At 72.8% G+C, this 56,807-nt stretch carries 53 protein-coding genes, 2 tRNA genes and 1 riboswitch (1 of these 56 cut by a window edge); of the genes, 19 read left to right on the top strand and 36 right to left on the bottom strand.

The features are described 5' to 3' along the window. Both recG and fakA read right to left on the bottom strand, forming a co-directional pair. Positions 1-193, bottom strand: the 5' end (the start) of a protein-coding gene (recG, locus tag IEZ00_RS09535; protein ID WP_189222818.1) for an ATP-dependent DNA helicase RecG. The gene continues 2,024 nt to the left of window position 1, outside the view; 193 of the gene's 2,217 nt are visible here — the first part of the coding sequence; the start codon lies at positions 191-193; the stop codon falls past the left edge of the window. A 14-nt stretch (positions 194-207) separates the two neighbouring features. After that, positions 208-1,806, bottom strand: coding sequence for a DAK2 domain-containing protein (gene fakA, locus IEZ00_RS09530; RefSeq protein WP_189222817.1), 1,599 nt, complete (start codon positions 1,804-1,806; stop codon positions 208-210). Between the two features lie 147 nt (positions 1,807-1,953). On the opposite strand from fakA, the gene rpmB reads away from it, so the two are divergent. Then, positions 1,954-2,145 carry a 50S ribosomal protein L28 gene (rpmB, locus tag IEZ00_RS09525; protein ID WP_073891577.1) on the top strand — a complete coding sequence of 64 codons (192 nt, stop codon included), beginning with the start codon at positions 1,954-1,956 and terminating at the stop codon, positions 2,143-2,145. A 73-nt stretch (positions 2,146-2,218) separates the two neighbouring features. Here rpmB and IEZ00_RS09520 read toward each other — a convergent pair whose 3' ends face one another. Then, positions 2,219-3,034 carry an alpha/beta fold hydrolase gene (locus IEZ00_RS09520; RefSeq protein ID WP_189222816.1) on the bottom strand — a complete coding sequence of 272 codons (816 nt, stop codon included), beginning with the start codon at positions 3,032-3,034 and terminating at the stop codon, positions 2,219-2,221. A gap of 59 nt (positions 3,035-3,093) precedes the next feature. Next, positions 3,094-3,978: an NAD-dependent epimerase/dehydratase family protein gene (locus tag IEZ00_RS09515; RefSeq protein WP_189222815.1), complete on the bottom strand. Its 885-nt coding sequence runs from the start codon at positions 3,976-3,978 to the stop codon at positions 3,094-3,096. 90 nt (positions 3,979-4,068) lie between these two features. Here IEZ00_RS09515 and IEZ00_RS09510 point away from each other — a divergent pair, with 90 nt between their 5' ends. From IEZ00_RS09510 to IEZ00_RS09500, 3 genes are all read left to right on the top strand, one after another. Then, on the top strand, positions 4,069-4,527 hold the full coding sequence (locus tag IEZ00_RS09510) for a MarR family winged helix-turn-helix transcriptional regulator (protein ID WP_189222814.1): 459 nt from the start codon (positions 4,069-4,071) through the stop codon (positions 4,525-4,527). Between the two features lie 243 nt (positions 4,528-4,770). Continuing rightward, on the top strand, positions 4,771-5,388 hold the full coding sequence (locus tag IEZ00_RS09505) for an ABC transporter ATP-binding protein (protein WP_229795350.1): 618 nt from the start codon (positions 4,771-4,773) through the stop codon (positions 5,386-5,388). Beyond that, positions 5,385-6,728 carry a DUF6297 family protein gene (locus IEZ00_RS09500; protein WP_189222812.1) on the top strand — a complete coding sequence of 448 codons (1,344 nt, stop codon included), beginning with the start codon at positions 5,385-5,387 and terminating at the stop codon, positions 6,726-6,728. Before IEZ00_RS09505 ends, IEZ00_RS09500 begins: the two co-directional genes overlap by 4 nt. A gap of 143 nt (positions 6,729-6,871) precedes the next feature. Here IEZ00_RS09500 and IEZ00_RS09495 read toward each other — a convergent pair whose 3' ends face one another. The 4 genes from IEZ00_RS09495 to IEZ00_RS09480 are packed head-to-tail and all read right to left on the bottom strand — an operon-like array spanning position 6,872 to position 9,547. After that, a complete protein-coding gene (locus IEZ00_RS09495; RefSeq protein ID WP_229795485.1) occupies positions 6,872-7,522 on the bottom strand; it encodes a uracil-DNA glycosylase in 651 nt (216 codons plus the stop codon). Between the two features lie 38 nt (positions 7,523-7,560). Continuing rightward, positions 7,561-8,082, bottom strand: a complete 522-nt coding sequence (locus IEZ00_RS09490; RefSeq protein WP_189222810.1) for a gamma carbonic anhydrase family protein — start codon at positions 8,080-8,082, stop codon at positions 7,561-7,563. A gap of 10 nt (positions 8,083-8,092) precedes the next feature. Further along, the gene (locus tag IEZ00_RS09485; RefSeq protein ID WP_189222809.1) at positions 8,093-8,566 is read right to left on the bottom strand and encodes a GNAT family N-acetyltransferase; all 474 of its coding nucleotides are present in this window, start codon (positions 8,564-8,566) and stop codon (positions 8,093-8,095) included. Between the two features lie 15 nt (positions 8,567-8,581). Continuing rightward, on the bottom strand, positions 8,582-9,547 hold the full coding sequence (locus tag IEZ00_RS09480; RefSeq protein WP_189222808.1) for a thiamine-phosphate kinase: 966 nt from the start codon (positions 9,545-9,547) through the stop codon (positions 8,582-8,584). Between the two features lie 97 nt (positions 9,548-9,644). On the opposite strand from IEZ00_RS09480, the gene IEZ00_RS09475 reads away from it, so the two are divergent. Next, a complete protein-coding gene (locus tag IEZ00_RS09475) occupies positions 9,645-9,878 on the top strand; it encodes an Lrp/AsnC family transcriptional regulator (protein WP_189222807.1) in 234 nt (77 codons plus the stop codon). A gap of 20 nt (positions 9,879-9,898) precedes the next feature. Further along, positions 9,899-10,459: a DUF3515 domain-containing protein gene (locus IEZ00_RS09470; RefSeq protein ID WP_189222806.1), complete on the top strand. Its 561-nt coding sequence runs from the start codon at positions 9,899-9,901 to the stop codon at positions 10,457-10,459. 474 nt (positions 10,460-10,933) lie between these two features. Here IEZ00_RS09470 and IEZ00_RS09465 read toward each other — a convergent pair whose 3' ends face one another. Both IEZ00_RS09465 and pdxR read right to left on the bottom strand, forming a co-directional pair. Continuing rightward, positions 10,934-12,001 (bottom strand): D-alanine--D-alanine ligase family protein, encoded by a 1,068-nt coding sequence (locus IEZ00_RS09465; RefSeq protein ID WP_189222805.1) that lies wholly within the window; start codon positions 11,999-12,001, stop codon positions 10,934-10,936. A gap of 11 nt (positions 12,002-12,012) precedes the next feature. Then, positions 12,013-13,434: a MocR-like pyridoxine biosynthesis transcription factor PdxR gene (pdxR, locus tag IEZ00_RS09460; RefSeq protein WP_189222804.1), complete on the bottom strand. Its 1,422-nt coding sequence runs from the start codon at positions 13,432-13,434 to the stop codon at positions 12,013-12,015. Between the two features lie 66 nt (positions 13,435-13,500). Here pdxR and IEZ00_RS09455 point away from each other — a divergent pair, with 66 nt between their 5' ends. Next, the gene (locus IEZ00_RS09455) at positions 13,501-14,148 is read left to right on the top strand and encodes a pyridoxamine 5'-phosphate oxidase family protein (RefSeq protein WP_189222803.1); all 648 of its coding nucleotides are present in this window, start codon (positions 13,501-13,503) and stop codon (positions 14,146-14,148) included. Positions 14,149-14,253: 105 nt separating this feature from the next. Here the strand turns inward: IEZ00_RS09455 and IEZ00_RS09450 are convergent, their stop codons facing one another. The 4 genes from IEZ00_RS09450 to IEZ00_RS09435 form a co-directional block, all read right to left on the bottom strand. Further along, entirely contained in the window at positions 14,254-14,700 is a 447-nt protein-coding gene (locus IEZ00_RS09450) for a cysteine dioxygenase (RefSeq protein ID WP_189222802.1), read from the bottom strand. Positions 14,701-14,907: 207 nt separating this feature from the next. Then, positions 14,908-15,972 carry a cystathionine gamma-lyase gene (locus IEZ00_RS09445; RefSeq protein WP_189222801.1) on the bottom strand — a complete coding sequence of 355 codons (1,065 nt, stop codon included), beginning with the start codon at positions 15,970-15,972 and terminating at the stop codon, positions 14,908-14,910. After that, on the bottom strand, positions 15,969-16,973 hold the full coding sequence (locus tag IEZ00_RS09440; protein WP_189222800.1) for an NAD(P)H-dependent glycerol-3-phosphate dehydrogenase: 1,005 nt from the start codon (positions 16,971-16,973) through the stop codon (positions 15,969-15,971). Before IEZ00_RS09440 ends, IEZ00_RS09445 begins: the two co-directional genes overlap by 4 nt. 1 nt (position 16,974) lies before the next feature. Next, complete coding sequence (locus tag IEZ00_RS09435) at positions 16,975-17,676, bottom strand: lysophospholipid acyltransferase family protein (RefSeq protein WP_189222799.1); 702 nt, start codon at positions 17,674-17,676, stop codon at positions 16,975-16,977. 82 nt (positions 17,677-17,758) lie between these two features. Here IEZ00_RS09435 and cofC point away from each other — a divergent pair, with 82 nt between their 5' ends. Next, positions 17,759-18,364, top strand: a complete 606-nt coding sequence (cofC, locus tag IEZ00_RS09430) for a 2-phospho-L-lactate guanylyltransferase (protein WP_189222798.1) — start codon at positions 17,759-17,761, stop codon at positions 18,362-18,364. Positions 18,365-18,419: 55 nt separating this feature from the next. Here the strand turns inward: cofC and IEZ00_RS09425 are convergent, their stop codons facing one another. After that, positions 18,420-19,961, bottom strand: a complete 1,542-nt coding sequence (locus IEZ00_RS09425) for an LVIVD repeat-containing protein (protein ID WP_229795348.1) — start codon at positions 19,959-19,961, stop codon at positions 18,420-18,422. A gap of 109 nt (positions 19,962-20,070) precedes the next feature. Between IEZ00_RS09425 and IEZ00_RS09420 the strand changes: the two genes are divergently transcribed. The 3 genes from IEZ00_RS09420 (at position 20,071) to IEZ00_RS09410 (ending at position 23,611) form a co-directional block, all read left to right on the top strand. Beyond that, positions 20,071-20,280, top strand: coding sequence for a cupin domain-containing protein (locus tag IEZ00_RS09420; protein WP_189222797.1), 210 nt, complete (start codon positions 20,071-20,073; stop codon positions 20,278-20,280). Between the two features lie 67 nt (positions 20,281-20,347). Then, positions 20,348-22,681 carry an RNA degradosome polyphosphate kinase gene (locus IEZ00_RS09415; RefSeq protein WP_372448493.1) on the top strand — a complete coding sequence of 778 codons (2,334 nt, stop codon included), beginning with the start codon at positions 20,348-20,350 and terminating at the stop codon, positions 22,679-22,681. 3 nt (positions 22,682-22,684) lie between these two features. Beyond that, entirely contained in the window at positions 22,685-23,611 is a 927-nt protein-coding gene (locus tag IEZ00_RS09410; protein ID WP_189222796.1) for an NUDIX hydrolase, read from the top strand. A gap of 474 nt (positions 23,612-24,085) precedes the next feature. On the opposite strand, the gene IEZ00_RS09405 is transcribed toward IEZ00_RS09410, so the two are convergent. From IEZ00_RS09405 to leuC, 3 genes are all read right to left on the bottom strand, one after another. After that, positions 24,086-24,916, bottom strand: coding sequence for an HU family DNA-binding protein (locus IEZ00_RS09405; protein WP_189222795.1), 831 nt, complete (start codon positions 24,914-24,916; stop codon positions 24,086-24,088). 206 nt (positions 24,917-25,122) lie between these two features. Further along, positions 25,123-25,725: a 3-isopropylmalate dehydratase small subunit gene (gene leuD / locus IEZ00_RS09400; RefSeq protein WP_189222794.1), complete on the bottom strand. Its 603-nt coding sequence runs from the start codon at positions 25,723-25,725 to the stop codon at positions 25,123-25,125. A gap of 17 nt (positions 25,726-25,742) precedes the next feature. Beyond that, the gene (gene leuC / locus IEZ00_RS09395) at positions 25,743-27,152 is read right to left on the bottom strand and encodes a 3-isopropylmalate dehydratase large subunit (protein WP_189222793.1); all 1,410 of its coding nucleotides are present in this window, start codon (positions 27,150-27,152) and stop codon (positions 25,743-25,745) included. Positions 27,153-27,222: 70 nt separating this feature from the next. On the opposite strand from leuC, the gene IEZ00_RS09390 reads away from it, so the two are divergent. Beyond that, on the top strand, positions 27,223-27,924 hold the full coding sequence (locus tag IEZ00_RS09390) for an IclR family transcriptional regulator (RefSeq protein ID WP_189222792.1): 702 nt from the start codon (positions 27,223-27,225) through the stop codon (positions 27,922-27,924). 657 nt (positions 27,925-28,581) lie between these two features. Here the strand turns inward: IEZ00_RS09390 and IEZ00_RS09385 are convergent. From IEZ00_RS09385 to gltX, 4 genes are all read right to left on the bottom strand, one after another. Continuing rightward, positions 28,582-28,654: transfer RNA gene (locus IEZ00_RS09385), tRNA-Glu, on the bottom strand. Between the two features lie 83 nt (positions 28,655-28,737). Further along, positions 28,738-28,809, bottom strand: a tRNA-Gln gene (locus tag IEZ00_RS09380). A 102-nt stretch (positions 28,810-28,911) separates the two neighbouring features. Then, positions 28,912-29,649 carry an HAD family hydrolase gene (locus IEZ00_RS09375; RefSeq protein ID WP_229795347.1) on the bottom strand — a complete coding sequence of 246 codons (738 nt, stop codon included), beginning with the start codon at positions 29,647-29,649 and terminating at the stop codon, positions 28,912-28,914. A gap of 105 nt (positions 29,650-29,754) precedes the next feature. Then, the gene (gene gltX / locus IEZ00_RS09370) at positions 29,755-31,245 is read right to left on the bottom strand and encodes a glutamate--tRNA ligase (protein WP_189222791.1); all 1,491 of its coding nucleotides are present in this window, start codon (positions 31,243-31,245) and stop codon (positions 29,755-29,757) included. Positions 31,246-31,333: 88 nt separating this feature from the next. Between gltX and IEZ00_RS09365 the strand changes: the two genes are divergently transcribed. Beyond that, complete coding sequence (locus IEZ00_RS09365; protein ID WP_189222790.1) at positions 31,334-32,584, top strand: FAD-dependent oxidoreductase; 1,251 nt, start codon at positions 31,334-31,336, stop codon at positions 32,582-32,584. 62 nt (positions 32,585-32,646) lie between these two features. Here IEZ00_RS09365 and IEZ00_RS09360 read toward each other — a convergent pair whose 3' ends face one another. From IEZ00_RS09360 to IEZ00_RS09305, 12 genes are all read right to left on the bottom strand, one after another. Then, positions 32,647-33,417: a fumarylacetoacetate hydrolase family protein gene (locus tag IEZ00_RS09360; protein WP_189222789.1), complete on the bottom strand. Its 771-nt coding sequence runs from the start codon at positions 33,415-33,417 to the stop codon at positions 32,647-32,649. Positions 33,418-33,447: 30 nt separating this feature from the next. Continuing rightward, positions 33,448-35,049: a citramalate synthase gene (cimA, locus tag IEZ00_RS09355; protein WP_189222788.1), complete on the bottom strand. Its 1,602-nt coding sequence runs from the start codon at positions 35,047-35,049 to the stop codon at positions 33,448-33,450. Between the two features lie 216 nt (positions 35,050-35,265). Beyond that, positions 35,266-36,240: an ABC transporter substrate-binding protein gene (locus IEZ00_RS09350; RefSeq protein WP_189222787.1), complete on the bottom strand. Its 975-nt coding sequence runs from the start codon at positions 36,238-36,240 to the stop codon at positions 35,266-35,268. Beyond that, a complete protein-coding gene (locus IEZ00_RS09345) occupies positions 36,237-36,986 on the bottom strand; it encodes an ABC transporter ATP-binding protein (protein WP_189222786.1) in 750 nt (249 codons plus the stop codon). The genes IEZ00_RS09350 and IEZ00_RS09345 overlap by 4 nt, the downstream gene beginning before the upstream one ends. After that, positions 36,986-38,020 (bottom strand): FecCD family ABC transporter permease, encoded by a 1,035-nt coding sequence (locus IEZ00_RS09340; protein ID WP_209622102.1) that lies wholly within the window; start codon positions 38,018-38,020, stop codon positions 36,986-36,988. The genes IEZ00_RS09345 and IEZ00_RS09340 overlap by 1 nt, the downstream gene beginning before the upstream one ends. 82 nt (positions 38,021-38,102) lie before the next feature. Continuing rightward, positions 38,103-38,219, bottom strand: a riboswitch (cobalamin riboswitch). Positions 38,220-38,534: 315 nt separating this feature from the next. Next, positions 38,535-39,575, bottom strand: coding sequence for a 3-isopropylmalate dehydrogenase (locus IEZ00_RS09335; RefSeq protein ID WP_189222785.1), 1,041 nt, complete (start codon positions 39,573-39,575; stop codon positions 38,535-38,537). 227 nt (positions 39,576-39,802) lie between these two features. Beyond that, entirely contained in the window at positions 39,803-43,066 is a 3,264-nt protein-coding gene (locus tag IEZ00_RS09330; RefSeq protein WP_189223309.1) for a S8 family peptidase, read from the bottom strand. A 325-nt stretch (positions 43,067-43,391) separates the two neighbouring features. After that, entirely contained in the window at positions 43,392-44,990 is a 1,599-nt protein-coding gene (gene serA / locus IEZ00_RS09325; RefSeq protein WP_189222784.1) for a phosphoglycerate dehydrogenase, read from the bottom strand. 371 nt (positions 44,991-45,361) lie between these two features. Further along, entirely contained in the window at positions 45,362-45,631 is a 270-nt protein-coding gene (locus IEZ00_RS09320; protein WP_189222783.1) for a DUF397 domain-containing protein, read from the bottom strand. Positions 45,632-45,697: 66 nt separating this feature from the next. Beyond that, positions 45,698-46,711 (bottom strand): ketol-acid reductoisomerase, encoded by a 1,014-nt coding sequence (gene ilvC, locus IEZ00_RS09315; RefSeq protein ID WP_189222782.1) that lies wholly within the window; start codon positions 46,709-46,711, stop codon positions 45,698-45,700. Between the two features lie 31 nt (positions 46,712-46,742). Then, positions 46,743-47,249, bottom strand: coding sequence for an acetolactate synthase small subunit (gene ilvN / locus IEZ00_RS09310; protein ID WP_189222781.1), 507 nt, complete (start codon positions 47,247-47,249; stop codon positions 46,743-46,745). Positions 47,250-47,258: 9 nt separating this feature from the next. Further along, on the bottom strand, positions 47,259-49,100 hold the full coding sequence (locus IEZ00_RS09305; protein WP_189222780.1) for an acetolactate synthase large subunit: 1,842 nt from the start codon (positions 49,098-49,100) through the stop codon (positions 47,259-47,261). Positions 49,101-49,391: 291 nt separating this feature from the next. Here IEZ00_RS09305 and IEZ00_RS09300 point away from each other — a divergent pair, with 291 nt between their 5' ends. The 3 genes from IEZ00_RS09300 to ilvD all read left to right on the top strand — a co-directional run bounded on the left by IEZ00_RS09300 (position 49,392) and on the right by ilvD (position 52,156). Further along, positions 49,392-49,820, top strand: coding sequence for a PH domain-containing protein (locus IEZ00_RS09300; protein ID WP_189222779.1), 429 nt, complete (start codon positions 49,392-49,394; stop codon positions 49,818-49,820). Next, on the top strand, positions 49,817-50,242 hold the full coding sequence (locus IEZ00_RS09295; protein WP_189222778.1) for a vitamin K epoxide reductase family protein: 426 nt from the start codon (positions 49,817-49,819) through the stop codon (positions 50,240-50,242). Before IEZ00_RS09300 ends, IEZ00_RS09295 begins: the two co-directional genes overlap by 4 nt. 69 nt (positions 50,243-50,311) lie before the next feature. Beyond that, positions 50,312-52,156: a dihydroxy-acid dehydratase gene (ilvD, locus tag IEZ00_RS09290; protein ID WP_189222777.1), complete on the top strand. Its 1,845-nt coding sequence runs from the start codon at positions 50,312-50,314 to the stop codon at positions 52,154-52,156. Between the two features lie 57 nt (positions 52,157-52,213). On the opposite strand, the gene IEZ00_RS09285 is transcribed toward ilvD, so the two are convergent. Both IEZ00_RS09285 and IEZ00_RS09280 read right to left on the bottom strand, forming a co-directional pair. Next, the gene (locus IEZ00_RS09285) at positions 52,214-52,921 is read right to left on the bottom strand and encodes a DoxX family protein (RefSeq protein ID WP_189222776.1); all 708 of its coding nucleotides are present in this window, start codon (positions 52,919-52,921) and stop codon (positions 52,214-52,216) included. An 87-nt stretch (positions 52,922-53,008) separates the two neighbouring features. Beyond that, on the bottom strand, positions 53,009-53,923 hold the full coding sequence (locus IEZ00_RS09280; protein ID WP_189222775.1) for a 2-hydroxyacid dehydrogenase: 915 nt from the start codon (positions 53,921-53,923) through the stop codon (positions 53,009-53,011). A gap of 28 nt (positions 53,924-53,951) precedes the next feature. Here IEZ00_RS09280 and IEZ00_RS09275 point away from each other — a divergent pair, with 28 nt between their 5' ends. From IEZ00_RS09275 to IEZ00_RS09265, 3 genes are read left to right on the top strand one after another with little or no spacing between them, the layout of a single operon-like run. After that, positions 53,952-54,800, top strand: coding sequence for an alpha/beta fold hydrolase (locus tag IEZ00_RS09275; protein ID WP_189222774.1), 849 nt, complete (start codon positions 53,952-53,954; stop codon positions 54,798-54,800). Between the two features lie 11 nt (positions 54,801-54,811). Further along, complete coding sequence (locus IEZ00_RS09270; protein ID WP_189222773.1) at positions 54,812-55,987, top strand: PQQ-dependent sugar dehydrogenase; 1,176 nt, start codon at positions 54,812-54,814, stop codon at positions 55,985-55,987. Positions 55,988-56,001: 14 nt separating this feature from the next. Further along, positions 56,002-56,598 carry a hypothetical protein gene (locus tag IEZ00_RS09265; protein ID WP_189222772.1) on the top strand — a complete coding sequence of 199 codons (597 nt, stop codon included), beginning with the start codon at positions 56,002-56,004 and terminating at the stop codon, positions 56,596-56,598. Positions 56,599-56,807: the final 209 nt, after the last annotated feature.

Raw genomic sequence — 56,807 nt, 5'->3', positions numbered from 1 at the left:
TGACCTTCGCCTGCACGGTGACGTGCTCGCCCAGCTCCAGCCCGGCGATCTCGGTGAGCTTGCCCCGCTCGTCGTAGCGGCGCGGGTAGTGGCGCAGCAGCTCACCGACCGTGGTCAGGCCGAGCCCGGCCTCCAGCGCGTCCGCGCTCTTCTTGCCCAGCAGCGGGACCAGCTTGTCGTCGAAGGTCGTCATCGCGGCCCATTCAACTACTCGACACCGACAATCAGCAGCGCGTCGGCCTGCCCGCCGGGGTAGCGGACCAGCTCGACTTCCGGGTGGGCGGCGCGCAGGTGCTCCTCCAGCACGCGGTCCAGGTCTTCGGGGGCGTCCGCGCCCAGCAGCGCGGTGACCAGCTCGCCGCCCGCCGCCAGCATCCGGTCCACCAGCAGGCGGGCCAGCCCGGCGACGTCGGCGGGCTCGGGCTGGACGCGCACCACGTCGCCGTCGAGCACGGCGAGCAGGTCGCCGGGGCGGCAGCGGCCGACCCAGGTGATCGCCTCGCTCTGGCAGACCTCGACGCGGCCCCAGCGGGTGGCGGCGGCGGCCTCGGCCATCGCCACCACGTCGTCGCCCGCGCGCCGGGCGGGGTCGTGCACCGCCAGCGCGGCCAGCGCCTGCACCGGGGAGGAGGTGGGCACCACGACCACGTCCTGGCCCGCCGCGACGGCCTGGGAGACGGCCTCGTCCAGCGGTGCGCGCACGCCCTCGGCGCAGGGCAGGACGGTGACGTGGCGGGCGCGGGTGCCGGTGATCAGGGCGAGCAGGTCGGCGGGCGGGACCGGGCCGTCCGGCCGCAGCACGGCCGCGCCCTCCGCGCGGAACAGCTCGGCCACGCCGTCGCCCTCCACCAGCGCCACCACGGCCCGGTCGCGGGAGAAGCGGGCGGCCTGGGCGGCGACCTGGTCGGCGAACCTGGCGACGGTGATGCGGTGCGGCCTGCCCGCCTCGACACCCGCCTCGACGGCCGCGCCGATGTCGTTGCAGTGCACGTGGACGGTCCACAGGCCGTTGCCGTCGCCGACCACGGAGACGCAGTCGCCCAGCCCCTCCAGGGCGGTCCTGAGCGGCTCGGGGTCGTCCAGGCCGTCGAGCAGGTACATGACCTCGTACTCGTAGTCGGCCGACCCGGCCTCGCGGGCCGTGGTGAGGGCTTCGGGCGGGCGGGGCAGCACCGGCGTGACCGGCGGCGGTGGCTGCTCGCGGCCGGTGATGACCGCGGCGAGGGTGTCCAGCAGCACGACCAGGCCGCGCCCGCCCGCGTCGACCACGCCCGCCCTGGCCAGCACCGCGAGCTGGCGCGGGGTCTCGGCCAGCGCCGCCGCGCCCGCCTTGGCCGCGGCGGTGACCACCTGGTCCAGGTCGTCGGAGCCCGCGTCGCGGGCGGCCTCGGCGGCGGCGCGCAGCACGGTCAGCACGGTGCCGGGCACCGGCCTGGACACCGCCGCGGTGGCCAGCTCGTCGGCCCTGAGCAGGGCGTCGCGCAGCGCAGCGCCGGAGGCCGTGGACGCGCCCTGCGCCGCCTCGGCCAAGCCGCGCAGCACCTGGGACAGGATCACCCCGGAGTTGCCCCGCGCGCCCGCCAGCGCGCCCCGCGCCAGCGCGGCCAGCGCCGCGCCCACCGAGTCGCCGGGGGTGCGCAGCAGCGAGTCCAGCGCGCTGCGCATGGTCTGCAGCAGGTTCGTGCCGGTGTCGCCGTCGGGGACGGGGAAGACGTTGATCCGGTCGATGTCCTCCCGGTTCGCGTCCAGCGAGCGCACGCAGGCGTTCGCCCACTGGCGCACCGCGACCGCGTCGAGAGCCTGCACAGCGGGCAGGGTATTCGAACCCGGTTTGGTGGCCGCGCGGCACACCGGCTAGTCTGTCCAGGTTGCCATGCCCGGCTGAGGCTTGTGCACGCTTGCGCGCCCGCCGGGGCGTGAGTACCGCTGGAGAAACCTTAAGGAGTGGCTGACGTGGCTGCCGTGTGCGACGTCTGTGGCAAGGGGCCGGGCTTCGGCAAGTCGGTCTCGCACTCCCACCGACGCACCAACCGCCGGTGGAACCCGAACATCCAGACCGTGCGCGCGAAGGTCTCGTCGTCGACGCGCCAGCGGCTGAACGTGTGCACCTCCTGCCTGAAGGCGGGCAAGGTGGTGCGCGGCTGAGACCGCGTCACGCGTAGCGAAGGGCCCCGGAGCGTGCTCCGGGGCCCTTCGGCTTTCCCCCGCCTTCCCGCGCTCAGGCGAAGAACTCCGCGAGCCTGGTCGCCAGCCGGCGCGGGTTGCCCGCGCCGAGGCAGTGCGCGCTGCCGGGCACGACGTCGGCCCGCACGTCCAGCGCCGCCCGCCGCGCCCCGGCCAGCAGCGGCTCCTGCGGCAGGCCGTGCTCGCCGTTGAGCACGAGCACCGGCATCGGCAGCGGCGGGGCCGCGCGGATCGCCGCGCCGTCCTCCAGCAGCGTCGCGTAGTGCTGGAACCCGCCGCGCATCCCGCCCGGCGCGCGGTAGGCGCGCAGCTGCTCCTCGGCGTCGGGCACACCGCCGGGCGCCATCAGCGCCCACATCCGCTCCAGGTAGGCGGCCTCCTTGCCCTCGGTGAGCTGCTCGGCCAGGTCCACCTGCATGTGGAAGCCGAAGTGCCAGTAGCCGCCGGTGGCCGGGTTCATCGCCTCCTCCAGGCCGTAGCCGGGCAGGACCGACTCGGCCAGCACCAGCCGCCGCACCTCCTGCGGGTAGGCGGCGGCCCAGGCGTGCGCGACCATCGCGCCGATGTCCGCGCCCACGACGCGCACCGACCCCAGCCCCAGCTGGTGCAGGTCCTCGGCGACCTCGCGCTTGGTGTAGCCGGTGGCCGGTTTCGCCGAGTCGCCGATGCCGCGCAGGTCCGGCGCGACGACCGTGAAACCCGCCTCGGCCAGGAGCGGCATCGTCGGCCGCCACTCCCGCCAGGTGAACGGCCAGCCGTGCAGCAGGACCACCACCGGCCCCTCCCCGCCGATGACGTAGTGCAGGCGGGTGCCGTTGACCTCGGCGTAGCGGTGCGCGAACCCCGGCATCCCGTCGACCTGGCTTCCGTCGACAGGGGTTCCGTCGGCCGGGATTCCGTCGGCCGGCGTCATGAGGCGGCCCAGGCCCGGTAGTAGGTGTCGACGTCGGCGAGCACCCCGGCGTGGCGCGGGGTCCAGCCGAGCACCTCGCGGGCCTTGGCGCTGGTCATCACCTCGTCGTGGTCGGCGGCCCGGTCGAGCCACCCGGCCTGCTCGATGGGGGCGAACTCCACCGGTCCGGTGTGCCCGGCGGCGCGCACGCACGCGGTGAACACCTCCAGCGCGGTCGGCGGGTTCTCCTCGCCGACGCAGAAGACCTCGCCGGAGGGCAGGCCGCCGCCGATGCCCGCCACGACAGCGGTGTACGCCTCGGCGAGGTCGTCCACGTGCACCCAGGTCCACGACTTGGCGCGGTCGCCGTAGAACACCGCGCGGCCGGAGCGGCCCGCGGCGAACCAGTTGCCCGCCTGCGAGGTGCGCGCCTCGCCGCCGTAGATGAAGCCCGGCCGCAGCACGGTGTGCGGCAGACCGCTCGCGGCCAACCGCTGCTCCAACTCCAAGCGGAAGTAGAGCGCTCCACCGGGGTTGCCGGGGGTGTTCTCGTCCAGCACGGGCGCGTCGACGCGACCGTAGGAGGAGCACCCGGTGGTGTAGACCAAGTGGGGGCCGCCCGCCGCTTCCAGTTCGGCGAACAGCGCTAGGTCCGCCCCCGCCGGGTCGTTGGTGTCCATGCTCAGGTGCACCACGGCGTCGACTTCGCGCAGGTGGGAGCGGTAGCTCGCGGGGTCGGCGAGGTCGCCCGCGACCGGTCGCACCTCCGCGGCGGTCAGCGCCGTCGCGCGGGCGCTGGTGGTGTCGCGGGTCATGCCCAGCACGGAGTGGCCCTGCCTGCGCAGCGCGGTGGCGACTTGGCGGCCCGCATAGCCGGCGGCGCCGATGACGAGGATCTGCACTTCGGTTCTCCTGACGAAGATACTTGCCTGCGCAGGCAAAGCTATAGGTACTGGTTTGCGCAGGCAAGTTCTTTGCGCCAAGCTGCCCCCATGACCGAGGTGCGGGAGCTGTCAGCCGACGAGGACGCGCTCTGGCGCGCGCTGGGGCGGGTGGTGCACGTCCTGCCACGCCTGCTGGACGAGGACATGACCAAGGCCACCGGCCTGTCCATGACCGAGTACGCCGTGCTGCACGTCCTCGCCGAAGCGCCCGAGCACCGGCTGCGGATGACCGAGTTGGCGAGCGCCACCGCGCTGTCGGCCAGCCGGATGACCCGCGTCGTGGACGGCCTGGCCCGCTACGGCCTGGTCACCAAGGAGAAGCCGCCCGGCGACGCGCGCGGGTCGGCGGCCGTGCTCACCGAGGAGGGCCTGCGCCGCCAGCGGGAAGCCGCTCCCCGGCACACCGCCAGCGCCCGGCGGCGGGTGCTCGACCACGTGCCCCCCGAGGACCTGGCCGCCGCGGTCCGAGTCCTCCAACGCCTGGCCGACCACACCTCCGGCAGCTGATCCGGAGACACCGCGGACGGGCGCGGGCGGCATCTCCTCGGAGGACGACGACGCCAGCTGTGGCAGGCGTCGCAGCCTGCCGCCGGGAGAGCTGTACGAGTTGAGCGCGGCGCTGGACGCCCCGCGCGCGCAGGCCACCGCGGATCTGCTCCGCGACCTGGTCGCGGGGTGCGGGCGAGAAGAGCGGGAGTCACTGCGCCCGGTTCTGGTCCGGGCAGCGGAAGAGGGAACGACTTGCTGGAAGTGCGCGATCTGACAAGGCGGTTCGGGACCGTCACGGTCCTGGACCGGATCTGCTTCACCGTCGGCGGCGGTCAGGCGGTGGCGGTGGTGGGGCCCAACGGCGCGGGGAAGAGCACACTGCTGCGCTGCCTGGTCCAAGCCGATCGCGCCGACAGCGGGGAGGTGCTGCTGGACGGCGAGCCGTTCGACGAGACCGACCCCCGCGTGCGGGCCGCGGTGGCTTGCGCGTTGGACGACGTCGACTTCTTCCCCGACCTGTCGGTGCGGGAGCACCTCGACCTCCTTGCCCGCGCCCACGCGAGCGAGGTCGACGTCGACGCGCTGATCGCGGAGGTCGGACTCGGCCAGGCCGCCGACCAGTTGCCCGTGGCCCTGTCCAGCGGTCAGCGCCAGCGGCTGGTCCTGGCGTCGGTGCTGGCGCGCCCGCGGCGGCTGCTGGTGCTCGACGAGCCCGAGCAGCGCCTCGACACCCGCTCGCGCGATTGGCTGGCCGACCGGCTGCGCGCGGAGAAGGCCGCTGGTGTCGCCATCGTGCTGGCATCGCACGACCGCGACCTGATCAACGCGGTAGCCGACCGGCTGGTCGACATCTCCGGGCCCGCGCGGGCCGATCGGTGATCCGGCTCGGCGCGGGCTGGCGCGACCGGGACCAGCGGGCGGTCCTGATCGGCCTGATCGTCATCGGCTCCGGCATGGCCGTCCAGCTCGTGCGCTCCGCGCTGGCGCGGCCCCCGGCCGGTGCTCAGGCTTCCGACGTCCCGCCCGGATGGCTGTCGCTGGCTACCGCCACCTCGCTGATCGGTGTCGCGATGCTCGTCCTCGCCGCGACGGGCCCGCTGGTGGCCAGTCCCGCCACGGCCACCTGGCTGCTGAGCACGCCTCAGGACCGCCGTGCGGCGGTGAAGACCTGGTACCGGGCTCTGACGGCGGTCGGCGCGCTGGCGGGCGTGGCTTTCGGGCTGGTCTTCAGCCTGTTCTTCCACTTGGGCGCGGAATGGGCCGCGCTGCTCGGCGGGGCCGCGGGCGGCGGGCTCATCGCGCTGGCGGTGCTCGCCCAGGTCCGGCGCGAGCCCTGGCGGTGGCTGCCCGGTGTCACGCTCACCATCGGCGTGCTCAGCGCGCTGGCCGGTGTGGTCGCGGAACGACTGGGGGATGCGGCGCGCGACCTGGTCGGCGGGATCGGCGCCAACGCGGGTTCGGTTCTGCCCGCCGTGGCCGCCGTGGCCGCTCCTGCCGCGATCGTGCTGATCGGCGTCGTCGACCGCAGGCTCGGCGAGCTGGCACGGCCCGAGCTGACCTCGGGCGCGGCGGTCACCGCCGCGGCGGGCACGGCGGGCACGTTCCTGGACCTCACCCTGCTCGCCGGAGTGCTGGAGGTGCGGCGCTGGCAGCGGAGGGGACGGGTGCGGTCCCGCGGCTTCCCCGCCGGGCGCGTCCACGCGTTCCTCGTGGCCGACCTGCGTCGGGTCTTCCGCTCCCCCGGCGGCGTGTTGTCGTGGCTGCCCGCCGCGCTCGTCCCGTACGTGGTGGCCGTGGAAGTCCCGCAGTGGGCGGCGCAGGCGCAACTGGTGATGGCCTGCGTCGCGACCCACCGGCTCGCCGGGGGCCTGCGCGCGGTGTGCCGGTCCTCGGCGCTGCGTCGCGCGCTGGGCGGGACCGACGCGAGCCTGCGCCTGACGCACCTCGTCATCCCGTCAGCTGGAGCGCTCGTGTGGTGCGCGCTGACCGCTCCGGCGACCTGGGACGCTCACCCATCGGGGTGGCTCGTCGCGGCGGTGGGGGCGGTGGCGACGACCTACCGGCTGGCGACCCGTCCGCCGATGGACTACCACGCGACCCTGCTCGACATCGGCTTCGGCGTGATGATCCCGTGGGGTCTGCTCCGCCAGCTGTTCCGGGGTGCGGGAGTCCTGCTGCTGTTCTCGATTCTGATGAGCCTGCTGACCGGCACGCCGTGAAGCGGACCTGCTGTGGGAGGCAGCTTCTGCTGCGGCACCACCCAGCAGACCCACCTACCCGCTGGAGCCCTCCGGCGTTGTGCTGGAGACGGCCCACGTGGTGCGGTCCACGCAGACGATGGTGCTGACGGGCACCATCGGCGTCATGGCAGCTTCCAGTCCACCGGGTCCGCGCCCTGCTTGACCAGCAGCTCGTTGACCTTGCTGAACGGGCGCGAGCCGAAGAAGCCGCCCGCCGCCGACATCGGGCTCGGGTGCACGCCCTCCACGCACGGGTAGGGCTCCAGCAGCGGGCGCAGGTTGCGCGCGTTGCGGCCCCACAGCAGGCCCACCAGCGGCTCGCCCCTGGCGGCCAGGGCGCGCACGGCCTGCTCGGTGACCGCCTCCCAGCCCTTGTTCTGGTGGGAGTTGGAGCTGCGCGGGCGCACCGTGAGGACCCTGTTGAGCAGCAGCACCCCCTGCTGGGTCCACGGCGTGAGGTCGCCGTTGGACGGCATGGGGTGCCCCAGGTCGTCCACGTACTCGCGGAAGATGTTCTGCAGGCTCTTCGGGATGGGCTTGGTCTCCGGGGAGACCGAGAAGCTCAGCCCGACCGCGTGCCCCGGCGTGGGGTACGGGTCCTGGCCCACGACGAGCACCCGCACCTCGTGGAACGGCTGCTGGAACGCGCGGAGCACGTTCTCGCCCGCGGGCAGGTACGTCCGCCCCGCCGCCACCTCGGCCCGGAGGAACTCCCCCATTTTCGCGATCTGGTCGGCCACCGGCGCCATCGCCCGTGCCCAACCCGCTTCCATGATCTCTTCCAGCGGACGCGCCACGGCGGGACCTTATCTCAGTCCAGGCGGCGCAGTTCCTTGCGGTACACCTCGATGTTCTTCACGTACTTGTCCACCGCGAACTGCCACGCGCCTTCGGGGACCACGTATCCCTCGCGCACCTTCGCGGGCACGCCGAGGGCCATCGACCGCGAGGGCACGTGCCCCTCGAACGGCACCACCGCACCCGCGCCGACGATCGCCCCGGTCTCCACGACGGCGCCGTTGAGCACCACCGACCCGGAGGCGATCAGGCACCGGTCGGCGATGGTCGCGCCCTCGATGTGCACGTTGTGGCCGATCACACACTCCTCGCCGACCAGCGTGGGGTGCACTTCGGTGCAGTGGATGACGGTGCCGTCCTGCACGCTGGTGCGCGCCCCGATCTCGATGCGGCCGTAGTCACCGCGCAGCACCGCCCCCGGCCACACCGAGGCGTGCGCGTGGAGACGGACGTCGCCGATGACGGTGGCGTCCGGGTGCACGTAGGCGTCCGGGTGGATCACCGGCACGTAGTCGCCCAGCGCGTAAATCGCCACCGAAGTCCTCCTACAGGCGCTTTCCGAAACAAAGGCTTTCCGGATGATGCCGGTAGACCCCGAAGTTGTCGATGCGCGCGTATCCGCTGGTTTCGTAGAGGCGGATGGCTTCCGGCTGGCGGAGGCCGGTTTCCAGGACCATCCGGGTGCGCCCGGCCTCGGCCGCGGCGCGCTCCAGCGCCGCCAGCACCACGCGGGACAGGCCCCGGCCGCGAGCGCTGTCGACCACGTACATGCGCTTGATCTCCGCGTCGCCGGGCAGCAGCGGCTCCTCCGGGTCCTCGTCGTGCGCGCGCCAGCCGCCGCAGGCGACCGGGACGCCGTCGAGGTAGCCGACCAGGAAGTGCCCCAGGGGCGGGGCGAACTGGGCGGGCTCCACCGGCGTGATGTCGCCGTCGCCGTAGCGGTCCACGTAGACCTGCTGGAGATCGGTGATCAACTTCACCGCGTCCGGATGGTCATACGGGACTGTGCATAGTTCCACGGGAGGTCAGGTTACCTAGCGCCAGTGCTCCCAACCAGGTGGTTTCTCGTACGCCCTGCCGTCCACGGTGACCCCGCTGCCGTGCCGGACCGTCCCGATGGTCTGCCAGCCCTCGGGCACCGCGGCGGGCTCGGGGAAGGTCGCGGCCAGCGCGTGGTCCTCGCCACCGGTCAGCGTCCAGTGCCGCGCGTCCGCTCCCAGCGCCGCCGCCACGTCGATCAGCCGGGGGTGCACCTGCAGCAGCTCGGTGCGGATGTCGATGCCGATGCCGGACTCCTCGGCGATGTGGCCCAGGTCGGCCAGCAGGCCGTCGGAGACGTCGATCATCGCCGTCGCGCCCGCGGCGGCGGCCTGCGGCCCGGCGGCGTACGGGGGTTCGGGGTTGCGCTGCGCGCCGACCACCGCCACCGGCGAGCGGAACCCCCGGCCCAGCACCGCCAGCCCGGCCGCCGCCCACCCCAGCCTGCCGCACACCGCCACCACATCACCCACTTGCGCCCCCGAACGGGTGACCGGCTCATAGCCGCCCATGTCGCCCAGCGCAGTAACGGAGATCACCAGAGTCGCGGAGCTCACCATGTCACCGCCCACCACGCCCGCCCCCGCCACCACCGCCTCCTGCCACAGCCCGGCGGTGATCCCCTCCACCACCGACGTGGGCGTGTCCGCCGGGCAGGCCAATCCGACCAGCAGCGCCGTGGGCATCGCGCCCATCGCCACCACGTCGGCCAGGTTCACCGCGGCGGCTTTTCGGCCCACCTGCTCGGGAGAAGACCAGTCGAGTCTGAAGTGGACGCCCTCGACGAGCACGTCGGTCGAGACCACCACCCGGCCGTCCGGCGCGGCCACCACGGCCGCGTCGTCACCAGGGCCCAGCAGGGTGCTGGGTGGCTGCGTCCGGCCTGCCGTCACCCGGCGGATGAGACCGAACTCACCCACTTCAGCGACCGTGTCCGCGTTCTGCGGCGGCTCCGGACGCAAGGTTGCCTCCCACTCTGAGCATTCGGAACCCCAACTGGGGTACGTTGCTGACCACGTTCCTACCCCGACCTAACCTGTCGCGACGAAGGGGCACGCCGTGGTGCACGCATACATCCTCATCCAGACCGAGGTCGGGAAGGCAGCCGCCGTGGCGGCTGAGATCTCCGGCATCCCCGGCGTGGCCACCGCGGAGGACGTCACCGGCCCGTACGACGTCATCGTCCGCGCCGACGCCGACACCGTCGACCAGCTGGGCCAGCTCGTGGTCGCCCGCATCCAGAACGTGGAGGGCATCACCCGAACGCTGACCTGCCCGGTGGTGCACCTCTAGCGTCGTGCTGTCATAACCGGGTGGCACAGGAACCGGAACCCACCTCCCCGCTGCCCAAGCCGCTGCTCGCCCTGGCCATCGGCCTGCCGGCGCTGCTGGCGGCCGGGGTCGCGGCCGTCGGGCTCTTCCTCGGCGCGGGCAAGGACGACCCCGCCGCCCCCGCCGCCGACCACACCGGTCCCCTGGCGCTGGTGCCCGTGCCCGCGCCGCAGGCCGAGTCCGAGCGGTGCCAGGCGCTGCTGAGCGCGCTGCCGATGCAGCTGGTGTCGAACGGGGACACCCTGCCGCGGCGCGAGCTGGCCGCGCCCGCCCCGGCGGGCGCGCTGGCGTGGGGCGACGCGGAGCACGAGCCGCTGGTGCTGCGCTGCGGCCTGGACCGGCCCGCGGACCTGACGCCGACCTCGGAGCTGCGGGAGATCTCCGCCGTGCGGTGGCTGGAGGTCTCCGAGGGCGGCCAGTCCACGTGGTACGTCGTGGACCGCGAGGTGTACGTGGCGCTGACCGTGCCCTCCGAAGCGGGCACCGGCCCCCTGCAGGACATCTCCACCACCATCCGCGACACCCTCCCCCAGGCCCGCTGACCCCCTCGTCCGCGAGTCGAACGCTCAGGTACCGCGAGTCGAACGCTCAGGACCCCTGAGTTCTACGTTCGGGTTGGGTGAGTTCGCCGTTGGGGTTGGGTTATCCAGCAAAGGGTGCGCTCGCCGCGCGGCAGGTCGCCAAGGATGGCGGGTCGCGGGCAGCCAGCTGCGCGCGCTCCGCGCGCGCCCTGGTGCGTGGGCAAGTACTACCCGGCGGGGTTGAGTGGGCCGGTAACTACTACCCGCCGCGTGGCAAGCGCGGGCCAAGGCGCGAAAAGTGCGGATCGGGGTGCGTGAACGCTCGGTTCGTGGTGTCGGAACGCGCGACTCGCGGGGGCGACACACCCGACACGCCCATAGATGGGTGACACCGGGGGCGGGCGTGGTCGTCCTGAGTGTTGAACTCGGGGGTCCTGAGCGTTCGACTCGCGGAGAGGGTGGGGCCGCGCCGGGAAGGCGCGGCCGTCCGAAGGGTCAGCGCAGGCCGGTGCCGCGGGCCAGCGCGGTCTCCACCAGGGTGGTCAGCAGCGTGGGGTAGTCCACGCCGGTCTCCGCCCACATCCGCGGGTACATCGAGATCGGCGTGAAGCCGGGCATCGTGTTGACCTCGTTGATGACCAGCCCGCCGTCCCCGGTGACGAAGAAGTCGACGCGGGCCAGGCCCTGGCAGTCCAGGGCGCGGAACGCGGTGACCGCCATCTCGCGCAGGTCGCCGGTGATCCGGTCGTCCAGCTCGGCCGGGATGTCGAACTCGCACACGTCGTCGAGGTACTTGGCGTCGAAGTCGTACCAGTCGACCTCGCCGCCGACGACGCGCAGCTCGGCGGGCAGCGACGCCTCGACCCGGCCGTCGGGGAACTCCAGCACCCCGCACTCGACCTCGCGGCCCACCACGGCGGCCTCGACGATCACCTTGGGGTCGGTCTTGCGGGCCAGCGCGATCGCGTCGTCGAGCTGCTCCCAGGCGGTCACCTTGGAGATGCCGACCGAGGAGCCCGCGCGGGCGGGCTTGACGAACACCGGCAGCCCCAGCCGGTCGCGGTCCTGGTCCGACAGCGTCTCCTGGTCGCGGCGCAGCACCGCGAACCGGCCCACCGGCAGGCCCACGCCCTGCAGCAGCCGCTTGGTGAACTCCTTGTCCATGGCGACCGCGGAGGCCAGCACGCCGGGGCCGACGTAGGGCAGGTCGGCCAGCTCCAGCAGGCCCTGCACGGTGCCGTCCTCGCCCCACGCGCCGTGCAGCAGCGGGAACACCACGTCCACGTCGGCCAGCGCCTCGCCGGGGGCGACCGGCACCAGCGCCCCGCCGGAGGCCGGGACCAGCGCGTTGACCGTCGGCAGCTGCCGGTCGCGGACCTCCAGCGCCTTGGTGTCGTCGGCCCCGATCACCCACCCGCCCTCGGGCGTGATGCCGACGGGCACGACCTCGAACCGGTCGCGGTCCAGGTGCGGCAGGACGCTGCCCGCCGACAGGCACGAGACGGTGTGCTCGCTGCTGCGCCCGCCGAACACCACGGCGACTCTGGTCTTGCGCTGTGTCATGGCTCCGGACACTACCTGCACGGACTACCGCCCGGCCCACCCTCGCGCGCCCCACGGGTGGTGAGAAGTTCCACCAGTACCGGCAGCGCCGCCGCCAACTGCTCCCGCGAGCACGCGCCGTACCCGATGGCCACGCCGTGCACCTTCGGCCTGCCCGCGTGGTGCCGGGCCAGCCCGTCCACGCGCAGGCCGCGCGCCTCCGCCGCCGCGAGCAGGTCGCGCTCGGCCCGCGCGGTGGGCAGCGGCACCACGACGTGCGCGCCCGCGTCGTCGCCGAGCACCCGCAGCCCGGCCGCCGACAGCGCCTCGGCCACCAGCGCGCGCCGCTCGGACAGCTCGCGGCGCAGCCTGCGCAGGTGCCTGCCCAGGTCGCCGTTGCGGGCCAGTTCCACCAGCACCCGCTGCCCGGCGGGGGCCGGACCGGTGCCGGTGCGGTCGCGGTGCGCCAGCACGGCCGCGGCGACGGGTTCCGGGGCGACCATCCAGCCCGCGCCCAGCGTGGGGGTGAGGATCTTGCTGGTGGTGCCCAGGTGCACCACCACGTCCGGGGCCAGCGCCGCCAGCAGCGGCAACGGCGCCACGTCGTAGCGCAGTTCGCCGTCGTAGTCGTCCTCCACCACCAGCCAGCCGTCCCGGCGGGCGCGTTCCACCAGCGCCACCCGCCGCCCCGCCGACATGCGGCCGCCCATCGGGTACTGGTGCGCGGGCGAGCAGTAGACCCCGCGCACGCCCCTGGGCACCGCGTCGACGAGCATCCCCTCCTCGTCCACCGGCGCGGGCACCACGCGCAGCCCGGCCGCCCGCAGCGCCCACACCGCCCGCTGGTAGCCCGGTTCCTCCACGGCCACCACGTCGCCCGGTTCGAACACGGCCGCGCCCAGTTCCACCAGCGCGGCCGTGGTGCCGCCGGTGGCCAGCACCAGCTCCTCGTTCAGCCCGCCGCGCACGGCCAGGCCGCGGTGGCGCAGCAGGTGCTCGGCCACCACCGCGCGGTACTCGGGCAGGCCGCCGCGCTGGGGCCGGAACAGCGGCAGCGCGTCCGCCGCCGCCCGCCACGCCCGCCGCCACGCGGCGCGGTCCAGCCCGCCCGCCCACGGGGCGCCGGGCGCGAGGTCGACCACTTCCGGGGCGGGCGCGGCGGGCGCGGACCGGCGGGCGGGGGTGCGCAGCGATCCCGGCGGCGTGGTGGTGACGTAGGTGCCGGAGCCGTGCCGCCCGGCGATCCAGCCCTCGGCGTGCAGCTGCTCGTAGGCGGCGGCGGTGACCGTGCGGCTCACGCCGAGGCGTTCGGCCAGCGCCCTGGTCGAGGGCAGCCGGTCGCCGCTACGCAGCCGCCCGTCGGCCGCCGCCGCGCGCAGGGCGTCGGCCAGCTGCACGGCCAGCGGCTCGGGCGAGGCGCGGTCCAGCGAGACCGGCAGTGCCGTCTCGGACAAGTGGACTCCTGAATTCAGCGATAAATGGCCCTTGAATGATGCCACTTCGCGGATGACGGTGGGCGCATGACACTCCAGCCGACACCCCGCAGCACGGTCAAGCGCGGTCGCGAGCGCGCCGTGGTCGAGCGGGAGGCCCTGCACGCGGTGCTCGACGCGGGCCTGGTGTGCCACTTGGCCGTGGTCGTGGACGACGCGCCGGTGGTGCTGCCGACCGCCTACGGCCGCGACGGCGACACCCTGTACCTGCACGGCTCGACCGGTGCCCGGACGCTGCGCGAGGCGTCCGCCGGGATGCCGGTGTGCGTGGCGGTGACGCTGGTGGACGGGGTGGTCTACTCCCGCGCGGCGTTCGACTTCTCGATGAACTACCGCTCCGCGGTGGTGCACGGCACGGCGGAGCGGGTCACCGACCCGGAGCGCAAGCTGCACGGCCTGCGCGTGCTCACCGAGCACGCCGCGCCCGGCGCGTGGGACCACGTCCGCCCGCCCAGCGCCAAGGAGCTGGCCGCGACCAACGTGCTGGCGCTGGACCTCACCGAGGCGTCGGTGAAGATCCGCACCGGGCCGCCCGGCGACGAGGACGAGGACGTGGCCGCCGGGGTGGCGTGGGCGGGCGTGCTGCCGCTGCGCACCACGTGGGGCGAGCCCGAGCCGTGCCCCCGGCTACCCGAGGGCACCCCCGTCCCCGAGCACGTCACCACCCGCCTGTAGCGCCTGCAAGTACTACCCGTGCCCCGTCGCGGGGCCGGTAACTACTACCGGAGCCGGGTAGTAGTTACCGGCCCTGTGAGGCGGGTCGGGTAGTACTTGCAGGCGTCAGTCGAGGAGGAAGTGGCGGGGGCGCATGGTGCGCCCGCCGTCGCGGTAGACGTGGATGGTCACCGCCGGGTCGGGCCCGTCGTTGCGCACCTGGTGCGCGTAGTCGGGCCCGAACACGCGGGACTGGCCCGCGTGCAGGTGGTGCAGCACCTGCCTCGACCCCACCGCGACCACCTCGGTCAGCGCACCGCTGACCACGGTGAACGCGCCGGTGGCCGGACCGTGGTCGTGCAGGTCGGTGCCCTGGCCGGGCAACCAGCTCAGCAGCCACACCTCCTGCTCGTCGGTGGCCTCGATCAGGGCGGAGAAGCGCTGGTCGGGGTCGTAGCGCAACCGGTGCGCCCACAGCTCGCGGCGGGCGGCGGTGTCCAGCGCGATGCGCACGGGGTGCAGCGCGCCTCGGGTCTGCGGCAGGGCGATCGTGTTCTCCGGAACGGCGAACATGGTTCCTTCTCGGGGTGCTCGGGAGTGCGGGCGTCAGCGGCCCGCCGGACGCGAGTCGATCACCGAGGGAGACACAGCGCGCTGGCGACCAGGCGGAGGTCGATGTGACCCCGCCCGTCGATCATGGCGCGGAAGGACATGCCGTCGAGGGTGGCAGGCCGCCCGCGAGCGGGCAACCGAGTCCCACGAAGTGGACCCGAAACGACATCAGGCCAGCGCCGCCAGCACGTCGGCCACCAGGTCCTCGGTGTCCTCGCAGCCCGCGGACAGCCGGACCAGCCCCTCCGGCACCGGGTCGCCCCACTGCGCGCGCCGGTCCGCGCTGGTGTGCAGGCCGCCGAAGCTGGTGCTGGCCGCGACCAGCCGCGACCGCGCCAGGAACTCCGCCACCGCGGCCTCGTCGGCCAGCACGAACGTCAGCACCCCGCCGAAGCGCCGCATCTGCCGCGACGCCACCTCGTGCGCCGGGTCCTCCGGGGCGCCCGGCCAGCGCAGGCCGGTCACCGCCGGGTGCTCGCGCAGCGCCCGGTACAGCGCCGCCGCGTTCTGCGCCTGCCGCGCCAGCCGCAGGTCCAGCGTGCCCAGGCCGCGGTGGGCCAGCCACGCCTCGAACGGGCCGGGGATCGCCCCGCTGGTGGTCCGCGCGGTGCGCACCCGCTCGGCCAGCTCGACGTCCGCTGTGGACATGTGCCCCAGCACCAGGTCGCTGTGCCCGGACACGGCCTTGGTGTCGCTGCTGAGCACCACGTCCGCGCCCAGCTCCAGCGGCTTCTGCCCCAGCGGGGTCGCGGTCGTGTTGTCCACCGCCACCAGCGCGCCCGCCGCGTGCGCCCGCGCCGACAGCTCGGCGATGTCGCACACGTCCAGTCCGGGGTTGGACGGCGACTCCAGCAGCACCAGCCGCACGCCGTCGAACGGCGGGTACGGCCCGGCGGTGGGCGCCTCCAGCACCCGCACCGGCATCTCGGCCAGCAGGGTGCGGGTCAGGTAGTAGCCGTCGCTGGGCACCACCACGGTGTCGCCGGGGCTCAGCACCACGCGCAGCAGCGTCGAGATCGCCGCCATGCCGGACGGGAACAGCACGCACTCGCCGCCGTCCAGCTCGCCCAGCGCGGCCTCCAACGCGCGCCACGTCGGGTTGTGCGCGCGCCCGTAGGTGTCCGCGCCGCCCAGGTGGTACGGCGCGGCGAACACCGGACCGGCCAGGAACGGCTCGCCCTCCGAGGTGGGCGCGGAGTGCACCACCCGCGTCCCGTCGCCCCGCGCGGTCACTGCCGCTCCGCCTTCGGCTCCCGGCCCAGCAGCGCCGCGGTGAGCACCCTCGGGTCCAGCCCGTCGTGGCACACCCGGTGCACGCCGTCGGTGATCGGCATGTCCACTCCCTTCCTGGCGGCCAGCTCCCGGATGGACGAACAGGACTTCACGCCCTCCGCGACCTGGCCGTGCGCGGCCCGCTGCGCCTGCGCCAGCGACTCACCGCGCCCCAGCCTCTCGCCGAACGTCCGGTTGCGCGACAGCGGTGACGCGCACGTGGCCACGAGATCACCCAGTCCGGCAAGGCCCGCGAAGGTCAGCGGGTCCGCGCCCAGCGCCGCGCCCAGCCGCGCGGTCTCGGCCAGGCCGCGGGTGATGATCGAGGCCATGGTGTTGTCGCCGAAGCCGAGCCCGGCGGCCATGCCGCAGGCCAGCGCGATGACGTTCTTGCACGCCCCGCCCAGCTCGCAGCCGATCACGTCGACGTTGGTGTAGGGCCGGAAGTAGGAGTTGGTGCAGGCCAGCTGGAGCTGCACGGCGCGGTCGTGGTCGGTGCACGCGATGACCGTGGCGGTGGGCTGCTCGGCGGCGATCTCCTTGGCCAGGTTCGGCCCGGTCACCACGGCCACCTGGTCCTCGGGCACGCCCGCGACCTCGCGGATGACCTCGCTCATCCGCTTGAGCGTGCCCAGCTCCACGCCCTTGGCGAGGCTGACCAGGGTCGCGCCCGGCGGCAGCCACGGCCGCCACGCGGTCAGGTTCTCCCGCAGCGTCTGGCTGGGCACGGCCAGCACCACGGCCCGCGCGCCGTCCAGCGCCTTCTCCGCGTCCGAGGTGGCGGTGAGGTTCGCGGGCAGCGACACGCCCGGCAGGTAGTCGGGGTTGGCGCGGGAACCGGCGATGGCGTCGGCCACCTCGGGGCGGCGCGCCCACAGCACGACGTCGGTGCCGGAGTCGGCGAGCACCTTGGCGAAGGCGGTGCCCCACGACCCGGCACCCAGCACGGCGATCCGGTCCACGTCAGACCTTCTTGCCGTAGAAGCCGTCGGGCGCCTGCTCGTGGCGGATGTCCGCGAGCAGGTCCTTGACCCGGCCCATGATCAGGTCGGTGGTCTCCCGCAGCAGCGCCAGGTTCTGCGGCTGGGCGCGCAGCGCGTCGAGGTCGACCGGCTCGCCGACCGCGGTGACCACGGTCTTGCGGGGCAGCGGCCGGAACTTCTTGCGGTAGTGGTCGTAGACGTCCCTGGTGCCCCAGCGGGCGGCGGGCAGCACCGGCACGTCGTGCTCCAGCGCCAGCCGGGCCACGCCGGTGCGCGCGGCCATCGGCCAGCCGTCCGGGTCGCGGGTGATGGTGCCCTCCGGGTAGATCACCACGACCTTGCCCGCCTCCAGCGCCTCGTGCGCGGCGCGCAGCGACTGCTGGGCGTCGGCGCTGCCGCGGTAGACCGGGATCTGCTGCGCGCCGCGCAGCACGCTGCCCAGCACCGGCACCTTCCACAGGCTGTGCTTGGCCAGGAACCGCGGCACCCGCTTGCTGCGGTGCACCAGCACCGCGTCGTAGACCGGGTCGAGGTGGGACACGTGGTTCATGACCAGCAGCACGCCACCGGTTTCCGGGATGTGGTGCGCGCCCTCGGTGCGCCACCGCGTCATCAGCGCGGTGGCCGGGTAGAAGACCGCCGCGGCGAACCCCACCCAGAAGCCGCCCTTCTCTCTGGCCACGTGCTCTCCCTACTCGTCGTGGACCTGGAGTCTTCCCCGGAGCCCCCGGCCAGGTCCAGCCGGCATCGGGGAGTATGGCGGGGTGCGCGCGGACGTGGACCTGGTGGTGCCGGTCAAGACCCTGGACAGGGCGAAGTCGAGGCTGCGCGGGGTGACCGCGGACCGGCCCGCGCTGGCGCTGGCGTTCGCCTTGGACACGATCCGCGCGGCGCTGCCGGTGGTGCGCAGCGTGGTGGCCATCACCGACGACCCGGTGGTGGTGGCGGAGCTGGCGGTGCTGGGCGTGGAGACCACCCCCGGCCCCGAGGGGCTGAACCCGGCGCTGCGGCACGGGGCGGCGCTGCTGCGGTCGCGCGACCCGCGCTCGGTGGTCGGCGCGCTGCAGGCCGACCTGCCCGCGCTGCGCCCGGAGGAGCTGCGGGCGGCGATCGCGGCGGCGGACGGGCGGGCGTTCTGCCCGGACCGCCAGGGCACCGGCACGACGCTGCTGCTGTCCGAACCGGGCGGTGACCTGGCGCCGGAGTTCGGCGTGGGCTCGGCGGCGGCGCACGAGGCGGCCGGGGCGCGACCGCTGGTCGGGCCGTGGCCGACGCTGCGCTGCGACGTGGACACCGCGGAGGACCTGGACGTCGCCGCGGCCTTCGGCTTGGGCAGGCGCACGCGCGCCGCGCTGGCCCCGGTCTGCTGACCGCGTCTGCAAGTACCACCCGACGGGGGTCGGGTGGTACTTGCAGACGCCGGTGTCAGCAGCAGGCGGAGCCGGAGCCGCAGCCACGACCCACCAGCATCGGGCAGGCCGAGCCGTAGACGGGGTCGGGGGCCAGCGGCAGGCGCTCGCGCGGATTCTCCAACGGCCGGAACGACACCGACACCGGTCGGGTCCTCAGCGTCACGGAGGTCCCGGACGCCTGCGCGTCGTAGGCGCCCTTGGTGAGCTTGAGGATTTCCACCCCGCGAGCCAGGTCGGCCAGGAACACCCGGCCCCGGTGCCAGTACGGCGCGAACGACACCGCGCCCTCGGGCCGCCAGTAGCCGACCTGGCGCGGCGCGGTCGGGTCGGTGATGTCCAGGAACCGCGTCCCCTGCTGGTACCAGGAGTAGGCCACGATCCGCCGGTGCACGTCGAAGTAGTGCGCGGAGCAGAACGCGTCGGGGCCGGGCAGCGTGCCCTCCTGGTCGTCCGGGCTCCACACGCCCACGGTCCTGAGGTGGAACGGCCGCTCCGGGGTGGCCCGCCAGGACTCGCCGTCGCGCGAGCCCTCCAGCGAGGAGATCACGAACCGCCCCTGGTCCTCGCACGTGGGCGAGCCGAACGCCTCCTCCGTGTGCAGCAGCAGCGACCCCGCCGGGTGCTCGCGGGTCGGTCGCGGCCCGTCCGCCAGGGTCGCCCCCACCGGCCGGAACGAGTTGTGCGAGAACGACGTGGGCATGTCCGGCGGGGGCGCGGCCCCGCCCGCGTACGGCACCGGGTCGACCGCCGTGGCCTGGCGGACCCGCCCGGTCAGCGGGTCGCGGTGCCAACCGCGCGTGTGGTAGCCGCGCGTGCCGCCGGTGCCCGCGACCCAGGCGACGCCCTCGGCGTCGACCTGCACGTCGTGGGTCATGTGCGTCTCGCCCTGGTTGCGGTGGAGGTCCACGTGCTGGTCCAGGGTCCGCGGGTGGCGCGGGTCGCGGATGTCGGTGACGAAGACCTTGCCGGAGATCCGGTAGGGATCGGGGTCGGTGGAGGGCGTCCCGTCGTAGCCGGTCGTCCACAGGTACGAGCAGTCGTTGACGCACGTGGTGATGTGCCCGGTGCCCATCGGCGCGAAGCTGAGCAGCTCCAGGTGCGCCGGGTCCGCGGCGGAGACGAAGTAGACGCCGGTGGGCTGCCCCTCGCCCTGCTCCCGCCCGAACGCGCTGCGCTCCCGCGCCAGGAACACCAGCTTGCGCTTGGGATCGACGTCGACGTCCTCGTTCTCCCAGAAGCTCTGCTCCGGGTCGTCGCCCGGCAGCGCCAGCTCCCGCTTGGTCAGGTGGTCCAGCGGCACCGGCGCGTCGAGGTCGGTGACGTCGAAGGTCTTGAGCCCGAACTCGCCGCTGAGGAACATGACGTCCCGGTCGCGGTAGCGCAGGAAGTTGATGGAGATCGCGCCCTCGGTCTCCGGGATCGCCGCGCGCAGCTCGACGTTCCTCGACGCCGCGGGCAGGCCCGGCCGCCCGGTCTCCGCGCGCGGGGCCGCGTCCGCCGCGCCGTGGCCGGTGAAACCGACCAGCACGGCGGTGATCCCTGCCAACACCCTCATGGTCGCTCCCTTCCGCGACGGCGTCACCGCGCAGCGTGGCAGGCGGACGGGCGGGCGGACTACTGCCGATCGGCTGGCGTCGCACTGCCGATCGGCTAGCGTTGCCCGCGTGGCAGAGGCACCCCGTCCCGAGCAGGCGACCGTCAGCGCGCACCACCCGGACGGCTCCGCCACCGTGCTGCGCGACGACGGCGTTCTGGTGGAGGTGCCCGCGCGGGCGGTGGCGGCGGGCGGGTGGCGTTCGCTGCGCCCCGGCCAGCGGGTCACCCTGGAACGCGCCGAGGGTGGCCGGGTGGACGCGCTGCGCCCTCCGGTGTGACCGGGAGTTCACCTCCAGGACGGTTCCGATCAGCGCGTGCATCCCCGATCTGGGGGACAATGCCACCGTGAGCACGGACAACAGCGACCAGCAGCCGAAGCCCGCGCGACGCGCCAGAGCCCCCCGGACCACCACCTCCGCAGCAGGCGCACCGCGCAGGCGCCCGCGCCCGGCGGCCCGCCGCGGTGCGGTCCGGGATTCCTCGCAACCCGCTGCTCCCCAACCGGCCGACCCCCCGGCGGCGCCTTCGGTGGTGCACCCGGCGGCGCCCCCGGCCGTCGCCGAGGCGCCCGCCCGCGCGTTCCCGAGCTCACCGCCCGCCGAGACCGCCGCCGAGGTCCCCGCGGACCTGCCCGACGACCGCTACTTCAACCGGGAGCTGTCCTGGTTGGACTTCAACGCGCGGGTGCTGGCGCTGGCCGAGGACCCGTCCCAGCCGCTGCTGGAGCGGGCCAAGTTCCTGGCCATCTTCGCCTCCAACCTCGACGAGTTCTACATGGTGCGCGTCGCGGGCCTCAAGCGCCGCGCCGAGACCGGTCTGTCGGTGCGCAGCGCGGACGGGCTCACCCCGCGCGAGCAGCTGGCCAACATCTCCAAGCGCACCCAGGAACTGGTGGAGCAGCACGCCCGCGCCTTCCTCGACCACGTGCGGCCGGAGCTGGAGAAGCACGGCATCAGCCTGGTCACCTGGGCGCAGCTGACCGACAGCGAGCGGATGCGGCTGTCCGGCTACTTCACCGACCAGGTCTTCCCGGTGCTCACGCCGCTGGCCGTGGACGCCGCCCACCCCTTCCCCTACATCTCCGGGCTGTCGCTGAACCTCGCGGTGAGCGTGCGCGACCCGGAGGGCGGCACCGACCGGTTCGCCCGCGTGAAGGTGCCCGACAACGTGCCTCGGCTGGTGCGGGTGGAGACCGACCGCTCCAGCAGCACCGCGACGTTCCTGCCGCTGGAGGAGCTGATCGCCGCGCACCTGGGCGAGCTGTTCGCGGGCATGCAGGTCATCGAGTGCCACGCCTTCCGGGTCACCCGCAACGCCGATTTGGAGGTCGAGGAGGACCGCGACGAGGACCTGCTGCAGGCGTTGGAGCGGGAGCTGGCGCGCCGCCGGTTCGGCCCGCCGGTGCGGCTGGAAGTCGCCGACGACATGACCGAGGACATGCTGGAGCGGCTGCTGCGGGAGCTGGAGGTCGACCCGCACGACGTGGTGCAGGTGCCCGGCCTGCTGGACCTGTCGTGCCTGTTCCAGCTCTACGGCCTGGACAACAAGCAGCTCAAGGACCGGCCGTTCGTGCCGTCCACGCACCCGGCGTTCGGCGAGCGGGAGACGCCCAAGAGCATCTTCGCCACCCTGCGCGAGGGCGACGTGCTGGTGCACCACCCCTACGACTCGTTCTCCACCAGCGTGCAGCGGTTCGTCGAGCAGGCCGCCGCCGACCCGCAGGTGCTGGCCATCAAGCAGACGCTGTACCGCACCTCCGGCGACTCGCCGATCGTCGACGCGCTGATCGACGCGGCCGAGGCGGGCAAGCAGGTCGTGGCGCTGGTGGAGATCAAGGCCCGCTTCGACGAGCAGGCCAACATCAAGTGGGCGCGGGCGCTGGAAAAGGCTGGCGTGCACGTGGTCTACGGCCTGATGGGCCTCAAGACGCACTGCAAGACCGCGCTCGTGGTGCGCCAGGAGGGCTCGACGATCCGCCGCTACTGCCACATCGGCACCGGCAACTACAACCCGAAGACCGCTCGGCTGTACGAGGACATCGGCCTGCTCACCGCCGAGCCCACCATCGGCGCGGACCTCACCGACCTGTTCAACGTGCTGACCGGCTACGCCCGCCAGGACCACTACCGCAGCCTGCTGGTGGCGCCCTACGGCGTGCGGCGCGGCATCGTCGAGCGCATCGAGCGCGAGATCGAGCTGGCCCGCGAGGGCAAGCGCGCGGGCGTGCGCATCAAGGTGAACTCGTTGGTGGACGAGCAGGTCATCGACTCGCTGTACCGGGCGTCGCAGGCCGGTGTGCCGGTGGACGTGGTGGTGCGGGGTGTGTGCTCGCTCAAGCCGGGCATCAAGGGGCTGAGCGAGAACATCCACGTCCGCTCGATCCTGGGCCGGTTCCTGGAGCACTCGCGGGTGTTCCACTTCGTCGGCTGCGGCGAGCACTGGATCGGCAGCGCGGACATGATGCACCGCAACCTCGACCGCCGCGTCGAGGTGCAGGTGCGGGTGACCGACCCGAAGCTGACCGCCCAGCTGGACGAGGTGCTGGACTCCGCGCTGGAGCCGACCACCCGCTGCTGGGTGCTGCGCCCGGACGGCGAGTGGGAGGCCTCGCCCTCCGACGGCAGCCGCGTCCGCGACCACCAGACCGATCTGCTGCGCAAGCACCGCGCGTTGGGGTGAGCATTGGGTTCCACGATTCGCGCGGCCGGTGCCGTGCTGTGGCGCGACGACCGCGTCGCGGTGGTGCACCGACCCAGGTACGACGACTGGTCGCTGCCCAAGGGCAAGCTCGACCCCGGTGAGACCGTCGCGGCGGCGGCGGTCCGCGAGGTGCTGGAGGAGACCGGCGTCCACGCCGTGCTCGGCCGCCACCTCGCGCAGGTCCGCTACACCGCGTTCGGCAAGCCGAAAACGGTGGACTACTACAGCGCCCGCGCCACCTCCGGCGAGTTCGTCCCCAACGAGGAGGTGGACGAGCTGCGCTGGCTGCCCGTGCCGCTGGCGCTGCGGCTGGTGACGCGGGACGAGGACCGCGAGGTGCTGCACGCGTTCGCGGCGGCCCCGGCGGACCTGCGGACGCTGCTGCTGGTGCGGCACGCCAAGGCGGGCAAGCGGGACCACTGGCAGGGCGACGACGACCTGCGACCGCTCAGCCCGGCGGGGTGGCGGCAGGCCGAGGCGCTGCGGTCGATGCTGCCGCTGTGGGGCGTGACGCGGGTGCACGCCGCCCCGCGCGTGCGGTGCGCGCAGACCGTGCAGGGCGTGGCGGAGGACCTGTCGGTCGAGGTGGCGCGGGAGCCGAGGCTGAGCGAGGAGGGCTACTGGCCCGACCGCGACGCGGCACTGGTGCGGCTGCTGGAGATCGCGGGCGCCGGGGGCGTGCCGGTGGTGTGCAGCCAGGGCGGGGTCATCCCGGACCTGGTGTCGGCGCTGGCCGAGCTGGGCGGCGTGAAGCTGGACGACGGCGTGCCGTGCAAGAAGGGCAGCGCGTGGGTGCTGGCGTTCCGCGAGCGGGCAGGCGGGTGGTCCACTGCGGACGAGCCGCGGCGGTGGCCGCAGCTCGTGGGCGCGCACTACGTGCCGACGGCGCTGGGCAGGCCCGGCCCCTGAGCGAGCCCCGCAGGCCCGCTCACGGGCCCGCTGGAGGCCGTTTTCGCCTCTGACGAGTTGAGGGCCCGGTGCGCGTCCGCACCGGGCCCTCGACGTGTCGGCGGGAATCGTGCCCGACCGGAATTCCGGTTCGCGCCGCCCCGCACGTCCTCCCCCGGCCTCTCGCACCGCCGGGGTTCACCGCGCCCACCCGAGTCCGCGCTCGGGTGGAATGACCGGCCCACCGGAACCGGGGTGCGCCGCCCCGATTCCGCACCCGCCCGCCGAACTCCATTCGACGGGCGGAACGGGCCACCCCTTCCGCCACCGGAACGGGATTCCCGGCGCGGCGCACGCCATTGCGGCGCCGACCGCGACCGCTCCCGCCCGTGTCGCGGGCGGTTCGGGAACCGCTTCTCCCACCGACTCCCGAACCACGGGTCAGACCGCTTTCCCGGTTCCACCGGCATCGCGCCGCGGAACCGGGCAGGCGGGTCACTTCGCCTTGGCCGCCGTGGTCTTCCTCGCCGCGCTGGTCCGCTTCGCCGCGGGCTTGGCCGCCGGGGTGGCGGCGGTGCTGTCCGCGGTGGTCGTGGTGGCCGCGGTGGCCGCGGTGGACTTGGCCGCCGTCGCCTTGGCCGTGGTGGTCCTCTTGGCCGCGGGCTTGGCAGCCGCGGGCTTGGCCGCCGTGGTCTTGGCGGCCGTGGACTTGGCCGCGGTCGTCTTGGCGGCCGTGGACTTGGCCGCGGTCGCCTTGGGCGCCGTGGTCTTCGCCGCGGTCGCCTTCGGCGCGGTCGCCTTGGTCGCCGTGGCCTTGGCCGTGGTCTTCGCCGTCGCGCCCTTGGTGGCCGGGGCCTTGGTGGCGGTGGCCGCGGCGGTCCGGCGGGTGGCCGGGGCCTTGGTCGCGGCGGCGGCGGCGCGCGTCGTGGTGGTGGCGGTGGTGCCGCGCGCGGCGCGCGTCGTGGTGGCGCGGGTGGCAGGCGCCTTCGCCGAGGCGGCCTTGGCGCCCGCCGAAGCGGCGGACTTGGCGGCCGTGACGCGCGGCAGCTTCTTGGTGCCGCTGATGACGTCCTTGAACGTCGAACCCGCGCGGAACGCGGGAACGTTGGTCTTCTTGACCTTCACGGTCTCACCGGTGCGCGGGTTGCGAGCGGTGCGGGCCGCGCGGGCGCGCTTCTCGAAGACACCGAAGCCGGTGATGTTGACCTTCTCGCCCTTGTGGACGCTGCGGACGATGACGTCCACGATGCCGTCGACAGCGGCAGCGGCGTTCTTCTTGTCGCCAAGGCGCTCGGCGAGCGCCTCGATGAGCTGGGCCTTGTTCACCTTCAGTCCCTCCCAGGACGCTCACGGCCCTAGTCGGGCCGACTGATGGCCACGGTAAGCCCATGTGGAAGGAATTACCAATCGCCACGCCAGATTTTTTGTTGTGGCGTGGGCAATTGCGCCCTGTCGAGGGACGGGTGCGCGGGCCGGAGGAGCCGGGAGGGGGCCGGATTCCCGCTGTTCGAGGGGGAATCCGGCCCTTCGGATCAGCGCGCCGGAACCGGTTCGGTGGTCGGCAGCCAGCCGGGCCTGCGCCGCTCGAACTCGGTGATGTCTTCGGCGTGGCGCAGGGTCAGCGCGATGTCGTCCAAACCCTCCAGCAGTCGCCAGCGGGTGTACTCGTCGATGGTGAAGGGGGCGGTGAAGTCCTTGGCCGCAACCGTGTTGTTGGTCAGGTCGACGGTGACCTCGGTGCCCGGCTCGTTCTCCAACAGCTTCCAGAGCAATTCGACATCGGACTGCTCGCACTGGGCCGCGACGAGTCCCTGCTTGCCCGCGTTGCCCCGGAAGATGTCGGCGAACCGCGAGGAGATGACCACCCGGAAGCCGTAGTCCATCAGCGCCCAAACGGCGTGCTCGCGGGAGGAGCCGGTGCCGAAGTCCGGGCCCGCGACCAGCACGCTGCCCGCCCGGAACGGCTCCTGGTTGAGCACGAAGTGCTCGTCGCCGCGCCAGGCGGCGAACAGGCCGTCCTCGAAGCCGGAGCGGGTGACCCGCTTGAGGTAGACGGCCGGGATGATCTGGTCGGTGTCCACGTTGGACCTGCGCAGCGGGACACCGACCCCGGTGTGCGTGGTGAACGCTTCCATGTTCCCTGTTCCTCTTCTCAGACCAGGTCGGCGGGCGAGGACAGCGTGCCGCGCACGGCGGTCGCGGCGGCCACGAGCGGGGACACCAGGTGGGTGCGGCCCCCCTTGCCCTGCCTGCCCTCGAAGTTGCGGTTGGAGGTGGAGGCGCTGCGCTCCCCCGGCTTGAGCTGATCGGGGTTCATGCCGAGGCACATGGAGCAGCCCGCCTGACGCCATTCCGCGCCTGCCGCCAGGAACACCTCGTGCAGCCCCTCGGCCTCGGCCTGGGCGCGCACGCGCATCGAGCCGGGCACGACCAGCATCCGCACGCCGTCGGCCACCTTCTTGCCGCGCAGCACCTCCGCGGCGGCGCGCAGGTCCTCGATGCGGCCGTTGGTGCAGGAGCCGAGGAAGACCGTGTCGACGTGGATGTCGCGCAGCGGGGTGCCCGGCTCCAGCCCCATGTACGCCAGCGCCTTCTCGGCCGCCACGCGCTCGTTCTCGTCGACGATCGCCTCGGGGTCGGGCACCCGCTCGCCCAGCGGCAGGCCCTGTCCGGGGTTGGTGCCCCAGGTGACGAACGGCGTCAGCTCGTCCGCGTTCAGGTGCACCTCGGCGTCGAACTCCGCGTCGTCGTCGGTGCGCAGGGTCCGCCAGTACTCGACCGCGGCGTCCCAGTCGGCGCCGGACGGCGCGTGCGGGCGGCCCTTGATGTAGTCGAACGTCGTCTGGTCCGGCGCGATCATCCCGGCGCGGGCGCCCGCCTCGATCGACATGTTGCAGATGGTCATGCGGGCTTCCATGGACAGCGCCTCGATCGCGCTGCCCCGGTACTCCAGCACGTAGCCCTGCCCGCCGCCGGTGCCGATCTTGGCGATGACGGCCAGGATGACGTCCTTGGCGGTGACACCGGGCCGCAGCGCGCCGTCGACGTTGATGGCCATGGTCTTGAACGGCTTCAGCGGCAGCGTCTGCGTGGCCATCACGTGCTCGACCTCGGAGGTGCCGATGCCGAAGGCGAGCGCGCCGAACGCCCCGTGCGTGGAGGTGTGGCTGTCGCCGCACACCACCGTCATGCCGGGCTGGGTCAGCCCCAGCTGCGGCCCCACCACGTGCACGATGCCCTGCTCGGCGTCGCCCATCGGGTGCAGCCGCACGCCGAACTCGGCGCAGTTCTTGCGCAACGTCTCGACCTGGGTGCGCGACACCGGGTCCGCGATCGGCAGCTCGATGTCGACCGTCGGGACGTTGTGGTCCTCGGTGGCGATGGTGAGGTCGGGACGGCGGATGGGCCGCCCGGCGAGGCGCAGGCCGTCGAACGCCTGCGGGCTGGTCACTTCGTGCAGCAGGTGGAGGTCGATGTAGAGCAGGTCGGGTTCAGCGCCACTCCCGTGGCGCACCACGTGTGCTTCCCACACCTTCTCCGCGAGCGTACGGCTGCGGCTCATCGCTAACTCCCAGGATCTGGACTGCCGATAGATCTGGACTTCCCAGACAGTGGGAAGTTAGTATCGGCTTGTGGGACAGCATAGCGGGATCGGCGTGCTGGACAAGGCAGTGGCCGTCCTCAACGCCGTGGCGAAAGATCCGTGTGGGCTGGCGGAGTTGTGCAACCGCACCGGTCTGCCGAGGGCGACAGCGCACAGGTTGGCCGTGGGACTGGAAGTCCACCGCCTCCTGCGCCGGGGCTCCGACGGCCGCTGGCGGCCCGGCGCGGCGCTGGCCGAGCTGGCGGGCGGCGCGACCGACCCCCTGCTCGACGCCGCGGGCTCGGTGCTGCCCCGGCTGCGGGACATCACCGGCGAGAGCGTCCAGCTCTACCGCCGGGACGGGATGCAGCGCGTCTGCGTCTCGTCGGCGGAACCGCCGAGCGGCTTGAGGGACACCGTCCCGGTCGGCGCGCGACTGCCCATGACGGCGGGCTCCGGCGCCAAGGTCCTGGCCGCGTGGGCCGACCCCGGCACCCAGCGCTCGGTGCTGGCCGACGCCGTCTACGGCGAGCGCACCCTGCTGGAGGTGCGCCGCCGCGGCTGGGCCCAGAGCGTCGCCGAGCGCGAGCCCGGTGTGGCCAGCGTCTCGGCACCGGTGCGCGACAGCACGGGGGCGGTGGTGGCCGCCATCTCCGTTTCCGGCCCCATCGACCGCATGGGCCGCCGCCCCGGCGCCCGCTGGGCCGCCGACCTCCTGGCCGCCGCCGAAGCCCTCCAGTCCCGCCTCTGACCCTCCCCCGCGAGTCGAACACTCAGGACCCCTGAGTTCTACGTTCGGGTTGGGTGAGTTCGCCGTTGGGGTTGTAAAAGCGCGCTCGCCGCGCGGCAGGTCGCCAAGGATGGCGGGTCGCGCCGTCCCCGTATGACCTGCCGGAGGCGAACCACACGCGTCAAGGGGCCCAGGCTTTCGTCCGGGGTTGGGTCGGGTGTTCAGGGCCCCTTGACACGTGCGGTCGGGACGAGCCCAGGTCATACGGGGACGGCGCTCACGGGCACCCCGCTGCGCGCGCTCCGCGCGCGCCCCCTGCTGCGTCGGCAAGTACTACCCGAGGCCGCCGCAAGGGCGGGTAACTACTACCCGAGGGGCGCGACAGTGCGGGTTGGGGTGCGCGAATGTTGAGTTCAGGGTGTCTGAGCGTTCGACTCGCGGGGGCGACACGCCCGACACGCCCGCGACCGGGTGACGCCGGGGGCGGGCGTGGCCGTCCTGAGCGTTGAACTCAGGGGTCCTGAGCGTTCGACTCGCGAGAGGCGGGAGACGGGGCGGAGCCCCGCCAGGGGGTGCAGGGGGCGGAGCCCGCCTGCACGGGGTTTGGGGGCCGTGCCCCCAATGCAAAATGCGAAAGATCCCTGTGCGGTCACACCGCACAGGGATCTCCCGGATCTGTAGCCCCGATGGGATTCGAACCCACGCTACCGCCTTGAGAGGGCGGCGTCCTAGGCCGCTAGACGACGGGGCCCTAGGGTTTCGCTCGGTCTTGCTGAGCTATTCGATTTTCTCTTGCGGCGGTAGCTTACCACACTCTGTTTTCTACCGCTGCAGCTGGGGTACCAGGACTCGAACCTAGACTAACTGAACCAGAATCAGTCGTGCTGCCAATTACACCATACCCCATTGGCTTTCCGATCATCTCCCCTCCAGCCGGGCTGGAGAGGGGCTGTCCGTTCCGCCGAGAGAAATACTAGACCACACCCCCGGCGGAACGGAAATCGGGGGTCAGGCAGAGGCCGCCGACAGCTCGCAGACGAGGAGTTCGGGCAGCTCAGAGAGGCTGCTGATGGCTGAGATGCCCGCGGGCAGCGCCCCTTCGCGCGGCCCCTGCCGGTTGAGCCAGACGCCCCGCATCCCCGCGTCCCTGGCCCCGATCGCGTCGGCGTGGAGGCGGTCTCCCACGTGGACGGTCTCGCTCAGGGGGACGCCGAGGTGGGCGCACGCGGTGTCGAAGATCACTCGGTCGGGCTTGGCCGCGCCGACTTCGCCCGCGATCAGGACGGTGTCGAAGTACTGGGACAGGCCGAGCGTGGCGATCTTCACACGCTGGTGCCTGCCCGAGGCGTTGCTCACAGCCGCCATCGGCAGGCCGGTGGCGCGCAGCCACTCCAGGCACGGGACGACGTCGGGGAACAGGCGCCAGCCCGACGCCAGCACCTCCTGCCGCCGCAGCTCGCGGCGGGTCGCCTCGGCCTGGTCCAACTCCTCCCCGAGCGCGGCGAAGAAGGCGCGTGTCCTGATGTTGCGCATGGTCTCGTACTCGAGTTCGCCCGCGAGCAGGCGCGCGCAGTGCTCATCGGTGATGCGCTGCCACAGCGGCCACGCGTCGGCGTTGCCGACCATCGCGGCCAGCGCGGCCCGCGACGATGTGCTGTAGTCGACGAGCGTGTCGTCCACGTCCAGGCACACCGCGCGGATCTCGCCGGTTCTCCGAGGGGTGAAAGTCGGGGCTGCGGTTGTCACCCCGTGAGGCTAGGTGCGAGCCCCCCTCGGGCGACTCGACCAAGGAGGTGATTCCTCGCGGTTCTTGCACGGTCAAGCACCGCCGGAACACCCCGAACGGGGCAGTCAGATTGCCCCGAGCGCCCGTCGCAATCGCCCGATCGAGCGATCCCGACCCAGCAACTCCATCGACTCGTACAGCGGAGGCGAGACGGTACGGCCCGTCACGGCAACCCGCACGGGGGCGTACGCCTTGCGCGGTTTGAGGCCCAGGCCGTCCACAAGGGACACCTTCAGCGCCTCCTCGATGCCTGCCGCGGTCCACTCGCCGAGGCCCTCCAGCGCCTCGATCGCCGCGTCCAGCACGGGGGCCGCGTCCGCGCCCAGCGCCTTGGCCGCCGCGTCCTCCTCCGGCGCGAAGTCCTCCTCCGCGGTGAACAGGAAGCGGACCATCCCGGCGGCCTCCGAGAGCACCACCAGCCGCTCCTGCACCAGCGGCGCGACACCGCGCAGCACGGCCAGCTGCTCCTCGCTCGGCTCGTGCGGCAGCACGCCGTCGGCGGCCAGGTACGGCAGCACGCGCTCGACGAAGGTCTCCACCGGCAGCGCGCGCAGGTGCGTGGCGTTGATCGCCTCGGCCTTCTTCAGGTCGAAGCGGGCCGGGTTCACGCTCACCTTGGACAGCTCGAAGGCGGCGACCAGTTCCTCGACCGAGAAGATGTCCCGGTCGTCGGCGATGGACCAGCCGAGCAGCGCCAGGTAGTTCAGCAATCCCTCGGGCACGAATCCGCGGTCGCGGTAGAGGAACAGGTTCGACTGCGGGTCGCGCTTGGAAAGCTTCTTGTTCCCCTCGCCCATCACGTAGGGCAGGTGCCCGAACTGCGGCGTGAAATCGGTCACGCCAATTCGCCGCAATGCCGAGTACAGCGCGAGCTGCCGCGGCGTGGACGGCAGCAAGTCCTCTCCGCGCAGCACGTGCGTGATTCCCATGAGCGCGTCGTCGACCGGGTTCACGAACGGGTAGAGCGGGTCACCGTTGGCGCGCACCAGCACCGGGTCCGGCGTGCTGCCCGCCTTGAACGTGATCTCGCCGCGGACCAGGTCGTGCCACGACAGGTCCTCGTCGGGCATCCGCAGCCGCAGGACGGGCTCGCGGCCCTGCGCGCGGAACTCCGCCTTCTGCTCCTCGGTCAGGTCGCGGTCGTAGCCGTCGTAGCCCAGCTTCGGGTCCTGGCCCGCGGCCTTGCGCCGCGCCTCGACCTCCTCGGGCGTGGAGAACGACTCGTACAGCTCGCCCGCCTCGAACAGCCGCTTGGCGATGTCGGCGTAGACGTCGCGGCGCTGGCTCTGCCGGTACGGCGCGTGCGGGCCGCCGACCTCGGGGCCCTCGTCCCAGTCCAGGCCCAGCCACCGCATGGCTTCCAGCAGCGCGAGGTAGGACTCCTCGGAGTCCCGCGCGGCGTCGGTGTCCTCGATGCGGAAGACCACCTTGCCGCCGGTGTGCCGGGCGTAGGCCCAGTTGAACAGCGCGGTGCGGATCAGCCCCACGTGGGGCGTGCCGGTCGGCGACGGGCAGAAGCGGACGCGGACCTCTGGGGATGCGGATTCGGTGCTCATGGCCCGGTCAGCGTATCCGCCTTGACCCCAGGCCACCGCAGGAGCATCCTAGGCTTATTCAACTAGTGTTGAAAACGGGGTGAGGACGATGGAGAGGACCACGGTGGCCGTCGTCGGCGGCGGTCCCGCCGGGATGGTGCTGGGCCTGTTGCTGGCCCGCGCAGGCGTCGAGGTCACCGTTCTGGAGAAGCACGCGGACTTCCTGCGGGACTTCCGCGGCGACACGGTGCACGCGTCGACCCTGACGCTGCTGGACGAGCTGGGGCTCGGGCCGTCGTTCGCCGACGTGCCGCACCAGCTGATCGACCGGGTCCAGGTGATGCTGGACAGCGGGGTCACCACGATGGCCGACCTGTCGCGGCTGCCCGGACCGCACAAGCACATCGCGATCGTCCCGCAGTGGGACTTCCTGGACCTGCTCGCCGACGCGGCCAAGCAGGAGCCGACCTTCACGCTCCGGATGAACGCCGAGTTCACCGGGCTGGTGCGCACCGGCGGCGGCAGGGTGACCGGGCTGCGCTACCGCACGTCCGACGGTGAGGTCCGCGAGCTGGCCGCCGACCTCGTGGTCGCCGCGGACGGCAGGCGCTCCGCGGTGCGCGAGGCCGCCGGGCTGGCGGTCCACTCGTTCGGCGCGCCGATGGACGTGTGGTGGTTCCGCGTGCCGCGCAGGCCCGACGACCCGACGGGCGGCCTCGGCCGGTTCTCCAGCGGGTCCGGGTTGGCGATGATCCCGCGCGGCGACTACTTCCAGTGCGCCTACCTGATCCGCAAGGGCACCGACCGGCGGCTGCGCGCCGAGGGGGTCGAGGCGTTCCGCGAGCGGGTCGCGAAGCTGGTGCCGTGGGTGGCGGACCGGCTCGGCGTGATCGAGTCGCTGGACGACGTGAAGCTGCTGGACGTGAAGCTGGACCGGCTGCGGCGCTGGCACGCCGACGGCCTGCTGTGCGTCGGCGACGCCGCGCACGCCATGTCGCCGATCGGCGGCGTGGGCATCAACCTGGCGGTGCAGGACGCGGTGGCCGCGGCGCGGGTCGTCGCCGGTCCCGCCAAGCTGGGCCGGATCACGCCCGCGGTGCTGGCCAAGGTCCGGCGGCGGCGGTGGTTCGCCACCGTGGTGACGCAGAACATCCAGCGGCTGGTGCAGAACGCGTTCCTGCGCCGCACGCTGGACGGCGGTTCGACCGTCGCGCAGGGGCGCACGCCCCGGCCGGTGCGGTTGATGCGGCGGTTCCCGCCGCTGCAGGTGGTGCCCGCCTACCTGGTGGCGATCGGCCTGCGGCCCGAGCACGCCCCGGCGTTCGCCCGGCGCGAGCCCGCCAGGGTGCCGCGCACCTGAGCCCGCACGCCGTCCGCGAGCACCACCCGACGGGGGGCCGGGTGGTGCTCGCGGACGCGGTTTCAGCGGTTGGCGACCTGGTTGGTGAGGGTGCCCAGGCCCTCGACGGTGACCGACACCGTCTGGCCCGCCTTCATCGGGCCCACGCCCGCCGGGGTGCCGGTGAGGATCACGTCCAGCGGGCGCAGCGTCATCACCGAGGAGATGTACTCGATCAGCGCGGGGATGTCGTGCACCAGCATCGAGGTCCGCGCGTCCTGCTTGACCTCGCCGTCCAGCTCGGTGCGGATGCGCGCGTCGGACGGGTCGAACTCGGTCTCCACCCACGGCCCCAGCGGGCAGAAGGTGTCGAAGCCCTTGGCGCGGGTCCACTGGCCGTCGGACTTCTGCAGGTCGCGAGCGGTCACGTCGTTGGCGATGGTGTAGCCCAGCACGGACTGCGCGGCGCGCGAGGCGGGGATGTCCCGCCCGCCCACGCCGACCACCACGGCCAGCTCGCCCTCGAAGTCCACCCGCTCGGACACCGCGGGCAGCTTGATCTCCGCGTTCGGCCCGATCACCGCGGTGTTGGGCTTGAGGAAGATCAGCGGGCTCTCGGGCACCTCGTTGCCGAGCTCCGCCGCGTGCTCGGCGTAGTTGCGGCCGACGCAGACGATCTTCGGCGGCAGGAACGGGGCCAGCAGCCGCACGTCGGCCAGCGGCCAGCGGCGGCCGGTGAACGTCGGCTTGCCGAAGGGCTCGTCGGCGATCTCGGCGGCGACCAGGTCGTCGCCCTCGCCTTCGATCGCGGCGAAGGCCAGGCCATCTGGTTGGGCGATTCGGGCAATGCGCACGGACTTCACCCTAACCGCAGGCCCGCGCGCTCACGAGCCCACCAGGTCGGCGGCGGCCCGCATCGCCTTGTGCGCCAGCGCGTCGCACAGCGCCAGCCAGCTCGCCTCGACGATGTTGCCGTGCACCCCCACCGTGGTCCACTCCCGCTCGCCGTCGGTGGACTCCACCAGCACGCGGGTGACCGCGTCGGTGCCGTGCTGATCGGTGAGGATGCGCACCTTGTAGTCGTTCAGCTCCACCCGGTCCAGCCAGGACAGGTGCGGCAGCAGCGCCTTGCGCAGCGCCGCGTCCAGCGCGTGCACCGGGCCGTTGCCCTCGGCGGTGGCGATGACCCGCTCCCCCGCCACGTGCACCTTGACCGTGGCCTCGGACACGATCAGGCCGTCCGAGCGGTGGTCCAGCACCACCCGGTAGGACTCCAGGGCGAACGGCGGCGAGTCCAGTTCGGACAGCTCCCCGCGCAGCAGCAGCTCCAGCGAGGCGTCGGCGGCCTCGAACGACCAACCGCCCGCCTCCAGCTCCTTGACCTTGCGCACCGCGCTGCTCAGCGCCTCCGGCTTGCGGGCCAGGTCGATGCCGAACTCGCGGCCCTTGAGCTCCAGGCTGGCCCGCCCGGCCATCTCGGTGACCAGCACCCGCATCCCGTTGCCGACGGCCTCCGGGTCGATGTGGTTGTACAGCTCCGGGTCGACCTTGATCGCGCTCGCGTGCAGCCCCGCCTTGTGGGCGAAGGCCGACGACCCGACGTAGGCCTGGTGGGTGTCGGGCGCGATGTTCGCGATCTCGGCCAGGGCGTGGGACACCCTGGTCAGCTCGGGCAGCGACTCGGCGGGCAGCACCGGCATCCCGAGCTTGGTCACCAGATTCCCCACGACGGCGAACAGGTCCGCGTTGCCCGCCCGCTCGCCGTACCCGTTGGCGGTGCACTGGACGTGGGTCGCACCCGCTTGCACCGCCGCGATGGTGTTGGCCACCGCGCAGGAGGTGTCGTCCTGGCAGTGGATGCCGACCCGGAATCCGGTGCGGGCCACCACGTCGGCGACCGTCCGCGACAACCCCAGCGGGAGCTGGCCGCCGTTGGTGTCGCACAGCACCACCACGTCCGCGCCACCTTCCACAGCGGACTCCAGCACGCGCAGCGCGGTGTCCGGGTCGAAGGCGTAGCCGTCGAAGAAGTGCTCGGCGTCGAGGAACACCCGCCTGCCCTCGCCCACCAGGAACCGCACGGTGTCCTTGACCATCGCGCAGTTCTCGGCCACGTCGGTGCGCAACGCGCGCTCGATGTGCCTGCGGTCGGACTTGGCCACCAGCGTGACCACCGGCGCGCGGGAGTCCAGCAGCGCGCGCACCTGCTGGTCCTCGTGGACCTTCGCGCCCGCCTTGCGGGTGGCGCCGAACGCCACCAGCTGCGCGTGCTTGAGCTCCAGGTCGCCCGCCGCGGCGCGGGCGAAGAACTCGGTGTCCTTGGGCAGCGCGCCCGGCCAGCCGCCCTCGATGAAGCCCACCCCCAGCGAGTCCAGCAGGCGGGCCACCACCAGCTTGTCGTTGACCGAGTAGGAGATGCCCTCGCGCTGCGCGCCGTCCCGCAAGGTCGTGTCGTAGACGTGGAAAGAATCGCCGAGGGTGGTCACGGGGGCTCCTGGGGCTTTCGGGTCGCGGGGTGGTGGGGGTGGCGGAAAAACAAAAAGACCCCCCGCAGGGATGCGAGAGGTCGGCGCGCCGGGTGCTCGGGGAGCTTCAGCCGGCGCGCTCGTCGATAATGATCGCGGTGTGGTGGGCCACGCCAGGGATAGTGCCACACCCCGCCCGCCCGTACCAGTCCACGGGCGGGCTGTCCCACATTCTGGTTACGCGCCCGCGAGGTAGCGGGCCAGCGCCTCGATCGCGGCGGGGTTGCGCGGCCCCTCCACCAGCGCCGCGTAGGGCAGGGCGAAGAACCGGCCCTCGCGCACCGCGGTGACCCCGGCCAGCGGCGGGTAGGAGCGCAGGAACGCCTCCTTCTGCTGCGGCGTGTCGGCGTCGCCGTCGGCGTAGTCGTTGATCAGGACGACCTCGGGGTCGCGGGCCACCACGGCCTCCCACCCGACGGTGGTCCAGCTGTCGTCGAGGTCGCCGAAGATGTTGTCCCCGCCCGCGTGGCCGATGATGTCCTGCGGCGCGGCGTTGCGGCCCGAGGTGAACGGCTGGTCCAGCCCGCTGTCGTAGAGGAACACCCTGGGGCGCGGCCTGCCCGCCATCAGCTCGGCGGCGCGGGCGACCTGCGCCTGGTACTCGGCCACCAGCCGCTCGGCCCGGTCGCTCACGCCGAAGATCCGGCCGAGGTTGCGCAAGTCGGTGTAGAGGGCCTCCAGCGGCGGCATGATGCCGCGCTGCTTGCCCACGCCGTTGCGGCACGCCTCGGTGAGCTGGTAGGTGGCCACGCCCAAGTCCCGCAACGAGTCCGGGGTCAGGCCGGTGCTCTCCGAGAAGCCGTAGTTCCACCCGGCGAACACCAGGTCCGCGCCCGCCCCCTGGACGACCTCCTTGCTGATCCGCTCGGCCAGCTTGGGCACCCGGTCGAAGTCCGCCTTCCACGGCGAGGTCTCCACGTCGCGGTGCTGGCCGGGACCGACCACGTACCCCACCACGCGGTCGGCCAGCCCCAGCGCGAACATCAGCTCGGTGATGCCGGTGTCGTTGGTGACCACCCTCGTCGGCGTGCGGTAGGACACCTCCTGGCCGCAGTTGGTGACCGTGGTGGTGACGCCACCCTGCTCCTGCGCGACGGTCGCGCCGCAAGCCGTGGTGAGCAGGACGAGGCCGAGCGCGGCGAACCTTCTCACGGGGTTTCCTCCTGGAGGTCGAACAGCAGTTGCGGCGCACCGCTGACCGGGTGCCGCACGACGTGGGCGCGCACCCCGAAGACGTCGGCGACGAGATCGGGGGTGAGCACGTCGGCGGGCGTCCCGCTGGCCACCACCCGCCCCCGCGCCAGCACGTGCACCCGGTCGCAGTGCGCGGCGGCGAGGTTGAGGTCGTGCAGCACGGCCAGCACGGTCACGCCCAGCCCGCGCACCAGGCGCAGCACGGCGAGCTGGTGGTGGATGTCGAGGTGGTTGGTCGGCTCGTCGAGCACCAGCACCCGCGGCTGCTGCGCCAGCGCCCGCGCGATCAGCACCCGCTGCCGCTCACCGCCGGACAGCGTCAGGAACCCCCGGTCCGCCAGATGCGCGGCGTCCACATCGGACAGCGCCGTCTCGACGACCCGCCGGTCGTGCGCCGACTCCCTGGCGAAGCCGCGCTGGTGCGGCAACCTGCCGGTGGCGACCACCTCGGCCGCCGTGAAGTCGAACTCCAGGCTGCTGTCCTGGATCAGCGCGGCCAGGTGCCGCGCGATGTCCCCGCGCTCCTCGCCGTCCAGCAGCACCCGGCCGGCGCTGGGCTTGAGCGCCCGGTAGACGCAGCGCAGCGCGGTGGACTTGCCGCTGCCGTTGGGCCCGACGATGCCGTGCACCTCGCCGCTGCGCGCGGCCAGCGTGACGCCGTGCAGGATCGGCGCGTAGTCCAGGTCCTGGATCTCGACGTCCATCAGCGCCCCCCGAAGACGTAGCCGCGACGGCGCATCAGCAGCACGAAGCACGGCACGCCCAGCGCGGCGGTGATGACCCCCAGCGGCAACTCCTCCGGCGCCGCCAGCAGGCGCGCGGCGACGTCCACCCACACCAGGAAGCAGGCCCCCGCCAGCGGAGCCACCACCAGCACCCGGCGGTGGTCCGCGCCCACCAGCAGCCGCACCACGTGCGGCAGCACCAGCCCCACGAAGCCGACCGCGCCGCTGACCGCCACCAGCACACCGGTCATCGCCGCGGTGACCACGAACAGGCCGCGGCGCAGCCGGGTCACGTCCACCCCGAGCGTGGTCGCCGCCTCGTCCCCCATCGCCAGCGCGTTGAGCACCCTGGCCTTGCCCAGCAGGAACGCGATCCCGGCCGCCGTGGTGACCGCGGCCACCGGAAGCGCCGCCCAGGTGACCCCGCCGAGGCTGCCCAGCAGCCAGAACATCGCGGAGCGGGCCGCCTCGCCCCTGGGCGCCTGGAACACCAGCAGCATGGCGATGGCGGAGAACCCGTACGCCATCGCCGTCCCGGTCAGGACCAGGCGCAGCGGCGTGAGGCTCCTGGCCACCAGGTACACCAGCGCCATGGCGGCCAGGGCGGACAGGAACGCCGCGGTGGACAGGGCGTAGATCCCCAGTGAGGCGAACAGGCCGAACGCGGCCACGGCCGTCGCGCCCACGCTCGCCCCCGAGGAGATGCCCAGGACGTACGGGTCCGCCAGGGGGTTGCGCACCAGCGCCTGCACCGCCACGCCCACCGTGGACAGCCCGGCGCCGACCACCGCGGCCAGCAGCACCCTGGGCAGGCGGATGTCCCAGACGATCCGGTAGGCGCCCGCCTGGGAGACGTCGATGGTGTCGCCGACGACGGCGGCCCGCAGCAGGGCCAGCACGTCGGGCAGGGGAATCCGCACCGGGCCCAGGGCGACCCCGCAGACCAGGGAGAGCGCCAGCAGGGCGGTGAGGATCAGGCAGGTCCGGGCGGTGCCGGGTGCGGCGCGGGTCACCGGTCGCCTTTCGGGCGGGTGGCCACGGCCGGTGGACGCGCGGGAGCGGCGCCGTTCCGTCCCGCAGACCACGGCGGGAGTGGAGTCTCGTGCACCGCCCGCGGGTGATCGGGCTCGCCCAGCCGTCGCTGGGCCTACCGTTGCGGGTCAGCGCCGGACTTCGACCGGACTTCCCCCACGGGGCGGCACCCAGACCCTACGTCCCCACGCCGCGAGTCGAACGCTCAGGCACCCCGAACTCAACGTTCGCGCATCCCAAGCCGCACTTTGCGCACGTCAGGTAGTAGTTACCGGCCCCCGCGCGCCCCTCGGGTAGTACTTGCCCACGCACCAGAGGCGCGCGCGGAGCGCGTGCAGCGGGACGGCGCGACCCGCCGTCCTTGGCGGCCTGCCGCGCGGCGAGCGCGCTTTGCTGGACAACCCAACCCGAACGACGAACTCAGGGGTCCTGAGCGTTCGACTCGCGGGAAAGAGGGAGCCGAGCGCCCCGGAGGGCGCTCGGCTCCGTCGGGGGTCAGGCGCCCGCGCGGGCGTTGGACGACACCAGGGCCGCCAGGCGGTCGCCCACCGCGTAGGTCGCGCCGGGCGAGTTGTGGTCGCGGGTGGCCAGGTCGAACGCCACCGACGCCTCGATCCGCCGGGCCGCCTCGCTCTCGCCGAGGTGGTCCAGCATCAGCGCCACCGACAGCACCGCCGCGGTCGGGTCGGCCACGCCCTGGCCCGCGATGTCCGGCGCGCTGCCGTGCACGGGCTCGAACATGCTCGGGTTGCGCCGGGTCACGTCGAGGTTGCCGCTGGCCGCCAGGCCGATGCCGCCGGTCACCGCCGCCGCCAGGTCGGTCAGGATGTCGCCGAACAGGTTGTCGGTGACGATCACGTCGTACCTGCCGGGGTCGGTCACCAGGTGGATGGTGGCCGCGTCGACGTGCTGGTAGGCCACGGTCACGTCCGGGTGCTGGAGCGAGACCTCCTCGACCACGCGCGACCACAGCGAGCCCGCGTGGGTGAGCACGTTGGTCTTGTGCACCAGCGTCAGGTGCTTGCGCGGCCGGTTGGCCGCCCGCGCGAACGCGTCCCGGACGACCCGCTCCACGCCGAACGAGGTGTTGATGGACACCTCGGTGGCGATCTCGTGCGGGGTGTCCTTGCGCAGCAGGCCGCCGTTGCCCGCGTACAGCCCCTCGGTGCCCTCGCGCACCACCACCATGTCGATCTCCGGCGGGTCCGCGATGGGGCTGCGGACGCCGGGGTACAGCCGCGCGGGCCGCAGGTTCACGTGGTGGTCGAGCTCGAACCGGAGCCGGAGCAGCAGACCCCGCTCCAGGATGCCGCTGGGCACCGACGGGTCGCCCACGGCACCGAGCAGGATCGCGTCGTGCTGGCGCAGTTCGCCCAGCACGGACTCCGGCAACAGCTCACCTGTGGCGTGCCAGCGCGCCGCACCGAGGTCGTAGCGGGTGATCTCGGCCGCCGGGACGACCTCCCCCAGCACCTTCAGCGCCTCGGCGACGACCTCGGGCCCGATCCCGTCTCCTGGGATCACTGCGAGCCGCATTAACACACCTCCCAGGTATCAGTCCCATTTCTCGGGACTAGTTTCCATTGCGAAAGGCTACCGGCCCGGTGGTGCTCCGCCGCACCCGGAACACGCCCGAGTGGGGATATCTCCCGGACTGCGGGACACCCGAACGGTCCAGAACCCCCGTTCGGCCGTCACCCGAAGCGACTAAACAGCTCTGGCCGGCCGGGAGCAACCCCGGCCGGCCAGAGCGGCGCATCGGATCAGCCCGCCGAACGGCCGCCCGCGCCCCTCACCTTGACCACGTCGGCCTTGTCGCCGGTGGCGTTGTGGTGGTTGAGCACGAGCAGGCTGTCCGCGCTCGTGCCCGGCGTCCGGTTGACCACCAGGGCCGTGCCCGGCCGCGCCAGGTAGGACAGCGCGGCGTCGCCGCCGCCCTGCGCCCACAGGCCCGGCTTGAGCGGGTCGTAGGACAGCGTGCCGGTGTTGTCGACCACGGCGGCGCTGTTGCCCGGCGCGATGTAGAAGCCCGTCGTGCCGACCTGGTAGGACAGCTTGGCGGTGTCGGCCTCCGGGTCCAGGCCCAGCGCGGTCAGCAGCACCGGCAGCACCACCACGTTGGTGTCGAAGACGTTGGTGTCCACGTCGCCGAACTGGCCGTTGACCGGCTGGATGTCGACGGTCTGCTCGGTGGCCAGGTTCTGCGTGACGGCGACCAGCAGGTCGGTGTCGGCCAGCTTGGTCGCGTAGGTCTCGAAGTCCGGCACCCCGTCACCGGTGGTGTCGATGTCGACGAACGGGATGGTGTTGTTGCCGAGGTTGTACCAGTTGCCCCAGGTCGCCAGGCCGAACGCGAGCAGCGACTCGTGCGGCTTGCCCTGCGCCCTGGCCAGCGGCGCGGTCGACGCGACGCCGACGTAGCGCAGGTCGCCGCCCTTGGCGGTGTCGTTGAGCGTGCAGCCCGAGGTCACCTGGCGGCGGCACTCGGGCAGCTTCGGCGAGGTGGCCTGCAGCTCCAGCACGCTCACCAGCGAGCGGTACGCGCCCTGGTCGACGCCGCGGCCGGTCAGGTTCAGCACGGCCTGGTCCGCGCCGCGGGTGAACTTGACGTCGGCGGGCACGTTGATGTCCGACACCGGCTTGGGCGCGGAGTGCACCGGCACCCGCAGCGGGACCGAGGAGCCGCTCTTGGGCGTGAGCACCACGCGGCCGGAGGCGTCGGCCAGGAACTGGCGCGGCGTGTCCAGGTGCAGCGGCTGCACGGTCGGGTCGACGGTCTTGCGCAGCTCGCTCGGGTTGTCGATCTTCAGCGTCACCTTGACCTTGGCCACGCCGCGCGGGCTGAGCCGCACGGTGTTGGCCGACAGCTCGTAGCGCACGCCGGGGATGGTGGTCAGCGCCTCGTAGCCGACGGCGTAGTCGACCCACTTGGTGCTCTTGTTGACCACCTTGATCGTCTTGGACAGCGCGACCTTGCCGGAGACCTCGACCACGCCGAAGGACGCGCTGACCGCGCCGGGGTCGTCCTGCACGTAGGCCAGGACCTGGTTGTCCAGGGCGGCCTTGCCGTCGACGCGGCCGGAGCCGACGCGGTTGGGCGCGTAGGTCCTGCCGTCCTCCTTGACGTCGGCGTTCGCCGAGTTCATCACGGCCGCCTTGACCTCTTCCGGCGTCCAGTCCGGGTGGGCCTGGCGCACCAGCGCGGCGATGCCGGTGGTGTGCGGCGCGGCCATCGAGGTGCCGCTGGCGGCCATCACGCCGTTGCCGGAGCCCACCAGCGCCGAGGCGATGCTGTCGCCGGGGGCGGCCACGTCCGGCTTCACGGCCGGGCCGCGCACCCCGCGCGAGGTGAACGTGCTGGGGGTGTCGGTGATGGACTGGTCGTAGGTCGGCAGCGAGGTGCGCAGCTCGCCCGCCTGGCGCACCACCAGGGTGCCCGCGGTCAGCGCCGGGCGCAGCGCCGCGGTGGCCGAGCTGGTGAGCTGGAACACCGGGATGGCGGCGTTGCCCGCGATGCCCGCGTTGAAGTGCTCCAGCGACGAGGTGAACAGCGCGCCCGACGCGCCCGCGGCGGTGGCGTTGTTGGCGCGGGCGCCGGAGCCGCAGCGGCGGCTGGCGTCGTTGTCGTCCCACTCCAGCCACACGAACTTGCCCGCCACCGCGGCCTGGTCGGCGGCCGAGAACGGCTGGCAGCCGTCCGCGTTGGACGGATCGGTCAGCGCCACCACCGGCGCGGTCGCGCTGAAGCCCTGGTAGTCGAAGTTCTGGCTGTACTGGCCGGGTTTCCCGCCCGCCGCGCCGGGGAGCGCGGTCACCTCGACCGCGTCGCGCAGCACGTAGGCGTCGCGGGTGCTGGCCACGGTCAGCGCCTCGGGGGTGCTGCCCGGCGAGCCGCCGATGTCGTAGAGGTCGCCGCCGTTGCCCGCGGCGAACACGGTCAGCACGCCGGAGGCGTTGAGCTTGCGGACGAACAGGCTGTCCGGGTCGTCCGGGGCGCCGTAGTCCGAGCCCAGCGACAGGTTCACCACGTCGAGGTGGTCGGAGAAGTCGCCGTCGCCGTCGGGGTCCAGCGACCAGTCCAGCGCCTGCGAGGTGACGCTGGTGGAGCCCTCGCAGCCGAACACCTTCAGCGCGTACAGCAGGGCCTTGGGCGCGGTGCCGGGGCCGATGCGCATGGCGTTGAGCGCTTCGGGGGTGAGTCGGGTGTAGTCACCGGTGAAGGTGGACCCGTCGGCGTTGACGCCGAAACCGGCCGCGGTGCCCGCGACGTGCGAGCCGTGGCTGTTGCAGTCCAACGGGTTCGGGTCGGGCTTGGGGGTGTTGACGGCCGGGTCTTCGCTGTCGGCGTCGTAGGCGTTGCCGACGAAGTCGTAGCCGCCGACGACCTTGGCGGTCGGGAAGTACGACGGGTCGACCTTGGTCTCGTCGATGGCCTTGAACGCCTCGGGGGTGCCGGGGCCGCCGAAGTCGGCGTGGGTGTAGTCGATGCCGGTGTCGATGACGCCGACCCGGACGTCCTCGCCGAGCCTGCCGTACTGCTGCCACGCCTTGAGGGTGTTGGTCAGCTGCACGGCGCTGGAGTTGGTGCTCTTCTTGGGCACCACGGTGCGCACGGACTTCACGTCCGGGCGGGCGGCCAGCTCGCGGACCCGCGCCGCGTCGGCGGTGACCACCACGCCGGGCACGCCGTTGGCGGTCCGGTAGACCTCCTTGGTGCTCGCGTCCTTGCCGCGCAGCTCGCCGACCACCCGGTCGACGACCTTCGCGGTCTCGTTCTTGGTGGCCTTGGCCGCGTCCTTCGCCTGCTGCCTGCTCGCGCCCTGGCCGGTCTTCTCCGCGTAGGCGTCGACGGCGGGCTTGGCCGCCAGCTCGACGAACGCGGTCACCCTGCCCTGGGCGGTGGACAGCCGCGGCGCGATCTTGGTCCGCAGCGCGGCGGCGTCCATGCCGCGCGCGGCGGCCACGGACTGCGCCAGTGGGTCCTCGTCCGCCAGCGCCGTGCCGGGAACCGCGCTCACGACGAGCATCGCGGCCAACACCGGTGCGGCTGATCTGGCGACCACACGGGATCTGCTCACAACATGCCCCAACCGAGGTCGGGTACGACCCTGCGGCGGCGGACCGGGAGTGGGAACCGAGTGGGGAGCTGCCCGCGTGGCGCCGTGCCCTCTACGGCGCCGGGTCGACCTCGTGGGAGGCAACCTAATCCGTTCACCGTTTCGAGCGATTAGTCCGACAGGGTGATGACGCCCACAGATTTAACACCTGACCGTGAACTGGAACGCCGTCGGGACCTGCGGCGATATTCACCGCAACGGTCCCGACGGCGTTAACCCGTTCGGGAAATCCGACTCAGTCGAAGTTGACCGAGCGGACGGTGCGCGCACCCACCGCGGCACCGATCGGGTTGAGCACCGCGGTGTCCACCGGGCGGTCCACGCGCAGCAGCATGAAGGCGTCCGCGCCGTCCTTGGTCTGGCTGATCTGCGCGGCCTCGACGTTGACGCCCGCCTCGCCGAGCAGGGTGCCGACGGTGCCCATCACGCCGGGGCGGTCCGGGTACTCCAGCAGCAGCACGTTGCCCTCGGCGCGCAGGTCGAAGCTGCGGCCGTTGACGCCCACCAGCTTCTGCACCTGGTCCAGGCCGGTCAGCGTGCCCGACACCGACAGCACCGCGCCGTCGGCCTGCACCGCGCGCACCGTCACCAGGCTGCGGTGGTTGGCGCTCTCCGGCTCCTTGACCAGCTCGACGGTCACGCCCAGCGAGGCGGCCAGGCTCGGCGCGTTGACGAAGGTGACCTGCTCCTCCACCACGCTGGAGAACACCCCGCGCAGCGCGGCCAGCGGCAGCACCTCGACGTCCTCGTTGGACAGCTCGCCGCGCACCTCGACGGTGACCGAGGTCGGGGCCTTGGCGCTGAGCGCCGCCACCACCGTGCCCAGCTTCTGCACCAGCGGCAGGTAGGGCCGGACCTCCTCGCCGACCACGCCGCCGCCCTGCACGTTCACCGCGTCCGGCACGAAGTCGCCCGCCAGCGCCAGCAGCACCGACTTGGCCACGTCGGTGCCCGCGCGGTCCTGCGCCTCGCTGGTGGACGCGCCCAGGTGCGGGGTGACCACCACGTTGGGCAGGCCGAACAGCGGGCTGGCCGTGGTCGGCTCGGTGGCGAACACGTCGATGCCCGCGCCGCCGACCTGGCCGTCCTTGATGGCCTGGGCCAGCGCGTCCTCGTCCACCAGGCCGCCGCGGGCGGCGTTGACGATGATGACCCCGCGCTTGGTCTTGGCCAGCTGCTCGGCGCCGATCAGGCCCTTGGTCTCGGGGGTCTTGGGCAGGTGGATGGAGATCGCGTCGGCGCGCTCCAGCAGCTCCTCCAGGCTGACCAGCTCGATGCCCAGCTGGGCGGCGCGGGCCGGGGCCACGTACGGGTCGTAGGCGATCAGCTGGGTGCCGAACGCGGCGAGCCGGGCCGCGAACAGCTGGCCGATCTTGCCCAGGCCCACCACGCCCACGGTCTTGCCGTTGAGCTCGACGCCGTTGAAGGAGCTGCGCTTCCACGCGCCGCCGACCAGGCTGGCGTGCGCGGCCGGGATCTGCCTGGCCACCGACAGCAGCAGCGCCACGGCGTGCTCGGCGGCGGAGACGATGTTGCTGGTCGGCGCGTTGACCACCATGACGCCGCGCGCGGTGGCCGCCGGGACCTCGACGTTGTCCAGGCCGACGCCCGCGCGGGCGACCACCTTCAGCTTGGTGGTGGCCGCGAAGACCTCGGCGTCGACCTTGGTGGCGGACCGGACGAGCAGCGCGTCGGCGTCGGCGACGGCGGCCAGCAGCGCGGGGCGGTCGGTGCCGTCGACGTGGCGCACCTCGATGTCGTCGCCGAAGACGTCGAGGACGGAGGGCGCCAGCTTCTCGGCGATCAGGACGACGGGTCGGCTCGTGTTGGTCACGGACGTGGCTCCCGGTGGTGTGCTGGTGGGTGGGAGCGCGGGCCAGCGGGGACACCCGCGCCAGCCGGCCACGGCAATGTGTCCGGGTTGTTAACAGGATAGCTGGCGGGGGTCGGCGTCCGTGGCCGGGTGGGGCAGTTCACCTGCGCATTTCCACATCGCGGCTATATTGGCCCCGCTGTCCGGTTCGTCACCGAACGAAATTCAGATTTCCCCACCGCCCAATCCCCGCGTCCGCAAGTACTACCCGTGGGGTCCGGTCGAGCGCATAACTACTACCCGTGCCGGTGGAACGTGAGCCGGGTAGTAGTCAGCGGCCCATTACGACGGGTCGGGTAGTACTTGCACGCGCGGTGGGACAGGGGGTGGGACTACCAGGGCTCGTCGAACTCGCCGTCCTTGACGCCCAGGATGAACGCCTCCCACTCGGCCGGGGTGAACACCAGCACCGTGCCGTCCGGCTGCGCCGAGTTCCGCATCGCCGTGTAGGTCACGCCGTCGGTGTGCTCGACGAACGCGATCTCGACGTGCTCCTCTTCCTCCTCCGCGCCCTCGTCGCTGCGAATCCACTTCGCCCCCGAGAGGTCGAGGTTGCCCCGCACGTGGGCCTTGTCGTCGTAGATCGGCGCGCTGTCGGTCATGTGCCAGGTATACCGGAGCCCGCGGCGTCTGCGACAGCCGCGGGCTCCGTTGCGGGAAAAGCTCGATCAGGCCGTTTCGGTGATCGGCCGGTCCACCCACGACATGAGTCCGCGCAGCTTCTTGCCGACTTCCTCGATCGGGTGCTGCTCGCCCTCCTGCTGCAACTTCTTGTAGTTGCCGCGACCCGCGTCGTCCTCCTTCACCCATTCGGTGGCGAAGGTGCCGTCCTGGATCTCGCCCAGGATCTTGCGCATCTCCTCCTTGACCGCGGGCGTGATCACGCGCGGACCGCGGGTGAGGTCGCCGTACTCGGCGGTGTCGGAAATCGAGTACCGCATCCGGGCGATGCCGCCCTCGTACATCAGGTCCACGATCAGCTTCAGCTCGTGCAGGCACTCGAAGTAGGCCACCTCGGGGGCGTAACCCGCCTCGGTCAGCACCTCGAAGCCCGCCTGCACCAGCGCGGAGGCGCCGCCGCAGAGCACCGCCTGCTCGCCGAACAGGTCGGTCTCGGTCTCCTCCTTGAACGTGGTCTTGATGACGCCCGCGCGGGTGCCGCCGATGGCCTTGGCGTAGGACAGGGCCAGCGCCTGCGCCGAACCCGAGGCGTCCTGCTCCACCGCGATCAGCGCGGGCACGCCCTTGCCGTCGACGAACTGGCGGCGCACCAGGTGGCCGGGGCCCTTGGGGGCGACCATGGCGACGTCCACGTTGGACGGAGCCTCGATCAGGCCGTAGCGGATGTTGAACCCGTGGCCGAAGAACAGCGCGTCGCCGTCCTTGAGGTTGGGCGCGATGTCCTGGGCGTAGATGTGCCGCTGCGCGGTGTCCGGCGCCAGGATCATGATCAGGTCGGCCTCGGCGGCGACCTCGGCGGGCGTGCCCACCGGCAGGCCCTCCTCCTCCGCCTTGGCGCGGGACTTCGAGCCCTCGGGGAGGCCGATGCGGACGTCGACGCCGGAGTCGCGCAGGCTCAGCGCGTGGGCGTGGCCCTGGCTGCCGTAGCCGATGACCGCGACCTTGCGCCCCTGGATGATGCTCAGGTCGGCATCGTCGTCGTAGAAGATCTCGACGCTCACTGGTGGGTACTTCCTTCCTGGTTCCGGAAAATCAGCGCACCGCGGTCGCGGTGATGGAGCGGGCGCCGCGGCCGATGGCGACCATGCCCGACTGGACGATCTCGCGGAGCCCGTAGGGCTCCAGCATCCGCAGCAGCGCGTCGAGCTTCTCAGACGTGCCGGTGGCCTCGACGGTGACCGCCTCCGGGGAGACGTCGACGACCTTCGCGCGGAACAGCTGCACCGTTTCGAGCACCTGGCTGCGCACGGTGGCGTCCGCGCGGACCTTGACCAGCAGCAGCTGCCGCTGCACCGCGGCCGACGGCTCCAGCTCGACGATCTTGATGACGTTGACGAGCTTGTTCAGCTGCTTGGTCACCTGCTCCAGCGGCAGCTCGTCGACCGAGACCACGATGGTCATCCGGGAGATGTCCGGGTGCTCGGTGCGGCCGACGGCCAGCGACTCGATGTTGAAGCCGCGCCGGGAGAACAGGCCCGCGACCCGTGCGAGGACACCGGGTTTGTCCTCGACCAGAACGCTCAGGGTGTGCTTGGTCATCATCAGGTCCTAGACGTCGTCTTCGTCGAACAGCGGGCGGATGCCTCGGGCGGCCATGATCTCGCTGTTGCCGGTGCCCGCCGCCACCATCGGCCACACCTGGGCGTCCTTGCCGACCACGAAGTCGATGACCACCGGGCGGTCGTTGATCTCCATGGCCTGCTGGATCACCGCGTCGACCTCCTCGCGCGACTCCGCGCGCAGGCCCGCGCAGCCCAGCGCCTCGGCCAGCAGCTTGAAGTCGGGGATGCGGTGCTTGTGGGTGCCCAGGTCGGTGTTGGAGTAGCGCTCCCCGTAGAACAGGGTCTGCCACTGCCGGACCATGCCCAGGTTGCCGTTGTTGATGACCGCGACCTTGATCGGCAGGCCCTCGATGGCGCAGGTGGCCAGCTCCTGGTTGGTCATCTGGAAGCAGCCGTCGCCGTCGATGGCCCACACCTGCGACTGCGGCACGCCCGCCTTGGCGCCCATCGCCGCGGGCACCGCGTAGCCCATCGTGCCCAGGCCGCCGGAGTTGATCCAGCTGCGCGGGCGCTCGTACTTGACGAACTGCGCCGCCCACATCTGGTGCTGCCCGACGCCCGCGGTGAACACGGCGTCCGGCGGGGTCAGCGCGCCGATGCGCTCGATGACGTACTGCGGGGACAGGGTGCCGTCGTCGGGCCAGTCGTAGCCCAGCGGGAAGGTCTCCCGCCACGAGTCGATCTGCGCCCACCACGGCGCCAGGTCGACCTCGCGGGTGGCGTTGTCCTTCTCCGCCTTCACCGCGTCCACCAGCTCGGTGATGATCTCCTTGCAGTCGCCCACGATCGGCACGTCCGCGCGGCGGTTCTTGGAGATCTCCGCCGGGTCGATGTCGGCGTGCACGACCTGGGCGTCCGGCGCGAAGGTGGACAGCTGGCCGGTGACCCGGTCGTCGAACCGCGCGCCCAGGGCGACCAGCAGGTCGGCCTTCTGCATCGCGGCGACCGCGGCGACCGTGCCGTGCATGCCCGGCATCCCCAGGTGCTGGGGGTGCGAGTCGGGGAACGCGCCGCGCGCCATCAGCGTGGTGACCACCGGGATGCCGGTGGACTCGGCCAGCTCCAGCAGCTGCGCCGAGGCGTCGGCCTTGATCACGCCGCCGCCGACGTAGAGCACGGGCCTGCGGGCGGTGGCGATCAGCTTCGCGGCCTCGCGCACCTGCTTGCCGTGCGGCCGGGTGGTCGGCCGGTAGCCGGGCAGGCGCAGCTCCGGCGGCCAGGAGAACGAGGTCATCTCCTGCAGCACGTCCTTGGGGATGTCCACCAGGACGGGGCCGGGGCGGCCGGTGGCCGCCAGGTGGAACGCCTCGGCGATCGCCCTCGGGATGTCCGCCGGGTCGGTGACCAGGAAGTTGTGCTTGGTGATCGGCATGGTGATGCCGCAGATGTCCGCCTCCTGGAAGGCGTCCGTGCCGATCAGCGGGCGGGTCTGCTGGCCGGTGATGGCGACCACCGGCACCGAGTCCATGTTGGCGTCGGCCAGCGGGGTCACCAGGTTCGTCGCGCCGGGGCCGGAGGTGGCCATGCACACCCCGACCCGACCGGTGGCCTGGGCGTAGCCGGTGGCCGCGTGGCCCGCGCCCTGCTCGTGGCGGACCAGCACGTGGCGGACCTTGGTGGAGTCCAGCAGGGGGTCGTAGGCGGGCAGGATCGTGCCGCCGGGGATGCCGAACACCACTTCGCAGCCCACCGCCTCGAGGGAGCGGACGAGGGACTGGGCGCCGGTCACGCGGACCGGGGCGCCGGTCGGCGGGGCCGGTTTGGGCCGGGGTCCTGGGCGGGGCGACGGCGTCTCGCCCGCCGCCGGTCGCGAAGTTGCGCTGGTCATCTGTCTGCCTCGTGGTGTGTGGGAACGCACGGTCCGGGCACGAAAAAACCCTCGTCGGCCCAGGGAACGGGTCGTACGAGGGTCGCGCGTCGACGCAAGCTTGTTCTTGGCCCTAGGCGTCGACGCGCCTGGGAAGTACGAGAACGAGGTTGCGCCGCATGGGCTGAAGGTAGCCCTCCAACGGGGGCAGCGTCAACTCTGCGGGACGGCTCTCCCGGATGGTGGACTCCCGGCGGGTCCGAACGGCACCTGGACGAGCCCGTCCGGCGGATGCCTGGGAGCATCTGCGACGTGTCCAAGCTGGTGTTCCGCATCCCCGCCACGGCCCTGCTCGCGGCCGGTCTGACCGTCATCGCGGCCACCCCGTTCGCGTTCTCCGCCCCCGGCCTGCAGGTGGTGTACCTGCTGCCGCTGGGCTTCGCGTGGTGGGTGTGGCGCAACCGCACGACCGTGGACGAGGAGCGCATCGTGGCGCGCGGCACGTTCGGCACGCGCGAGGTGCCGTGGTCGGAGGTCAAGGCCATCAAGGTCGAGAGCCGGGGCTGGCTGAGCGCGCTGCGCTCGGACGGCACGCTGGTCCGGCTGCCCGCGGTGCGCGCGGGCCACCTGCCCGCGCTGGCCGCCGCCAGCGGCGGGCGGGTCGCCGACCCGAGCGCGACGCCCACGGCCGGGTCGGTTGACGGGGAGCCAACGGACCCGCCCGTAGAGTCCGACGGGTGACGTCGAACACGCGGGTCAGCAGCCTCGTCCTGTCCCTGATCGGCCTCGCGGTCTCGGTCTACCTCACCGTCTCGCACTACTCGACCGGCCTGCTGGTGTGCGCCGAGAGCAGCGTCGTGGACTGCGCCACGGTCACCTCCAGCGAGCAGTCGGAGCTGCTGGGCGTCCCGGTGGCGCTGCTGGGCGCGCTGTTCTTCCTGTTCCTGACCGCGCTGTGCCTGCCGTGGGCGTGGCGGCGGCGCGAGCTGGACTGGGTGCGGCTGGGCGCGGTCGGGGTGGGCGTGCTGTTCGTGGTCTACCTGGTGGCCGCCGAGTTCGTGCTGATCGGCAAGATCTGCCTGTGGTGCACGGTCGTGCACGTGGTCACCCTCGCGCTCGCGGGCGTTCTGGTCACCGGGGCGTTGCGGCGGGGTAGCCTCTAGGCACCGCTCCCGGACCTCGGCGCCCACGACGCGCCCGCCGCGACACCACGTAAAGATCCTGGAGGAGCCGTGCCACCGCTCCGTTCCCGCACCACCACGCATGGCCGCAACGCCGCGGGCGCCCGCGCCCTCTGGCGCGCGACCGGCATGACCGACTCGGACTTCGGCAAGCCGATCGTGGCCATCGCCAACTCCTACACGCAGTTCGTGCCGGGTCACGTGCACCTGCGTGACCTCGGCGACATCGTCGCCGAGGCGGTGCGCGAGGCGGGCGGCGTGCCCCGCGAGTTCCACACCATCGCCGTGGACGACGGCATCGCCATGGGCCACAGCGGGATGCTGTACTCGCTGCCCTCGCGCGAGATCATCGCCGACTCGGTCGAGTACATGGTCAACGCGCACCAGGCCGACGCCATCGTGTGCATCTCCAACTGCGACAAGATCACGCCGGGGATGCTCAACGCGGCCATGCGGCTCAACATCCCGGTGGTGTTCGTCTCCGGCGGGCCGATGGAGGCGGGCAAGGCGGTCGTGGTGGACGGCGTGGCCGTCGCGCCGACCGACCTGATCACCGCCATCTCCGCGTCCGCGTCGCCGGAGGTGGACGAGGCCGGGCTGACCGAGGTCGAGCGCTCCGCGTGCCCCACCTGCGGGTCGTGCTCGGGCATGTTCACCGCGAACTCGATGAACTGCCTGACCGAGGCGCTGGGCCTGGCGCTGCCGGGCAACGGCTCCACGCTGGCCACGCACGCCGCGCGGCGCGAGCTGTTCGCCGAGGCGGGCCGGGTCGTGGTCGAGCTGTGCCGCCGCTACTACGGCGAGGACGACGAGTCGGTGCTGCCGCGCTCGATCGCCAACCGCAAGGCGTTCGAGAACGCCATGGCGCTGGACATGGCCATGGGCGGTTCCACCAACACGGTGCTGCACATCCTGGCCGCCGCGCAGGAGGGCGAGGTCGACTTCACGCTGGCCGACATCGACGCCCTCAGCCGCCGGGTGCCGTGCCTGGCCAAGGTCTCGCCGAACTCCGACTACCACATGGAGGACGTGCACCGGGCGGGCGGCATCCCCGCGCTGCTGGGCGAGCTGCGCCGGGCCGGGCTGCTCAACGAGGACGTGCGCACCGTGCACTCCGAGACCATGGCCGAGTGGCTGGACGCCTGGGACATCCGCGCCGCCTCCCCGTCCGAGAAGGCCGTCGAGCTGTTCCACGCCGCCCCCGGCGGGGTGCGCACCACGCAGGCGTTCTCCACCACCAACCGCTGGTCGAAGCTGGACACCGACGCCGCAGGCGGCTGCATCCGCGACGTCGAGCACGCCTACACCAAGGACGGCGGCCTGGCCGTGCTGCGCGGCAACCTGGCCGAGCGCGGCGCGATCATCAAGGCCGCCGGCGTCGACGAGGACCTGTGGCACTTCGAGGGGCCCGCGCGCGTGGTGGAGTCCCAGGAGCAGGCCGTGTCGGTGATCCTGAACAAGGAGATCCAGCCGGGCGACGTGCTGGTGGTCCGCTACGAGGGCCCCTCGGGCGGGCCGGGGATGCAGGAGATGCTGCACCCGACGGCGTTCCTCAAGGGCGCGGGCCTTGGCAAGAAGTGCGCGCTGATCACCGACGGCCGGTTCTCCGGCGGCACGTCGGGCCTGTCCATCGGCCACGTCTCGCCGGAGGCGGCGGGCGGCGGCGTCATCGGCCTGGTCCAGGACGGCGACCGGATCGTCATCGACGTGCACGAGCGGCGGCTGGAGCTGCTGGTGGACGAGGCGGTGCTGGCCGAGCGGCGGGCCAAGATGGAGGCCTCGGAGCGGCCGTGGCAGCCGGTGGACCGGGTCCGCCCGGTGACCGCGGCGCTGCGCGCCTACGCGCGGATGGCCACCGACGCCTCGACCGGCGCGGTGCGCGACGTGAACAAGTAAGAGGCGACGCTCTCACCCGGCCGGTCGGCTTCCGTCGACCGGCCGGGTGATTTTTTTTCAGCGGAAGACGTACAGCGTCGCGGCGCTCGCGCCCGCCGCGACGAGCAGGCAGAGGAAACCGGACAGCAGCGGGTGCCGGAACCAGGCCCGGTTGTAGTCCAGCGCGGCCCGGCCGGGACCGGCGAACAGCACCGCGAACGCCATCGCCGCGAGCACCGCCTCGAACTCCACCCCGTCGGGCAGGAAGAACCCGTTGCGGTGGTTGAGCACCAGCACGTTGGCCATCACGCCGAGGATGCCCGCGGCGGCCAGCGGCGTGAGCAGGCCGAGCACCAGCAGCGCGCCGCCGCCCAGCTCGGTGACGCCGGTGACCCAGGCCAGCACGCGCGCCTCGCGGAACCCCAGGCCTTGCAGGTAGTTCGCGAACCCGTCGATGCCCGGCCCGCCGAACAGGCCGAACACCTTCTGCGCCCCGTGCAGGACGAACACCCCGCCCAGGGCCAGCCGCAGCGCCAGCAGGCCGAGGTCGGCGCTGCCGGTCCAGCCGAACGGCTTGCGCTCGTCCACCTCGTCCAGGGGCGACGAGGACTGGTCGAGCGAGGCGATCGGGGTGTAGCCCGAGGTGTCGAAGCTGCTGGTCCCCTTGTCGAACGCCGGGATGGCGTCGTCGAAGTGGTGCGCCCCCACGGCGGTGCCACTCGGGGAGTAGGGACCGTCGTCGGGGAAGTCGCCCGCAGCCTTCGAGCGATCGTCGTGAGTTGCCACGAACCCGCACGCTAGGAGGTTCGGTCGACCACCGCGAGCGTCCGTTCCGCCGCGTGGCTTCACCCGAACGGAGTAGCAGGCATCGGGTCAGTACTCGCCGCGCACCAGGTTGCGCGGCTGCTCGCCGCGCGCGAACCGGGCCAGCTCCTCGGCCACCACGCGGTAGGCGCGCCCGCCGCTGCCCGTGCAGCTGCCCGCCACGTGCGGGGTGATGAACAGCCCCGGGACAGTCCACAGTGGATGGTCCGACGGCAGCGGCTCCGGGTCGGTCACGTCCAGCGCCGCGCGCAGCCGCCCGGATTCCAGCTCGGCCAGCAACGCCGGGGTGTCCACCACCGCGCCGCGCGCGGCGTTGACCAGCACCGCGCCGTCCCTCATGCGGGACAGGAACTCCGCGTCCACCATCCGGGTGGTCTCGGTGGTCAGCGGCACCACCATCAGCACCGCGTCGAAACCGCCCAGCAGCCAGGGCAGCTCGGACACCGCGTGCACGCCGTCCCGCGCGCTGCGCCCCACCATGGTCACCGAGGCCCCGAACGGCTCCACCCGGCGGCGGAACTGCTCGCCGAGGTCACCCGCCCCCACCACGAGGATCTCCTTGTCCTGCAACGTCTCCGTGGGGTGGAAGTCCCAGCGCCGCTCCTGCCGGGCCCGCTCGAAGGCGGGGAAGTCCCGGTAGACCGACAGCAGCGCGCCCACCGCCCACTCCGCGGTGCTGCCGCCGTGCGCGCCCCGGCAGGTCGACAGCAGCACGCCCTCGGGCACCCGGCCGACGAACCGCTCCGCGCCCGCGCTGAGCAGCTGCACCAGCCGCAGCTTCGGCAGCTGGGCGAACACCTCGGCGGGATCGGTGCCCTGGAGGAACTTGGGCACCAGCACCTCGGCGTCGCGCCCCTCGGGCGGGATCGGCTCGCCGGGCTCGTAGCGCACGGGGAGCAGACCGTCCACCTCGGACAGGACGCGGAGGCCGAGATCGTCGGGGACCAGCACGGTGAGCGTCACGCCTGCACGTTACGGCACACTTGCGACCATGCGGGAACACGACGTCCTCTCCCCGGACGGGACGCGCATCAGGGCTTGGCGGGTGGACGCGGACGGCCCGGACGTGCTGCTGTGCCCCGGCCTGGGGTTCGCCGCGCGGGCGTGGCCCGCGTTCCCGGCGCGGGTGCACAGCTGGCACCACCGCGGCACCCTCGGCTCGGCGCGGCCCGCCGACGAGTCGCGCGTGGAGGTCGCCGACCACGTGGCCGACGCCATCGCGGTGCTCGACGCGGCGGGCGTGCGGCGGTGCGTGGTCGCGGGCTGGTCCACCGGCGTCACCCTGGCCGCCGAGCTGGCGCTGCGCCACCCCGAGCGGGTCAGCGGGTTGATGCTGGTCGCGGGCCCGGCGGGCGACTCGTTCGCGGCGCTGCCCGGCGTGCCCGCCGAGCTGGGCAGGCTGCTGGGCCGCTCCGGCGCGGCGGCGCTGCGCGCGGCGGGGCCGCTGCTGGACGCGGTGCTGCACCGGGTGCCGCTGCCCGCGACGAACATCGCCTTCCTGGAGACGCTGCGCCCGTTCCTGCGGCACGACTGGCGCTGGTACTTCACCCTGGCGCTGGCCTTCGGCCGCAGCCCGCGCCTGGACCTGACCGGGGTGACCTGCCCCACGACCGTGCTGGCGGGCCGGTACGACCCGCTGACCGCGCCGTCCAGCATGGTCGGCCCGGTGTCCGGGCTGCCGCAGGCCCGCGTGCGGATGCTGCCCAACACCCACTTCCTGCCGCTGGAGTCGCCCTCGGTGCTGGTGGAGGAGCTGGTCCTGCTGCTGGAGCGGGTCAAGGGCGTGGACAGCGCGGTCGAGGACCTGGCGCTCACCGCGCGTTCACGGCCGCGCGCCTAACCTTGGTCCTCGTGTCACGACTCCGTGCGGCGCTGATCGGCTCGGTCGTCGGCCTGCTGGCCGTCGGCTGCGCCAGCTTCCCCGAGCAGCCACCCCCGGCGGGGTGGAGCGAGCAGGTGCAGCTCACGCCGCAGGCGGGCCCGCGACCCGAACTGCCCGGCGAGCTGCCCCAGTCCCCCGGCCAGGCCCAGCAGGGCCAGTCGCCGCCCTCGGTGCCGCCCCCGCAGGGGTGCAAGGACTTCAACCCCCTGGTGATCGCGACGTGCCTGAACCCGGTCTCCGGGGTGGCGATGACCGACGTCACGCAGGCGGGCGTGGTGACCGCGCTGGCCACCGAGCGCACCACCGGCAGGCTGCTGCGGGTGACCAAGGACGTGGACCCGGTCGTCCTGCACACCATCGCGGTCGACGCCGCCTCCGACGGCGGGCTGACGGGCCTGACCCTGTCGCCGACCTACCCCGAGGACCAGCTGGTCTACGTGTACGCGACCACGGCCACGGACAACCGCGTGCTGCGCATCGCCCCCGGCGACGCGCCCAAGCCGATCCTGACCGGCATCCCCAAGGGGCCGTCGGGCAACCGCGGCGTGCTGGCCTACGACCGCACCGGCGCCCTGCTGGTGGCCACCGGCGACGCGGGCAACCCGGCGCTGGCCGCCAACCCCGAGTCGCTGGCGGGCAAGGTGCTGCGCATCGACGGCGCGGGCCAGCCCGCGCCCGGCAACCCCACTCCCGGCTCGCGGGTCTACGCCAGCGGCCTGCGCTCGCCAGCGGGCCTGTGCGTGTCCGGCGACGGCTCCAAGACCTGGGTGACCGACGCGGGCGAGACCGCCGACCTGCTCTACCGGGTCGAGGCGGGCAAGGCGCTGACCAGCGCGGCGTGGTCGTGGCCGGACAAGCCCGGCATCACCGGCTGCGCGTCGCTGTCGGACGTGATGTGGGTGGCGACGGCGAACGCGCCGGGCACCCAGTTCCTGCCGATGAACCAGGACGGCAGCTTCACCGGCAAGCCCGAGCCCTCCCACCAGGGCGAGGACGGCTTCGGCCGGATCGGCGCGCTGGTCGCGCTGGACGACCGGACGGCGCTGATCGGCACCGTGAACAAGGCCCCCGGCGGGGCGCCGGTGTCCAGCGACGACCGGGTGGCGATCCTCATCCGGCCCGAGTCGGCGGGCAGCAAGGACTAGCGCGAGGGGGCGTGATGACCTTCTTCACCGAGGAGTCGCACGAAGCGGACGAACCGGAGTTCGAGGAGCTGCGCGCCCGTCCGGCGGACCTGGCGGCACCGCCCACCGAGTGGGTGCTGCCGGTGACGCTGCCATGGCAGCGGGTGCTCGGCGAGGGACCGCACGCCCGCGTCGTGCTGGAACGGCTCCAGTGCTGGCCGGACGGGGTGGGCCTGGACCTGCTGGTGTTCCTGCGGAGGTCCCCGCGCGACCGGCGCGGCCACGCCTCGATCTTCCACCACCACCCGGACAGGCGTCCCCCAGCGGGCGGACTGCGCTTCGGGGTCCTCTACGCCGACGGACGCCGGGTGACCAACCTCGACGGCGCTCGGTCCGACGGGCAGCCCGCGCTGGTCTCGCGCGGCGGCCACGGCGGGCAGTTCCACTTCCGGCACGAGGTGTACCTGACGCCGTTGCCCCCTGAAGGGGCGGTGACCCTGTTCGTGGCGTGGCCGGACCAGGACATCCCCGAGACCGCCGTGGAACTGGACGCGACCGCCATCCGCGCCGCCGCCGCCCAGGCCCAGGAGATCTGGCCCGACCTCCCACCCACCCGCGAGTCGACCCCCTGAGTTCACCACTCAACCCGCACACGCCCACCCTCAGCGTCACCCGATCACGGGCGTGTTGGGCGTGTCGCCCCCGCGAGTCGAACGCTCAGACACCCCGAATTCAACATTCGCGCACCCCGACCCACACTTTCGCCCCCCCGCCCCGCGCTTCCGCGCACCTCGGGTAGTAGTTACCGCCCCCCGCGCGCCCCTCGGGTAGTACTTGCCGA

The sequence above is a fragment of the Saccharothrix coeruleofusca genome, assembly GCF_014648515.1.
GTDB classification, from domain to species: domain Bacteria; phylum Actinomycetota; class Actinomycetes; order Mycobacteriales; family Pseudonocardiaceae; genus Actinosynnema; species Actinosynnema coeruleofuscum.
Note: the sequence above shows the minus strand (reverse complement) of the source record. Positions and strands in the feature narration are given on the sequence as shown.

What these genes read in the sequence shown, in the direction of transcription:
- IEZ00_RS09520 (WP_189222816.1), bottom strand. Translation starts at nt 3,034, where the DNA reads ATGCCGGGGTTCGCGCACCGCTACGCCGAGGTCAACGGCACCCGCCTG.
- IEZ00_RS09510 (WP_189222814.1), top strand. Translation starts at nt 4,069, where the DNA reads ATGACCGAGGTGCGGGAGCTGTCAGCCGACGAGGACGCGCTCTGGCGC.
- IEZ00_RS09495 (WP_229795485.1), bottom strand. Translation starts at nt 7,522, where the DNA reads ATGGAAGCGGGTTGGGCACGGGCGATGGCGCCGGTGGCCGACCAGATC.
- IEZ00_RS09465 (WP_189222805.1), bottom strand. Translation starts at nt 12,001, where the DNA reads ATGACACAGCGCAAGACCAGAGTCGCCGTGGTGTTCGGCGGGCGCAGC.
- IEZ00_RS09455 (WP_189222803.1), top strand. Translation starts at nt 13,501, where the DNA reads ATGACACTCCAGCCGACACCCCGCAGCACGGTCAAGCGCGGTCGCGAG.
- IEZ00_RS09450 (WP_189222802.1), bottom strand. Translation starts at nt 14,700, where the DNA reads ATGTTCGCCGTTCCGGAGAACACGATCGCCCTGCCGCAGACCCGAGGC.
- IEZ00_RS09425 (WP_229795348.1), bottom strand. Translation starts at nt 19,961, where the DNA reads ATGAGGGTGTTGGCAGGGATCACCGCCGTGCTGGTCGGTTTCACCGGC.
- leuD (WP_189222794.1), bottom strand. Translation starts at nt 25,725, where the DNA reads ATGGAAGCGTTCACCACGCACACCGGGGTCGGTGTCCCGCTGCGCAGG.
- leuC (WP_189222793.1), bottom strand. Translation starts at nt 27,152, where the DNA reads ATGAGCCGCAGCCGTACGCTCGCGGAGAAGGTGTGGGAAGCACACGTG.
- gltX (WP_189222791.1), bottom strand. Translation starts at nt 31,245, where the DNA reads ATGAGCACCGAATCCGCATCCCCAGAGGTCCGCGTCCGCTTCTGCCCG.
- IEZ00_RS09365 (WP_189222790.1), top strand. Translation starts at nt 31,334, where the DNA reads ATGGAGAGGACCACGGTGGCCGTCGTCGGCGGCGGTCCCGCCGGGATG.
- IEZ00_RS09345 (WP_189222786.1), bottom strand. Translation starts at nt 36,986, where the DNA reads ATGGACGTCGAGATCCAGGACCTGGACTACGCGCCGATCCTGCACGGC.
- IEZ00_RS09335 (WP_189222785.1), bottom strand. Translation starts at nt 39,575, where the DNA reads ATGCGGCTCGCAGTGATCCCAGGAGACGGGATCGGGCCCGAGGTCGTC.
- IEZ00_RS09330 (WP_189223309.1), bottom strand. Translation starts at nt 43,066, where the DNA reads ATGCTCGTCGTGAGCGCGGTTCCCGGCACGGCGCTGGCGGACGAGGAC.
- IEZ00_RS09320 (WP_189222783.1), bottom strand. Translation starts at nt 45,631, where the DNA reads ATGACCGACAGCGCGCCGATCTACGACGACAAGGCCCACGTGCGGGGC.
- ilvN (WP_189222781.1), bottom strand. Translation starts at nt 47,249, where the DNA reads ATGACCAAGCACACCCTGAGCGTTCTGGTCGAGGACAAACCCGGTGTC.
- IEZ00_RS09305 (WP_189222780.1), bottom strand. Translation starts at nt 49,100, where the DNA reads ATGACCAGCGCAACTTCGCGACCGGCGGCGGGCGAGACGCCGTCGCCC.
- IEZ00_RS09275 (WP_189222774.1), top strand. Translation starts at nt 53,952, where the DNA reads ATGCGGGAACACGACGTCCTCTCCCCGGACGGGACGCGCATCAGGGCT.
- IEZ00_RS09265 (WP_189222772.1), top strand. Translation starts at nt 56,002, where the DNA reads ATGACCTTCTTCACCGAGGAGTCGCACGAAGCGGACGAACCGGAGTTC.